General features: G+C 40.6%; 52 protein-coding genes, 1 tRNA gene and 1 pseudogene (1 of these 54 running past the window's edge). 37 read left to right on the top strand and 17 right to left on the bottom strand.

Features of this window, described 5'->3' with window-relative positions; translation table 11 throughout:
- Both G529_RS15555 and G529_RS0106675 read right to left on the bottom strand, forming a co-directional pair.
- A partial coding sequence (locus G529_RS15555; RefSeq protein WP_035695736.1) for a thrombospondin type 3 repeat-containing protein occupies positions 1 to 383 on the bottom strand: 383 nt, incomplete at its 3' end.
- 107 nt (positions 384 to 490) lie between these two features.
- Entirely contained in the window at positions 491 to 1,225 is a 735-nt protein-coding gene (locus G529_RS0106675) for a hypothetical protein (protein WP_026914805.1), read from the bottom strand.
- Between the two features lie 502 nt (positions 1,226 to 1,727).
- Between G529_RS0106675 and G529_RS0106685 the strand changes: the two genes are divergently transcribed.
- Positions 1,728 to 2,828, top strand: coding sequence for a mechanosensitive ion channel family protein (locus G529_RS0106685; protein WP_026914806.1), 1,101 nt, complete (start codon positions 1,728 to 1,730; stop codon positions 2,826 to 2,828).
- Positions 2,829 to 2,853: 25 nt separating this feature from the next.
- Here G529_RS0106685 and G529_RS15560 read toward each other — a convergent pair whose 3' ends face one another.
- The 3 genes from G529_RS15560 to G529_RS0106700 all read right to left on the bottom strand — a co-directional run bounded on the left by G529_RS15560 (position 2,854) and on the right by G529_RS0106700 (position 6,039).
- A complete protein-coding gene (locus tag G529_RS15560) occupies positions 2,854 to 4,866 on the bottom strand; it encodes a PAS domain-containing hybrid sensor histidine kinase/response regulator (RefSeq protein ID WP_051201371.1) in 2,013 nt (670 codons plus the stop codon).
- Entirely contained in the window at positions 4,867 to 5,679 is an 813-nt protein-coding gene (locus G529_RS0106695) for an alpha/beta fold hydrolase (protein WP_157514561.1), read from the bottom strand.
- A gap of 285 nt (positions 5,680 to 5,964) precedes the next feature.
- Positions 5,965 to 6,039, bottom strand: a tRNA-Pro gene (locus G529_RS0106700).
- A 119-nt stretch (positions 6,040 to 6,158) separates the two neighbouring features.
- On the opposite strand from G529_RS0106700, the gene G529_RS0106705 reads away from it, so the two are divergent.
- The 14 genes and pseudogenes from G529_RS0106705 to G529_RS0106770 all read left to right on the top strand — a co-directional run bounded on the left by G529_RS0106705 (position 6,159) and on the right by G529_RS0106770 (position 21,687).
- A complete protein-coding gene (locus tag G529_RS0106705; RefSeq protein WP_026914808.1) occupies positions 6,159 to 7,349 on the top strand; it encodes a PQQ-dependent sugar dehydrogenase in 1,191 nt (396 codons plus the stop codon).
- 4 nt (positions 7,350 to 7,353) lie between these two features.
- The gene (locus tag G529_RS0106710; RefSeq protein WP_026914809.1) at positions 7,354 to 7,821 is read left to right on the top strand and encodes a c-type cytochrome; all 468 of its coding nucleotides are present in this window, start codon (positions 7,354 to 7,356) and stop codon (positions 7,819 to 7,821) included.
- 107 nt (positions 7,822 to 7,928) lie between these two features.
- Positions 7,929 to 8,549 (top strand): annotated as a pseudogene (udk, locus tag G529_RS0106715) (uridine kinase); the annotation flags it as partial.
- Positions 8,550 to 8,568: 19 nt separating this feature from the next.
- Positions 8,569 to 8,883: an FtsB family cell division protein gene (locus G529_RS0106720; RefSeq protein ID WP_026914811.1), complete on the top strand. Its 315-nt coding sequence runs from the start codon at positions 8,569 to 8,571 to the stop codon at positions 8,881 to 8,883.
- A 25-nt stretch (positions 8,884 to 8,908) separates the two neighbouring features.
- Complete coding sequence (locus tag G529_RS0106725; RefSeq protein WP_035695739.1) at positions 8,909 to 10,309, top strand: methylmalonyl-CoA mutase subunit beta; 1,401 nt, start codon at positions 8,909 to 8,911, stop codon at positions 10,307 to 10,309.
- Between the two features lie 5 nt (positions 10,310 to 10,314).
- The gene (gene scpA, locus G529_RS0106730; RefSeq protein WP_026914813.1) at positions 10,315 to 12,444 is read left to right on the top strand and encodes a methylmalonyl-CoA mutase; all 2,130 of its coding nucleotides are present in this window, start codon (positions 10,315 to 10,317) and stop codon (positions 12,442 to 12,444) included.
- A 19-nt stretch (positions 12,445 to 12,463) separates the two neighbouring features.
- Positions 12,464 to 13,345: an SDR family oxidoreductase gene (locus tag G529_RS0106735; RefSeq protein WP_026914814.1), complete on the top strand. Its 882-nt coding sequence runs from the start codon at positions 12,464 to 12,466 to the stop codon at positions 13,343 to 13,345.
- 145 nt (positions 13,346 to 13,490) lie between these two features.
- Positions 13,491 to 16,322 carry a M16 family metallopeptidase gene (locus G529_RS0106740; protein WP_026914815.1) on the top strand — a complete coding sequence of 944 codons (2,832 nt, stop codon included), beginning with the start codon at positions 13,491 to 13,493 and terminating at the stop codon, positions 16,320 to 16,322.
- Between the two features lie 145 nt (positions 16,323 to 16,467).
- Complete coding sequence (locus G529_RS0106745; RefSeq protein WP_026914816.1) at positions 16,468 to 17,232, top strand: ParA family protein; 765 nt, start codon at positions 16,468 to 16,470, stop codon at positions 17,230 to 17,232.
- 2 nt (positions 17,233 to 17,234) lie between these two features.
- A complete protein-coding gene (locus G529_RS0106750; protein WP_026914817.1) occupies positions 17,235 to 18,140 on the top strand; it encodes a ParB/RepB/Spo0J family partition protein in 906 nt (301 codons plus the stop codon).
- On the top strand, positions 18,130 to 18,723 hold the full coding sequence (locus tag G529_RS0106755; protein WP_026914818.1) for a DUF5683 domain-containing protein: 594 nt from the start codon (positions 18,130 to 18,132) through the stop codon (positions 18,721 to 18,723). Before G529_RS0106750 ends, G529_RS0106755 begins: the two co-directional genes overlap by 11 nt.
- Positions 18,724 to 19,437, top strand: a complete 714-nt coding sequence (gene dapB / locus G529_RS0106760) for a 4-hydroxy-tetrahydrodipicolinate reductase (RefSeq protein WP_026914819.1) — start codon at positions 18,724 to 18,726, stop codon at positions 19,435 to 19,437. It abuts the gene before it with no gap.
- A gap of 49 nt (positions 19,438 to 19,486) precedes the next feature.
- Positions 19,487 to 21,049, top strand: a complete 1,563-nt coding sequence (gene lepB / locus G529_RS0106765) for a signal peptidase I (protein WP_026914820.1) — start codon at positions 19,487 to 19,489, stop codon at positions 21,047 to 21,049.
- A gap of 2 nt (positions 21,050 to 21,051) precedes the next feature.
- Positions 21,052 to 21,687: a WbqC family protein gene (locus G529_RS0106770; RefSeq protein ID WP_026914821.1), complete on the top strand. Its 636-nt coding sequence runs from the start codon at positions 21,052 to 21,054 to the stop codon at positions 21,685 to 21,687.
- Here the strand turns inward: G529_RS0106770 and G529_RS0106775 are convergent.
- The 7 genes from G529_RS0106775 to G529_RS0106805 form a co-directional block, all read right to left on the bottom strand.
- Positions 21,682 to 22,710 (bottom strand): endonuclease/exonuclease/phosphatase family protein, encoded by a 1,029-nt coding sequence (locus tag G529_RS0106775; protein WP_026914822.1) that lies wholly within the window; start codon positions 22,708 to 22,710, stop codon positions 21,682 to 21,684. The two genes, G529_RS0106770 and G529_RS0106775, sit on opposite strands and share 6 nt — an antisense overlap.
- Positions 22,711 to 23,619: a rhomboid family intramembrane serine protease gene (locus G529_RS0106780; RefSeq protein ID WP_026914823.1), complete on the bottom strand. Its 909-nt coding sequence runs from the start codon at positions 23,617 to 23,619 to the stop codon at positions 22,711 to 22,713.
- Positions 23,619 to 24,362: a rhomboid family intramembrane serine protease gene (locus G529_RS0106785; RefSeq protein ID WP_026914824.1), complete on the bottom strand. Its 744-nt coding sequence runs from the start codon at positions 24,360 to 24,362 to the stop codon at positions 23,619 to 23,621. Before G529_RS0106785 ends, G529_RS0106780 begins: the two co-directional genes overlap by 1 nt.
- Positions 24,362 to 26,215, bottom strand: a complete 1,854-nt coding sequence (mutL, locus tag G529_RS0106790) for a DNA mismatch repair endonuclease MutL (RefSeq protein WP_026914825.1) — start codon at positions 26,213 to 26,215, stop codon at positions 24,362 to 24,364. Before mutL ends, G529_RS0106785 begins: the two co-directional genes overlap by 1 nt.
- Positions 26,216 to 26,509 (bottom strand): hypothetical protein, encoded by a 294-nt coding sequence (locus tag G529_RS0106795; RefSeq protein WP_026914826.1) that lies wholly within the window; start codon positions 26,507 to 26,509, stop codon positions 26,216 to 26,218.
- Positions 26,510 to 26,616: 107 nt separating this feature from the next.
- Complete coding sequence (gene ribH, locus G529_RS0106800) at positions 26,617 to 27,123, bottom strand: 6,7-dimethyl-8-ribityllumazine synthase (RefSeq protein ID WP_026914827.1); 507 nt, start codon at positions 27,121 to 27,123, stop codon at positions 26,617 to 26,619.
- 3 nt (positions 27,124 to 27,126) lie between these two features.
- Entirely contained in the window at positions 27,127 to 27,900 is a 774-nt protein-coding gene (locus tag G529_RS0106805) for a tetratricopeptide repeat protein (protein WP_026914828.1), read from the bottom strand.
- 147 nt (positions 27,901 to 28,047) lie between these two features.
- Here G529_RS0106805 and recF point away from each other — a divergent pair, with 147 nt between their 5' ends.
- Genes recF through G529_RS0106825 form a run of 4 tightly spaced genes read left to right on the top strand, consistent with a single transcriptional unit; the run spans position 28,048 to position 30,078 of the window.
- Positions 28,048 to 29,127, top strand: a complete 1,080-nt coding sequence (gene recF, locus G529_RS0106810; protein WP_026914829.1) for a DNA replication/repair protein RecF — start codon at positions 28,048 to 28,050, stop codon at positions 29,125 to 29,127.
- Positions 29,124 to 29,564: a lipocalin family protein gene (locus tag G529_RS0106815; protein ID WP_026914830.1), complete on the top strand. Its 441-nt coding sequence runs from the start codon at positions 29,124 to 29,126 to the stop codon at positions 29,562 to 29,564. Before recF ends, G529_RS0106815 begins: the two co-directional genes overlap by 4 nt.
- On the top strand, positions 29,542 to 29,844 hold the full coding sequence (locus G529_RS0106820; protein WP_026914831.1) for a DciA family protein: 303 nt from the start codon (positions 29,542 to 29,544) through the stop codon (positions 29,842 to 29,844). The genes G529_RS0106815 and G529_RS0106820 overlap by 23 nt, the downstream gene beginning before the upstream one ends.
- 9 nt (positions 29,845 to 29,853) lie before the next feature.
- Positions 29,854 to 30,078 carry a hypothetical protein gene (locus tag G529_RS0106825; RefSeq protein ID WP_026914832.1) on the top strand — a complete coding sequence of 75 codons (225 nt, stop codon included), beginning with the start codon at positions 29,854 to 29,856 and terminating at the stop codon, positions 30,076 to 30,078.
- Between the two features lie 66 nt (positions 30,079 to 30,144).
- Here the strand turns inward: G529_RS0106825 and G529_RS0106830 are convergent, their stop codons facing one another.
- Complete coding sequence (locus tag G529_RS0106830; protein WP_026914833.1) at positions 30,145 to 30,564, bottom strand: nucleoside-diphosphate kinase; 420 nt, start codon at positions 30,562 to 30,564, stop codon at positions 30,145 to 30,147.
- Positions 30,565 to 30,639: 75 nt separating this feature from the next.
- Entirely contained in the window at positions 30,640 to 31,656 is a 1,017-nt protein-coding gene (locus G529_RS0106835; RefSeq protein ID WP_026914834.1) for an alkaline phosphatase D family protein, read from the bottom strand.
- Positions 31,657 to 31,733: 77 nt separating this feature from the next.
- On the opposite strand from G529_RS0106835, the gene G529_RS0106840 reads away from it, so the two are divergent.
- From G529_RS0106840 to G529_RS0106850, 3 genes are read left to right on the top strand one after another with little or no spacing between them, the layout of a single operon-like run.
- Positions 31,734 to 32,750: a DHH family phosphoesterase gene (locus tag G529_RS0106840; protein WP_026914835.1), complete on the top strand. Its 1,017-nt coding sequence runs from the start codon at positions 31,734 to 31,736 to the stop codon at positions 32,748 to 32,750.
- The gene (gldI, locus tag G529_RS0106845; RefSeq protein ID WP_026914836.1) at positions 32,747 to 33,319 is read left to right on the top strand and encodes a gliding motility-associated peptidyl-prolyl isomerase GldI; all 573 of its coding nucleotides are present in this window, start codon (positions 32,747 to 32,749) and stop codon (positions 33,317 to 33,319) included. Before G529_RS0106840 ends, gldI begins: the two co-directional genes overlap by 4 nt.
- Positions 33,319 to 34,449, top strand: a complete 1,131-nt coding sequence (locus G529_RS0106850) for a peptidylprolyl isomerase (RefSeq protein WP_026914837.1) — start codon at positions 33,319 to 33,321, stop codon at positions 34,447 to 34,449. The genes gldI and G529_RS0106850 overlap by 1 nt, the downstream gene beginning before the upstream one ends.
- A 70-nt stretch (positions 34,450 to 34,519) precedes the next feature.
- On the opposite strand, the gene G529_RS0106855 is transcribed toward G529_RS0106850, so the two are convergent.
- Complete coding sequence (locus G529_RS0106855; protein WP_026914838.1) at positions 34,520 to 35,980, bottom strand: aminoacyl-histidine dipeptidase; 1,461 nt, start codon at positions 35,978 to 35,980, stop codon at positions 34,520 to 34,522.
- Positions 35,981 to 36,115: 135 nt separating this feature from the next.
- Here G529_RS0106855 and G529_RS0106860 point away from each other — a divergent pair, with 135 nt between their 5' ends.
- The 8 genes from G529_RS0106860 (at position 36,116) to G529_RS0106895 (ending at position 47,762) form a co-directional block, all read left to right on the top strand.
- Complete coding sequence (locus tag G529_RS0106860; protein WP_026914839.1) at positions 36,116 to 37,189, top strand: DUF3810 domain-containing protein; 1,074 nt, start codon at positions 36,116 to 36,118, stop codon at positions 37,187 to 37,189.
- Positions 37,190 to 37,273: 84 nt separating this feature from the next.
- Positions 37,274 to 40,252 carry an amidohydrolase family protein gene (locus tag G529_RS0106865; RefSeq protein WP_026914840.1) on the top strand — a complete coding sequence of 993 codons (2,979 nt, stop codon included), beginning with the start codon at positions 37,274 to 37,276 and terminating at the stop codon, positions 40,250 to 40,252.
- Positions 40,253 to 40,262: 10 nt separating this feature from the next.
- Complete coding sequence (locus G529_RS0106870; protein WP_026914841.1) at positions 40,263 to 41,576, top strand: amidohydrolase family protein; 1,314 nt, start codon at positions 40,263 to 40,265, stop codon at positions 41,574 to 41,576.
- Between the two features lie 111 nt (positions 41,577 to 41,687).
- Complete coding sequence (locus tag G529_RS0106875; RefSeq protein WP_026914842.1) at positions 41,688 to 42,500, top strand: TrmH family RNA methyltransferase; 813 nt, start codon at positions 41,688 to 41,690, stop codon at positions 42,498 to 42,500.
- A gap of 11 nt (positions 42,501 to 42,511) precedes the next feature.
- Positions 42,512 to 43,750 carry a M48 family metallopeptidase gene (locus G529_RS0106880; protein ID WP_026914843.1) on the top strand — a complete coding sequence of 413 codons (1,239 nt, stop codon included), beginning with the start codon at positions 42,512 to 42,514 and terminating at the stop codon, positions 43,748 to 43,750.
- A gap of 35 nt (positions 43,751 to 43,785) precedes the next feature.
- Positions 43,786 to 45,996 carry a RelA/SpoT family protein gene (locus G529_RS0106885; RefSeq protein WP_026914844.1) on the top strand — a complete coding sequence of 737 codons (2,211 nt, stop codon included), beginning with the start codon at positions 43,786 to 43,788 and terminating at the stop codon, positions 45,994 to 45,996.
- 23 nt (positions 45,997 to 46,019) lie between these two features.
- Positions 46,020 to 46,475 (top strand): Fur family transcriptional regulator, encoded by a 456-nt coding sequence (locus tag G529_RS0106890; protein WP_026914845.1) that lies wholly within the window; start codon positions 46,020 to 46,022, stop codon positions 46,473 to 46,475.
- Between the two features lie 12 nt (positions 46,476 to 46,487).
- Positions 46,488 to 47,762 (top strand): adenylosuccinate synthase, encoded by a 1,275-nt coding sequence (locus tag G529_RS0106895; RefSeq protein WP_026914846.1) that lies wholly within the window; start codon positions 46,488 to 46,490, stop codon positions 47,760 to 47,762.
- 293 nt (positions 47,763 to 48,055) lie between these two features.
- On the opposite strand, the gene G529_RS0106900 is transcribed toward G529_RS0106895, so the two are convergent.
- Both G529_RS0106900 and G529_RS0106905 read right to left on the bottom strand, forming a co-directional pair.
- Entirely contained in the window at positions 48,056 to 48,919 is an 864-nt protein-coding gene (locus G529_RS0106900) for a ferritin-like domain-containing protein (RefSeq protein ID WP_026914847.1), read from the bottom strand.
- A gap of 25 nt (positions 48,920 to 48,944) precedes the next feature.
- Complete coding sequence (locus G529_RS0106905) at positions 48,945 to 49,742, bottom strand: ferritin-like domain-containing protein (protein WP_051201373.1); 798 nt, start codon at positions 49,740 to 49,742, stop codon at positions 48,945 to 48,947.
- A 209-nt stretch (positions 49,743 to 49,951) separates the two neighbouring features.
- On the opposite strand from G529_RS0106905, the gene G529_RS15565 reads away from it, so the two are divergent.
- The 7 genes from G529_RS15565 to G529_RS0106940 form a co-directional block, all read left to right on the top strand.
- Positions 49,952 to 51,760 (top strand): OstA-like protein, encoded by a 1,809-nt coding sequence (locus tag G529_RS15565; RefSeq protein ID WP_035695743.1) that lies wholly within the window; start codon positions 49,952 to 49,954, stop codon positions 51,758 to 51,760.
- Complete coding sequence (locus G529_RS0106915) at positions 51,757 to 52,953, top strand: aspartate aminotransferase family protein (protein ID WP_026914849.1); 1,197 nt, start codon at positions 51,757 to 51,759, stop codon at positions 52,951 to 52,953. Before G529_RS15565 ends, G529_RS0106915 begins: the two co-directional genes overlap by 4 nt.
- Before the next feature lie 92 nt (positions 52,954 to 53,045).
- A complete protein-coding gene (locus G529_RS0106920; RefSeq protein WP_026914850.1) occupies positions 53,046 to 54,443 on the top strand; it encodes a tetratricopeptide repeat protein in 1,398 nt (465 codons plus the stop codon).
- Between the two features lie 39 nt (positions 54,444 to 54,482).
- Positions 54,483 to 55,421, top strand: a complete 939-nt coding sequence (locus G529_RS0106925) for a DUF368 domain-containing protein (RefSeq protein ID WP_026914851.1) — start codon at positions 54,483 to 54,485, stop codon at positions 55,419 to 55,421.
- Positions 55,408 to 56,424 (top strand): DUF368 domain-containing protein, encoded by a 1,017-nt coding sequence (locus G529_RS0106930; RefSeq protein WP_026914852.1) that lies wholly within the window; start codon positions 55,408 to 55,410, stop codon positions 56,422 to 56,424. Before G529_RS0106925 ends, G529_RS0106930 begins: the two co-directional genes overlap by 14 nt.
- The gene (locus tag G529_RS0106935; RefSeq protein ID WP_026914853.1) at positions 56,421 to 57,149 is read left to right on the top strand and encodes a shikimate dehydrogenase family protein; all 729 of its coding nucleotides are present in this window, start codon (positions 56,421 to 56,423) and stop codon (positions 57,147 to 57,149) included. Before G529_RS0106930 ends, G529_RS0106935 begins: the two co-directional genes overlap by 4 nt.
- Positions 57,150 to 57,264: 115 nt before the next feature.
- Positions 57,265 to 57,671, top strand: the start of a protein-coding gene (locus G529_RS0106940) for a DUF349 domain-containing protein (protein ID WP_026914854.1). 1,870 nt of this gene lie beyond the right edge of the window; 407 of the gene's 2,277 nt are visible here — the first part of the coding sequence; its start codon is at positions 57,265 to 57,267; the stop codon falls past the right edge of the window.

Genomic DNA, 57,671 nt, shown 5'->3' on the forward strand with positions numbered 1-57,671 from the left:
CTTCCGCCATCGACTTCATCACCATCGTTAATGCCATCATTATCCGTGTCTGGATCGTTTGAATCTGTACCGATCTCAGCTTCTTCTCCATTGGTTAGGCCATCGTTATCATCATCCTGAGCGTCCAGACAAGTCTGGTTGAGTACAGTCACATCGTGTATGTCCAGGGATTGTTCCAACGATACACTAACAAGGGCACTTAACTTAATTTCAATTTGATCAAAGCTTACACCCGGCGCGATCGTAAGATCAACAACTTCATTGTTTCCAAAACTTGTTAATAATTCTACATCCAGCAAAGTTGATGCATTGGTACTAAATACTTCTGTATTCTCGTTGTAGGCAATGATTTCAATATTGCTGGCTATATCAGCCGAAACCAATGCGCCGTCAGTTTTCAGACTTATGGTAAATTGATCTGTAACCTGAGTTGAGCCAGGGAGATAAAAAAGTTGAGAAATGCTGGAAATAACCCCGGCGGTTCCAAGACTTATCTGAGAAAAAGATGCAGGGTCATTGTCAATAGCATTTTCAGCAGACGTAATACCCGCATTCCCAGATCTAAAGCATCAAGGTTCAATCCACCTGCGTCCCCTGCTGTAAACCTAGGTTTATAACAGTCTGTTTCATTCGAAAGTTGTGATAATGAGTAGAAAACATCTGTACTGTTTTCAAAACCCAGTCCAAGTAAGGCGTTCGTATGGTCCTCAATTCTTATTGTATTGAATGGATCTGGAGGCGTAATGGCTGCAAAGAAATCTCCATTACGATCTACAACGATTCTGAAGTCATCGGCTATAGGGAAAGAGTCTGTTCGATATGTACGTACCGAGGAGCCATTATTTTTAAATTCGATGACCAGATAGTGATTACCGAAAACAATGGTTTCAACAATGTCCCCTACAAGTTCTCCCAGGCTACCCTGCAAAAGTGCTTCCAGAAGTGTTGAATCAAAATCCAGTCTCGTAAATGTGGTTTGTCCAGCGCTAAGGGTCGTAGGATACTGCAATTCCAGTATTCCAGTGCTCGCCCCTGCTCCCAGGAACAAACCGGAATCGGAATTGAGTGTGGCAGATAAGTCATTGAACTCAATAGCATTTGTAGCATTATCTACATTATCTTCGAAGATGATACTATTCGCAATTTCCTGAGTAAACAAATTCTGGGTACTTCCAACAGTAATTAGTAGGAAAACCCACAACCTGAATTGTGTAAAAATTTTCATAGGCAGAGATTAAATTAACGATTACTCTCAATCCAGTAGGGTAACTGAGACCTATTAAAAAATAAACAGCACCTTATCGCTACACCAATAAAGTGATTTTCAGAATTGTTTGATAAATTTTTGGTTTACCTAATATATAAATATTTTTTACGTTAAAAAATTACCGTATTGTATCATTTTAACAAATAAATTTGAATATAGTGCCACGACTGGCTTCCGATGAAATGTTAAAGTTTTAGATGAATAACATCTCTTACATTATTCGCAAACATTTTGTAAGAAAATTAAACATCAGATTAAATACTTCTTACCATCATTTTCCTGAGCGAGAAGCTGATGATATTACTGAGAATATGAAGATTTGATTGAAATCTCAATAGATACTAAAACTTTAAATACCGATGTATTATACTATGATTTCTTGTACGCATGATAAACACATACTTATTACCGTACAGTTTATTAAATTGCAGCAGACTTCTATTTCTTATTATTCCTTTCTATGATCAATTTCTGGAACACTTATCGCGAGTCTGTCATCTATGCGCTGGTTGTAGTTGGCTCTGTCCTGCTTCTTCTTGCTGCAACGAAGTATCTCATGCGTTGGCTATTAAAAAAAGCTACTGAAAAGTTTCCCAATGAAGAGCATACCCGACTCAGATTGATAAAACGTATTCTTAATACGCTATGGGTCGTCCTGGGTTTGATCGCCCTGAGTTTTGTTTTTATTTCAGAAGATAAATATGGTATTGCCACTAGAAATTTCGAGCTGATCCTTTACGTTGGTATTGTGCTAATTCTCACAATCATTGCAGCCAGCACAGTGGAAGCATTGTTTGCCAGAACCATAAAAAAGACTACTGCCTCAGGTGGCGATCCAACCAGTTATAAGTTCCTACGCTACCTGAGCGTTTTTGGAGTTTACTTTCTTGGAGCGATCGTGGCTACCCTGGCATTTCCAGCATTAAAAGGCATTGCGCAAACAGCCCTTGGCGGTGCAGGTATTCTGGCCCTGGTGATAGGTGTGGCCTCCCAGGAAGCACTGGCGAATCTCATTGGAGGTATCTTTATCATCGCATTTAAACCTTTTAGAGTTGGTGACGTAATTAAGATTACAGATGATCTGGTGGGAACTGTTATAGATATCACTCTTAGGCATACTGTAATTAGAAATTACCAGAACAAGATGATCGTAATTCCAAACGCCATTATCAATAAAGAAAAGGTGACCAATTATGACCTGGATGAAAAAAAGATCTGCCAGTGGATAGAAATTGGCATCTCCTATGATAGTGATATCGATCTGGCGAAAAAGATCATGAAAGAAGAATGCGAGGCCCATCCAAATCTATTCGATAACAGGTCCAACCAGGATCTTCGCAATGGCGTTCCCCTCGTCATCGTGCGAGTCACGAATCTGGGAGACTCATCGATCACCATAAGAGCCTGGGCGTGGGCATGGGATTACGCTTCAGCCTTTGTTATGAAATGTGAACTTTATGAGAGTATCAAAAAAAGGTTTGATGCGGAAGGAGTGGAAATACCCTTTCCGCACAGAACTCTGGTATTTAAAAAGGATAAGAATGAATTAAAGGTTGATTAGCTTTGATACGATAATGTAGGAAATATCACTTAACCTCAGTCTGCCATTCGAGCATTAAAGTGTCTACATCTGTATCCTTTAAAGAGATTATTACCTGGTGAAATTCTGCCATGGCTCGCTTAATGACAGATTCTATTTTATCAGGATTTGCATTCTTATCTTCAAAACATATCTGGCAGTCTCTTAGTGATTCTACCAGTTTATCAGACTGAATATAGTATACAGACATGGTACTTTTGTGAATAAGCTCGGAGATATGATTGGCATCCCGTAGATCTACAGCTTTCTTAAAATCTTCTAAATAGTCTTGAAAAGCGGTCAGCGTGTTGACTATAAACTTCTGTAGAAATTCCGGTTTATTATTAGCCATTTTTACAAATCGGCTTAGGTCTATAGATTTCTTAGAGGCTTCTTTATTTTCTTCCGAAGAGATAATTCCCATCTCATCCTCTACGGGATCGCTGATTTTTTCCATTTCTGAAGAGGTAACTATATAATTTGCGATAAGCTTATGCAGATCCTCCGGACCGAATGGTTTGGAAATAAAATCATCTATTCCTGCACGATCGAGCTCAGATTCTATAGCCTCCCTGCTCGTAGCCGATAATGCCAGGATTACAGGTTGTTTTTCAAGATTAAGGTTTCTAATGGTAGAGGATGCTTCAAAACCGTTAATAACAGGCATATGAAGGTCCATAAGAATAACATCGTAATGCTTTTTCTTCGCAGCTTCGATGGCTTTTTTACCATTTTTAGCGGTATCGAAATTGATTTTCCATTCCTTAAGATACTCAGAAATAACAAAAATATTGACAGGATTATCTTCAACGATCAGTAATTTAGCTAAATCCAATTTTTTTCTTTGAATGCTGTCATCAGCATCCAATTCATTTAATGAATTGCTGTACTTATCATAAGTGATATCAAAGCTAAATTCAGAGCCTTCTCCTAATACGCTTTTTACCTTAATCTGGCTGCCATGAAGCTTTAAAATTTGCTGCGAAATGCTGAGACCAAGACCTGTACCACCATATTCTAGATTTACTTCATAACTTGCCTGTGAGAATTCATCAAAAATGCTTTGCAGCTTATCCTCTGGAATCCCAGTACCCGTATCAACTACTTTAAAGTTAAGAGCAGATTTTTCTGAAGATGATGGGTTAAGTTTCACCATTAACTTCACATGACCTTCACAGGTAAATTTAATCGCATTACCTAAAAGATTTGTAAGTATCTGGCTAAGCTTAATTGGATCACCAATGATATAATTTGGGATCTCATCATCTATTTCAGAAATTAGTTCGACACCTTTCTCATCGCATTTCAGCTTAAAGGTATGGATCAAACTATTAATGAGAGTGCGAATGGCAAATGCCTTCTTTTCTAATCGTACTGCCTTGGCTTCCAGTTTACTCAGGTCCAGAATATTGTTTACCAAACCCAGGAGATTCCCAGAAGATAACCTGAGTATATCAGCGTACTCTTTCTGTTTAGGGTCTAAAGATGTTTTAGATAGAAGGTCACCTATTCCAACAATAGCGTTCAAGGGTGTTCTTATCTCATGACTAATGGTAGCAAGAAACTCTGCTTTTACCTGGGCCAGTTTTTCAGCCTTCAGCTTAGCATTCATTAGTTCCTGTTCGTACTTTTTTCTATCGGAAATATCAAAAACTGAAGCTCTGTAGCGATTTTCACGAACTGTAGGACCTTTTAACTCCTTGACATTCATCAATGCTGGAAAGGTAGATCCGTCATTTTTTCGAATTTCAAAATTGATCTCATTTGCAAAACCCTGAATCCTTATTAAGGGAAAAAAATGAGTTTCGAAATACATTCTTCCACCCATTTTAAAAAGCTCATAAATCTTCTTCTTTCCCAGAATTTCATTTCTGTCGAATCCAAGCCATCCCAGTAGCGTCTTATTTATATTGTATATCGTACCATCATTTCTAAAAGAAACATAGCCGCAAGGTGCATCATGGTACAAATCTTCAGCAGATTCAAATATTTCAGGTTTATTTTCACTGCCCTCTTCCATCTAGTCCTTTTTTTCCAGGTAATTCTTTATAGCACTGATCGTTTCTTCCGGAGCACTTAAGTTTGGACAGTGCCCGGTTGCATCGATCAATTCTAAGGTACTACTCGTAATGTTGTGGTTTACATATTCCGCAACCGTGAGCGGCGCAATAGCATCCTCTGCACACTGAATTATTAAAGTCGGAATTTTAAGTTTATTGAGATCCTGGCGATTGTCTGAAAGAAAAGTGACTTTCGCAAAGTGTTTTGCTATTTCCGGATTTGTTCTACAGAAACTATTGGTTAATTCTTCACCTAACTCAGGTTTCTCTGGAGTCCCCATAATAACCGGCGCCATTGTAGATGCCCAGCCCAGATAATTGCTTTCCAAAGTTTCTAATAATTCATCGATATCCTGCTGACTAAATCCTCCCTTATATTCATCTTTATTGATATAGCAAGGAGATGGGCCAATCATAACGAGATGCGAAAACAAAGAAGGTTTCTTATTAGCTGCCAGCAGAGCGATCATGGAACTTACTGAGTGCCCAACCAGGATAACGTTTTCCAGTTCCAATGCATGGCAAATTTCCAGGATATCTTCTGCATAACCTTGCAGGCTATTATATTTCTGTATATCATAATAAGATTCATCAGAATTTCCGGAACCTACATGATCAAATAGAATGACTTTATAATCATCAAGAAATGCTGGATAAACGAATCTCCACATGAGTTGATCACAACCATATCCATGTGCAAAGACAATCGGCTGACTACCATTTCCTTTTACAGTAACATTATTACGTTTTAATACGTCACTTTGATCGATCATAGCCATAGAAATTAGCTTGCTAAAATATGATATAATTTTTTAAGAATTGTGGAATTAGATCTGACTTTCGAAACTTAAAATGATAAGATTATTTTAAGTTCATAAATCGTGATCAATAGCTGGAACCTACCCTAATTTTAAGTGCTGCCCTATAGCAGTAATAGATATACTTTCGTTCAACAACAGGAAGGCAATCCAGAAGGACGATTAAATGAAAACATATTGGACATAAAAAAGGTAATTACATGATCTTCATGAAATTACCTTTTAAGTCTTCTTAGTAAGTCGGGGTGGCAGGATTCGAACCTGCGGCCTCCTGCTCCCAAAGCAGGCGCGATAACCGGGCTACGCTACACCCCGAAAAATGCTTTGTTTAGCATTAATTGGGCGGCAAATATAAGAATAAATCATATCCTACCATGGAAAGTTTCATTTTTTTATATCTTAGTTCAAACATTGCTTTAAAAAAGAGAAGAAATATGAAAAAGTATATTGCATCCATTGGTATTTTACTTTCAGTTTATGCCTGTGGTGATTCGAATTCTGGGAATGACTTATCAGAAAATACTGAAGATCCTGTTGCGGTACCCGGAGATACTTCCGAAGAAAATCAACGGGTTCCAGATCCTATTGAAGCCGGAGTTTCAACTGCGTATGGATTTGAAATGGTAGTAGACGGTCTGGACATTCCATGGGGTTTTACTTTTCTGCCAGACAGCAGCATGCTTATTACCGAAAAGAACGGTGATATCATCCATTTTAAAAATGGTGAAAAGATCAAGGTTTCCGGTGGTCCTGAAGTGTATGATCGCGGTCAGGGAGGTTTGCTGGACGTGGTGCTTCACCCAGAATATGAATCCAATGGCTGGATCTATTTCTCCTACGCTTCCCCGGAAGGAACTGGAGAAGGTGGAAATACTGCCATTATGCGTGCTAAACTTGAAGGAAACAAACTAACATCTAAAGAGGTGCTTTACAAAGCTTCTCCAAATACTACTAAAGGACAGCATTTTGGCTCCAGGATAGCCTTTGATAAGAACGGTTATTTATTCTTTAGTGCAGGTGAAAGAGGTGAACGCGATGTTAATCCTCAGGATATTTCTCGTGACAACGGCAAGGTTTACAGGTTAAACGATGATGGATCAATTCCATCAGACAATCCTTTTGTAGGGGAAGAGAATGCTGTTGAAGCTATTTATTCATACGGACATAGAAATCCACAGGGAATGATCCTTAATCCTGAAACCGGAGAGATCTGGGTACATGAGCATGGTCCTAAAGGTGGAGATGAGATAAATATTGTAAAGAAAGGTGCTAATTACGGATGGCCGGTTGTAACTTATGGTGAGAATTACAGCGGGACGCCTATTACGGATGAGCGCAGCAAACCTGGAATGGAAGATCCTATTTTCTACTGGCTGCCATCCATTGCACCAAGCGGCTTTGCCTATGTTACTTCTGAAAAATTTCCAGAATTGAAAGGCAAGCTATTGGTGGGATCTCTAAAATTTCAATATCTTGAACTGCTGGACCTGGATGGCAAAAAGATCACCAAAAGAACCAAACTTATTGAAGATGCAGGTCGTATGCGCGACGTGAGACAGGGACCAGACGGAGATATTTACGTAGCTATTGAAGGCAAAGGAATCGCAAAATTAACCAACAAATAACCACATGAAGAAACTACTTTTTGTATTTGGACTGGCCGCAATGGTGGCTTGCAAATCTGAAAAAAAAGAACAAGAGACCGAGGATGAATCTTACGTGATTCCTTCTTCTGAAAAATCAAGCGAGCAAACTCCTCTAACGGCAAGTATCAAGAGAGGAAAAGGTATCTATTCAGATCTTTGTGTGACCTGTCATTTGCCTAATGGAAAAGGAATCGCTGGTACCTATCCTCCACTCGATGGCTCAAACTGGCTTACAGAAAAACGTGAGGAAAGTATTCGCGGAGTAAAATATGGAATGAAAGGTCCTATTGAAGTGAATGGCGAGAAATATAATAACGTTATGACTCCAATGGGCTTAAGTGACCAGGAGGTTGCAGATGCCATGAATTATGTAATGAATTCCTGGAGCAATAATATCGATGATATGGTGACTGTTGAAGAAGTCGCTGCTGTCAAGGAAAGCGCTGAATAGCATACCATCAACAATTTCAAAACCGACTTATACGAGTCGGTTTTTTTATTTCAAAAGCCAGGCAGTACTTTCCAAAGATTTTTAAAAAGTAATATTACCTTTGCAAAAATTCTAGAAACATGCTAATTATTGGGATTGCCGGTGGTACCGGGAGTGGAAAGACTACGGTTGTAAACCAAATCATCGACGAATTAAAACATGAAGAGGTAGATGTGATCTCCCAGGATTCTTACTACCAGGATACCTCTCATCTTACTTTTGAGGAGCGTAAAAAAATTAATTTTGACCATCCCAAATCCATAGATTTCGATCTTCTGGCAGAACATTTAAGACAGTTGCGCGCCGGTCACAATATCCAGCAACCAGTTTACTCTTTTAAAGAACATAACAGAACCGGGGAATTCGTAGAGATACACCCTCGTAAAGTTGTAATTGTTGAAGGAATTCTAATTCTTACACATCCTGAGATTCGCGATCTTTTTGATATAAAAATCTATGTGCATGCCGATAGTGATGAGCGATTGATTCGCCGATTAAAACGTGACATAGCAGATCGTGGGCGGGACCTTGAAGAAGTACTTTGGAGATACCAGACGACCCTCAAGCCTATGCACCAGCAGTTTATAGAACCTACCAAAGAATTTGCCGATATCATCATTCCAACAAACCGTTACAATACGGTGGCTGTGGATATCGTTCAGACTATTATCAAAGATCGCTTAAGCTAATTTTGTATCTTTAAAATCTATGAAATTAAAAGACCTGCGTAAAAAACGATGGTTCCGGTTTATCAGTAACAAATATGTACTGATAAGCATCATTTTCATAGGCTGGATGTTCTTTCTGGATACCAATTCCTGGTTTATACACCACGAACTGGATGTGGAAATAGAAGAACTCCAGCGCAATAAAAGCTATTATCAGGAAGAGATCGCAAAAGACAAGGCTATCATTGAGGATCTTCAGGATTCGGTACAACTCGAACGTTTTGCCCGCCAGAAGTACTACATGAAAAGGCCTAATGAAGATATTTATATTATCGAATACGATACCATAGATTGATCTCTCCCTTCAAAAATTAAAACTCATGAAGCAATTGTTATTTCAGGAATTTGAAAATGTTTCTGCAAAGCAATGGAAGCAAAAGATCCAGGCAGATCTTAAAGGTGCCGATTACAACGAGAAACTGGTTACCAAAACTCTCCACGGCATCGATATAAAACCCTTTTATTCTTCGGAAGATATTTCAGAAAGTCTTTCGATCCCCAACCCGGCTCACTGGAATATCTGTGAAAAAATCTTTATCACTTCTGAAGCTTCCACAGTGAACAAAGCACAGGAAAAACTACAGAAGGGAACAGAATCCTTATGGTTCATTTTAGCTTCTGAAGAAATCGATTTCGTAGAAATTCTTAAATCCTTACCAGAAGATGTTCCGGTTTACCTGCAATGTGAGTTCCTTAATTCAGAATTTATACTGAAGCTGGATAACGCAATTGGTAATACGAAGAGAAAGGTTTACTTACGAAATGACATCATAGGCAATCTTGCCCGATCTGGAAACTGGTTTGATAACCTCAAGTCTGATCATTCAGAACTTGAAAAAATTGTACATCAAAGTTCAGGTTTTGCTTCAGTATTAAGCATAGACCTGGGGTTATATCAAAATGCCGGGGCAAATATCCCCCAGCAACTGGCATACGCTTTGGCCCAGGTTTCAGAATATTTCCATCACTTTGAAGGACTGGATTCAGAAAAAAAGGCAATTTTGAAAATACAGTTCTACGTCTCAGTAGGTTCAGATTATTTCTTTGAAATTTCAAAAATTAGAGCTTTACGCTGGTTATTTGCCACCATTGCACCAGAATTTGGTTTCCAGAAAGATTGTCACATCGTTGCACAACCAACCAAGCGGAACAAAACTTTGTATGATTATAATGTAAACCTGCTTCGAACCACTACAGAATGTATGAGCGCGATCCTGGGTGGTACAGATAGTATTTGCAACATGCCATACGATGCGATCTACCATAAGAATAACGAGTTTGGTGATCGCATTGCCCGTAATCAGTTACTGGTGATGAGACATGAAAGCTATTTTGGGAAAGTGGGAAATGTCGCTGCTGGTACTTATTACATCGAAACAATTACCAGGCAGATCGCTGAAAAAGCATTGCAGATATTCAAGGATATCGAAAAAGGGGGAGGATTTTTAAAGGAGTTGAAAGAAGGTATTATCCAGAGAAAGATCAGGGAAAGTGCTCAGGAAGAACAACGCAAGTTTGATTCGGGAGAAATGGTCCTTATTGGAACCAACAAATTCGAAAACCCGGATGACAGAATGAAAGACGATCTTGAATTGTTCCCTTTTTTAAGGCAGAATCCAAGAAAAACGCTTTTGAAGCCAATTCTGGAAAGAAGATTAAGTGAAACGATAGAGCAGAAACGTCTGGAAAAAGAAAGCTCTGTAGAAACCACCCAAAATTAATAGCGATGTCACGTAAAGACCTTCAACATATAAGTCTTAATGAAAAAGAACTGTTTCCAGCCAATGAGGCTAAAACAGAGACTTTTGAGACCCCAGAAGAAATAGAGATCAAAACCTCTTACTCCAAAGAAGACCTTTCAGAAGCAGAGCATCTCGAATTTGCTGCCGGAATTCCACCATATCTTCGCGGCCCCTACAGTACCATGTATGTTAGCCGGCCCTGGACAATTAGACAATACGCAGGTTTTTCCACTGCTGAAGAGAGCAATGCCTTTTACAGAAGAAATCTGGCTGCAGGACAAAAAGGACTATCGGTAGCATTTGATCTGCCCACGCATCGTGGTTATGATAGTGATCATGAACGTGTGGTCGGAGATGTGGGTAAAGCCGGGGTTGCTATAGATTCGGTCGAAGACATGAAGATCCTTTTTGATCAGATACCGCTGGATAAAATGTCGGTTTCCATGACCATGAACGGTGCCGTGTTGCCAATTATGGCTTTTTATATAGTCGCTGCAGAAGAACAGGGCGTAAAACCAGCATTACTATCTGGTACGATCCAGAATGATATTTTAAAGGAGTTTATGGTTAGGAATACCTATATCTATCCTCCTACTCCATCGATGAAGATCATTTCAGACATTTTTGAGTATACTTCTCAAAACATGCCTAAGTTTAACAGCATTAGTATTTCTGGTTATCATATGCAGGAAGCCGGTGCAACCTGCGATATCGAACTCGCCTATACACTGGCCGATGGACTGGAATATATTCGTAAAGGTCTTGATGCAGGAATGAAAATTGACAGTTTTGCACCGAGACTTTCATTTTTCTGGGCCATTGGGATGAATCACTTTATGGAGATCGCCAAAATGCGCGCAGGAAGAATGTTATGGGCAAAGCTGGTTAAGCAATTTAATCCTACGAATCCTAAATCCCTCAGTCTTAGAACACACTCACAAACCAGTGGCTGGAGTTTGACCGAGCAGGATCCATTCAATAATGTTGCTCGAACCTGTATCGAAGCAGCGGCAGCAGCATTTGGTGGAACCCAGAGTTTACACACCAATGCTCTCGATGAAGCGATCGCACTGCCTACCGACTTTTCCGCAAGAATAGCGCGAAATACACAGCTTTACCTTCAGCAGGAAACGAACATTACCAAAACTGTAGATCCATGGGCCGGAAGTTTTTATGTGGAAAAACTTACCGAAGAGATCGCTGCCAAGGCCTGGAAACTTATTGAAGAAGTTGAGGAGCTTGGTGGTATGACGAAGGCTATTGAGGCTGGCATCCCTAAAATGAGAATTGAGGAAGCTGCTGCCAGGAAGCAGGCGAGGATAGATAGCGAGACCGATCTCATCATTGGCGTAAACAAATATCGCCTGGATAAGGAAGATGAGATGGTCACTCTGGAAGTAGACAATCAAACCGTTCGAAAGCAGCAGGTAGACAGACTTCAGAAAATAAGAGCAGAGAGAGATGCAGGTAAAGTAAACCAAAGCCTTGAAAAATTGACCAGGGCTGCTAAAGAAGAAAATGCTAACTTACTGGAACTTGCAGTGGAAGCTGCCCGTAATCGGGCTACCTTAGGTGAAATTAGCGATGCCCTAGAAAGCGTTTATGGCCGATATAAAGCTAAAATACAGTCATTCAGCGGAGTATATTCAAAAGAAATGAAAGACAACAGCTCATTTAAGAACGCTCGTGAAATGGCCGATAAGTTTGCTGAACTTGACGGGCGAAGACCCCGTATCATGGTAGCCAAAATGGGTCAGGACGGTCACGACCGTGGAGCCAAGGTAGTTGCTACAGGTTACGCCGATCTTGGTTTTGATGTGGATATTGGACCTTTGTTCCAGACTCCTGCCGAAGCAGCACAACAGGCCGTGGAAAATGACGTTCATATTCTTGGGGTATCGTCACTGGCCGCCGGACATAAAACCCTTGTTCCACAGGTGATAGAAGAACTGGAGAAATTAGGACGTGATGATATCATGGTCATCGTGGGAGGTGTGATCCCTTCACAGGATTACCAGTTCCTGTTCGATGCCGGGGCAGTGGCGGTTTTTGGCCCGGGAACCAAGATCAGCGATGCCGCGATACAATTACTTGAAATATTAATCGACGAATAATCATATAACCAACCAGAATATGGATTTAAAGAAAAAAATGCTTCGTGATGATGCGTTAGCCGGAAAAACAATCGTAGTAACCGGTGGTGGTAGCGGACTAGGAAAATCAATGACTACTTATTTCCTGGAACTCGGAGCAAACGTGGCGATCACTTCCAGAAATATGGAAAAGCTGGAAAAGGTAGCAAAAGAACTGGAAGAACAAACCGGCGGAAGATGTCTTCCATTACAATGTGATGTAAGACACTACGATCAGGTAGAAGCCATGAGAGATCAGGCGATAGCCGAATTTGGATCTGTAGATATCCTCCTGAACAATGCCGCAGGAAATTTTATATCCCCAACAGAACGTTTAAGTGCTAATGCATTTGATACTATTATCGATATTGTACTAAAAGGTAGTAAAAACTGCACGCTTGCTTTCGGGAAACACTGGATCGACGAGAAGCAGGAGAACAAGAATATTCTGAATATCGTGACAACCTATGCCTGGACTGGGTCTGCTTACGTGGTTCCAAGTGCTACCGCAAAAGCCGGAGTGCTTGCCATGACCAGGTCACTAGCCGTTGAGTGGGCGAAATATGGTATTAGATCCAACGCTATTGCACCAGGACCTTTTCCTACCAAAGGCGCGTGGGATAGATTGCTTCCAGGAGATTTGAAGGAAAAATTCGATCTGGCTAAAAAAGTACCCCTTAAGAGGGTTGGTGATCACCAGGAACTTGCAAATCTGGCTGCTTACCTGGTATCAGATTTCTCGGCCTACGTGAATGGAGAAGTGATCACGATAGATGGTGGTGAATGGTTAAAAGGAGCCGGACAGTTTAACTTACTGGAAGATGTTCCTGAAGAAATGTGGGACATGCTGGAACAAATGATCAAATCTAAAAAAGCCAAGTAAAATAATTGAGAAGATAAAACCGGGCTATAACAGTCCGGTTTTTTTATACCTGAGATATTTTAGACAAAACCGTATCAATCCTCTTCGATTATTCATTGGAAATAGTATCTTGTAAGCGATTAATTAACACCTATTTAAATTTATTATGAAAAAAAACCTAACAGGCAACCTCTGGCTGCTGTTTCTGGTATTTACTGGAATTGGAATCGCCCAAACAAGCGATACCGATGAGATCCCGATGGATCCAGACGTGAAAATCGGGAAACTGGACAATGGCCTCACCTATTACATTCGCAACAATGGGAAGCCAGAAGACAAATTGGAGTTACGCCTTGCGCTCAAAGCAGGTTCTATTCTGGAAAACGATGATCAGCAAGGGCTTGCTCATTTTATCGAACACATGAACTTTAACGGGACCAAGAATTTTGAAAAAAATGAACTGGTGGATTACCTGCAAAGTATTGGAGTAAAATTTGGAGCAGATCTTAATGCTTACACCAGCTTTGATGAAACCGTATACATCCTGCCAATCCCTAGTGATGATCCTGAAAAACTTGAAAAAGGATTCACCATTCTTGAAGACTGGGCGCATAATGCTCTTCTTACTGAAGAAGCTATCGATGGCGAACGCGGAGTAGTCCTGGAAGAATACAGACTTGGACTTGGGCCAGACAAGAGAATGATGCAGGAATACCTTCCGAAGGTGATGTACAATTCGAGATATGCTGAAAGACTCCCAATTGGTAAGAAAGATGTCATCGAAAATGCAGATTACGAAACTATTCGAAACTACTATAATGACTGGTATCGCCCTGGGCTTATGGCTGTGATTGCGGTTGGGGATCTTGATGTAGAGACTATAGAACAAAAGATCAAATCTCATTTCTCAAATCTTGAGGCCAGAGAAAACCCGGTAGAACGAAAAGAATATGGTGTACCCAACCATGATTCAACTTTTGTAGCGATTGCATCAGACCCTGAAGCTAACTTCAGCCAGATTCGTATCTATTATAAGGATATGGATGAAGCAGAAAATGTAGTAACTATAGCAGATTATAAGAAACAATTGGAGAAAAACATGTTTTCCTCCATGATCAATAACAGGCTTCAGGAACTTGCCAACTCCTCTACTCCTCCGTTTACTTATGGTTTCTCTTATTACGGCGGAACTTATTCTCCAAAGAAAAACGCTTACCAGTCTTTCGCAATGGCTGGGGAAAATTCACAAATGGATGCTCTAAAAGCGCTGGTTACAGAAAATGAGCGAGTTAAAAGATATGGATTTAGTGAAGCTGAATTTGAAAGAGCCAAGAAAGAATACCTGGCCAGACTCGAAAAATCTTATAAGGACAGAGACAAGCAGGAAAGCAATAGAATCATTGGACAGTATGTAAGTCACTTCCTGGAAGATTCACCAATTCCTGGAACAGAATGGACCTACGAATTTGCCAAGAACAACCTTGATGATATCAAACTGGAAAATATTAATGGATTGATCAACAACTTCCTGCATGATGAGAACAGAGTGATCGTTTTTACAGGACCAGAAAAAGAATCAATCAAAAAGATATCTGAAGACCAGGTGCTTGCTGTACTTGATGAAGTTAAGAACTCAGAGATCGAAGAATATGCAGATGAAGAGGTTCGTGAAAATCTAATTACTGAAATGCCCACAAAAGGTTCTATAAAAGAATCCAGCGTAAATAAAGAACTGGGAATTACCACCATGATCCTTTCCAACGGAGCCAAAGTGATGTTGAAGAAGACAGATTTTAAAAATGATGAAATCCTGTTTTCTGCATATAGCAAAGGAGGAAGCTCATTATATTCAGATGATGAATTTATGTCTACAGTTTATGCCAATGCCGGGCTTAACGAAGCAGGTGTGGGAGGTTTGAACAAGAATGACATGAATAAATTGATGAGCGGTAAGATCGTGAATGTAAATCCGCAGATATCAACTTATTCTGAAGGATTGAATGGTTCTTCCACTCCAAAGGATTTCGAGACTCTCATGCAGATGATCCATTTGTATTTTACAGATCTTAATAAAGATGAAGAGGCGTACCAGTCTTTCGTGACCAAGCAAAAGAATTTTCTTGGTAACCTGATGTCCAATCCTAATTTCTATTTTCAGAATGAGTTGGGAAAATTCAGAAATGAAGGAAACCCAAGGTATGTAGGTTTCCCTACTCCAGAAAAGTTTGACGAGATGGATTACGATCTTGCTTACCAGAAATACCAGGAACGTTTTGCTGATGCTTCAGATTTTACATTTTTCTTTGTTGGAAATGTAGATGAAGCTCAATTGAAGGAATATGCCAGCACGTATATCGCAAGTCTGCCCGCTTCTAATTCAGAAGAAGAGTATAAAGCCCCGGTATTTAGAGAAAATACAGATGAGCAGCGTACCAAAACCGTATACAAAGGCTCCGATCCTAAAAGCCAGGTGAGTATTATCTGGAATGGTGAAACTGAATATGATAAAGAAGCAGATCTTGCATTTTCAGCACTTGGAGAAGTTCTTACCATTAAATTGGTAGAACAACTGCGTGAGGAAGAAGGTGGTGTTTACGGAGTTGGAGCTCGTGGAAACATGTCTCAAATTCCTTATGACAGCTACAATTTCTCGATCTCCTTCCCATGTGGACCTGAGAATGTAGACAAGCTTACGAAGGCTGCGCTTGCTGAAGTTGAAAAGCTTAGAACAGATGGTCCTACGGAAGAAGATCTTGCGAAAGTGAAAGAAACCTTTAAGGTACAGCGCAAGGAGCAACTGCAGGAAAACCGGTTCTGGATGCAGCAGCTTAGAAAAGCTGAAGAAGAAGGTTTTAAACTAAGTGAGATTGGTGAATTTAACGAAATGGTTGATGATCTTGAAGCCGAAGAGCTTCAGGAATTAGCCGAAGAATTCCTGGGCTCTAACTACCTCTTAGGTATATTAATGCCAGAAACTGAAGAAACTTCAGCGGAATAAACATTTTTGTTACTGAAAGAACCGCCGCTGGAATCAATCTGGCGGCGGTTTTTTATTTTAAGCAATCTTCAGAAGCTGTTAACAAATACATTTTCTAAACCTATAATAAATTGTATTTTTACCTCTCAAAAATCATACTGAATTAATGGGTAAAATCATTGCTATTGCCAACCAAAAGGGAGGAGTGGGTAAAACCACAACATCTGTAAACCTTGCAGCTTCACTTGGGGTTTTAGAGAAAAAGATCTTATTGATTGATGCCGATCCACAGGCCAATGCCACTTCGGGATTGGGGATAGATGTTGAAGAAGTGGAAAACGGAACTTATCAACTATTGGAGCACTCGGTAAAAGCAGAAGATGCCATTCAAAAAACCAATTCTCCAAATCTGGATATTATTCCTGCTCATATAGATCTAGTAGCTATAGAAATAGAACTGGTAGACCAGGAGAACAGGGAAAGCATGTTAAAACGTGCCATTACTCCTTTGAAGGAATTGTATGATTATATCCTCATTGATTGTGCTCCTTCCCTGGGATTGCTTACTTTAAACGCGCTCACTGCTTCAGATTCTGTGATCATTCCTATTCAATGTGAATATTTTGCGCTGGAAGGTCTTGGTAAACTATTAAATACCATCAAAAGCGTTCAGAAATTACATAATAACAAGCTCGATATTGAAGGTTTGCTATTAACCATGTATGATTCAAGATTGCGTTTATCCAACCAGGTGGTAGATGAGGTTAAAAAACATTTTGATGAGATGGTATTTGAAACAATCATTCAACGAAATGTTCGTTTAAGTGAAGCACCCAGTTATGGAGAAAGTATCATTAATTATGATGCTTCCAGTAAAGGAGCCAGCAACTACCTAAGCCTGGCCCACGAAATAATTAAGAAAAACGACTAAGAATGGCTAAGGCTACCAGAAAACAGGCATTGGGAAGAGGACTTTCAGCCTTGCTCAAGGATCCTGATAACGATATAAAATCTGCTGAAGATAAAAATGCCGATAAACTTGTTGGGCATATTGTTGAACTGGAACTTTCTTCTATTGAAGTAAACCCATTTCAGCCAAGAACCAGCTTTAATGAAGAATCACTTAAGGAACTTGCCACGTCCATACGGGAACTTGGAGTCATCCAGCCTATTACCGTGAGAAAACTGGAGTTTGACAAGTACCAGCTGGTTTCTGGAGAGAGAAGATTCAGAGCTTCAAAACTGGTAGGCCTTCAAACCATTCCTTCCTATATTCGAATCGCAAACGACCAGGAATCCCTGGAAATGGCGCTGGTAGAGAACATCCAGAGACAGGATCTTGATCCTATCGAAATCGCCATTTCTTACCAGAGATTGATCGATGAGATTCAGTTAACCCAGGAACAACTGAGTGACCGAATTGGAAAAAACAGGTCTACGGTTGCCAATTATCTCAGGCTATTAAAACTGGACCCTATCATCCAGACCGGGATGAGAGATGGTTTTCTTAGTATGGGCCATGGCCGTGCGCTTATCAATATAGATGACACCCAGCAACAGCTTGACATCTATGAGAAGATCCTTCAAAAATCATTATCGGTTCGGGAAACCGAGCAATTGGTTCGTGAGCTTAACGGCAAGGGCAAGACTTCAGGAAATGCAACTGCAAAGACCAGCGTTCCAAAAACCTATAAAAAAGGGATTAAGGAATTTTCAGAATACCTGGGAACCAAGGTGGATGTGAAAGTGACCAAAAAAGGAAGTGGAAAACTTACCATTCCGTTCTCTTCGGAAGAAGATTTTGAGCGTATCAAAAACCTTATTAAAAGTGAAGAATAGATCACTACTTAGTTTATTTCTGGTACTGTTCTTTTTTTCAGGAGTGCAGGCGCAAACCGACTCCCTAAGCATCCAGGCGAAGAAAGGTGTTCAAACCGAAGTTGTAGAGAAGGACTACGAACCATACAACGCGCTTGCCCCGGCAAAAGCTGCATTCTACTCGGCTATACTTCCCGGGTTAGGACAGGCATATAACGGGAGCTACTGGAAAATTCCTATTGCTTACGGAGGTCTGGCTACAGGAATTTACTTCTACCTGGATAACGATAAAGAATACAATAGATTTCGTGATGCCTATAAGAACCGCATCGCAGGCAGGGAAGATGAGTTCAACGGCAAAGGTGACCGGGTTCTTGTGAGTACAGAAAGACTTATTAGCGCACAGGAATTCTATCAGAAAAACAAGGAGATCTCATTACTGGTGACGGTAGGTGTTTATATTCTAAACATTATCGATGCCAATGTCGAGGCTCATTTACGGCAGTTCAACGTGGATGAAGACCTGACCTTGCAACCAAATCTCGATTTCAATTCACTTACCGGAAAAACAAATTACGGACTTACTCTAAACTTTAATTTTTAAATGAAAATCGCTCTTTTAGGCTACGGAAGAATGGGTAAGACCATTGAAGAAATCGCACAAAACAGAGGTCACGAGATCGTACTGAAGGTAAGCGATGACATTGAAAATCATGATCTTAAAAAGGCTGATGTCGCCATAGATTTCAGCATACCCGATGCAGCATTTCAGAATATTACGACTTGTTTTAGAGCGGGTGTTCCTGTGGTAAGCGGTACTACCGGCTGGCTTGAGGATTATAAAAAAGCCACTAAAATCTGTTCCGAAGAAAATTCAGCATTTATATATGCTTCCAATTTTAGTCTCGGAGTGAACGTGTTTTTCGAGTTGAACCGAAAATTAGCCGGCATGATGCAGGGACTGCAAGATTATTCTGTAGAGATCGAAGAAATTCATCATACCAAAAAACTGGACGCTCCCAGCGGTACGGCCATTAGTCTTGCTGAACAGATTCTTCATGAAAATAGGGAATTGAAAGGCTGGCAACTGGACTCGGCAAATAAATATAAGATCCCGATCCATGCTAAACGAATTGAAGATGTTCCAGGAACACACGTGGTAAGCTACGATTCTGAGATCGATACCATTGAGATCAAACATACCGCTAAAAGCAGGCAGGGGTTTGCCCTTGGAGCCGTGGTCGCTGCAGAATATCTTCAGAATAAAACAGGTATTTATAGCATGAAAGATGTGCTTGCAGATCTTTTTAAGAACTAATTTGTAACAATTGCGGGCGTTTTCAGCCTAACCAGTAAAAGAATTCAATATGACATTTACCGAATGGTTCATTTTTTTCCTGATCATACAGGTGGTTCATTTTTTAGGAACCTGGAAACTATATCAGCGAGCAGGTAGAAAAGCCTGGGAAGCTGCGATTCCGGTCTATAATGCGATCGTTCTAATGCAGATCATCAACCGGCCAAAATGGTGGGTGATTCTTTTCTTTATTCCCATCGTAAACCTGATCATCATCCCGGTGACCTGGGTAGAAACCATTCGAAGCTTTGGCAGAAATTCTACAACCGAAACCTTTGCGGTCATTCTAACTTTAGGTTTCTACATCTATTACATAAATTACGCTACCAATGATCCTTATATCGTTGATAGAGACCTGAAACCACGAACCGAAGTTGGTGAATGGATAAGTTCCATTCTTTTTGCTGTTATCGCTGCGACGATCGTGCACACGTACTTCATGCAGCCATTCACCATTCCTACCTCTTCCCTGGAAAAGACCCTGCTCGTAGGCGATTTTCTACTGGTAAGCAAATTTCATTATGGTGCAAGAATTCCTAAAACCGCCGTGGCATTTCCAATGGTGCACGATACCATCCCGGTTGTAAACAAAAAGTCATACTTAAACGATCCTCAGATCCCATATCTTAGGTTTCCCGGTTTTGAAGATATTGAACGTAATGATATTGTTGTATTTAACTGGCCCGTAGATACCGTAAATGCTTTTCAGCAATATGGAGATGGAAAGTATTACGAAAAACCTATCGATAAAAAATCTAATTATGTAAAACGTGCGGTGGGAGTTCCCGGAGATTCGCTTTCGGTACAGAATGGATTGGTTTATATCAACGGTGAAAGACTACAACTCCCTGATAGAGCAAAGCCGCAATTTACTTATACGGGTGTGACCAAAGGCCAGCCATTCAATCCTCAAACCCTGTACAAAGTTTATGACATTACAGATGGTTTTGGATATAATCCGGCGACAAATGAATTTACTTTTGTGGCTATTACTGAAGAGACTTTTGAAAGACTGAAGAATCATCCCAATGTGGCCAGCATCCAGAGAGCAGCAGATACGCTGTCTAAAAGCAGCAGGCTCTTCCCTAGTGACCGCGCACGCTGGAACAACGATAATTTTGGACCCATTTATATTCCGAAGAAAGGTGTGACTGTAGACATCACTCCTGAAAGTATGCCATTTTACAGGGAGATCATCGAAACTTATGAAGGTTCTGAATATGGCTTGAATAATAAACTGAGTCTTAATGGGACTGAAGTATTGTTAAATGGAAACCCGATCTCTGAATATACTTTTCACCAGAATTATTACTGGATGATGGGTGATAACAGAAATAATTCTGAAGATAGCAGAACCTGGGGTTACGTCCCAGAAAATCATGTGGTAGGAAAGCCTGTTTTTATCTGGTTAAGTTGGGATTCCAATGCCAGCGGCTTTGATAAAATACGCTGGGAACGTGTTTTTACAACAGTAAAAGGCGATGGAGACCCAACTTCATTTTTACCATATTTCCTGATCGCACTGGTTGTTTTCTTTGGTTGGAAATTTTTTAAACAACGTAGAGAAGCATAGCCATGGATCCGGTTTTATTACATCCTTCTTATTTTGGACCTGTAAGCCAGTGGGTTGCATTTACCAAAGCCGAAGCAGTCGTATTTGAATCTGAAGACAATTACCAAAAACAAACCTATCGCAATCGTATGTATATCTATGATGCGAATGGAAAACTTACGCTGAATATTCCAATTAAGCATAGCGCTGCTCTGGGTCTTCCTAAAAGCACCAGGCAAAAATACCGGGACATACAGATAGAAAACGCATTTCCCTGGCAGTTACAGCATTGGCGTGCGTTCAAAGCTTCATACCAGACCTCTCCTTTCTTCGAATTTTATGAAGATGAGTTGCAGCCGCTTTACGACAATACCTTCAAATACCTGCTTGATTTTAATTATCGATGTATGGAATTTGTTGCCGATGCTCTACAGGTGGAGTGGTCGTTCGATCAAACTGCTGATTATGTACTGCATCCTGAAGGGATGAGAGATCACAGAGCGCTCGTTAATGCAAAGTCTGATGCCGGATTCATGAGTCATCGTTACCCACAGGTTTTTGAAGACAAGAAGGGTTTTATCAATAATCTTTGTGTTCTCGATCTTATCTTTAATGAAGGACCAGCTTCATTAGCTTACCTGCAGGAACAAAACTTATAATTTGATTGACGTGGAGATCGGGAAATGATCTGAGAAATCAACTTCAAATCTTTCAAATTGAAGTATTTCCATTTGCTTTTCAATCATCAGAAAATCGATACGAAGGGGAAAATAATTAAGTTTAAAACTTTTGCCAAAGCCTGTTCCGGCAGCTAGAAAAGCATCTTTAAAGCGACCGTCCTGACCCACCAGTTCATAGATATACGAGAAGCTGGTGTTATTAAAGTCGCCCATAATCACGGTTTTGTGCGGAGATTTGTCTACTTCTCTCATCATCATTTCTGCCTGTTCCTGTTGCAGAGAGAAACCGTAGCCAATTCTCCCGAGTAGTTTTTTAGAATCTTCGTTCTTCAGGTCATTGATACCCGGCTTGATATTCAGAGACTGAAAATGCACGTTAAATACGCGTAGGGTATCTCCATTCACAAGCACATCTGCATAAATAGCATTGTTGTTCCCATCATGAGGGAAGTCGACAGAATGTTCTTTGACAATGGGAAACCGGGAAAAAATTGCCGATCCAAATTCTGAATTCTTACCCTTCAGTTTTACAAACTTATAAGGATAGAGTTTGGATAATTCAGCAGCTCCCACATAATGCTCCTGTATACTAAGGATGTCAGGTTTCTTTTCCTTTACGAAAGCGGTGATCTTTTCAGGAATATCGGTTCTGTTAGTCCATTTATAAGCATTGAACATGCGAACGTTGTAACTCATCAAACTGAGATCTGCTTCCAGTTCTTCTTCATGCTCATTTCCGAAGTTTACAAAAACAGCGATATAGTTATAACCCAGCAAAAGTACGATTAGAGGAAGCAGTAGCTGTTTTTTAAGCCGGAATAACCAGTATACAAGAAAAAGCGCGTTAAGAATAATTAGTACAGGAACTCCAAGACTAAGCACCGAAAGTAGTGGAAAAGTTTTTGGAGGAACATGTGGCAGCAGATAGGAGAATAATAAGGCTGTGGCGGCAAGCGAATTAAGTACAAAGACCAGCTTGTCAAATAGATTCAGGTGCTTCATCTAGTCTTCTTTACCAGCCTGAAATAAATAATCCTTCTCTGCTTTTGATAAACTTTCGTATCCGCTTTTACTTATTTTATCCAGGATCGCATCAACTTTCTGTTGCTTCTCGTTTTTGGAATTGGAAGCAGACCTTGGTTTTGTTTGCTTTTTCTTTGTGGTTTGGGTCTTATTGCGGTGAACTGTTTTCATCTTAGGCTTGCGTTCGCCTGGCTTAAAAAGCGCTACAAGGCTATCCATCATATCCTCGAACCATTTTCCAATATCGTTTCCCTTTTGCAGTTGTTTCGTATAAATATACCCCAATGCTGCGCCTCCAAGATGTGCAAAATGCCCGCCTGCGTTCCCCATTGGAATCTGAATTACATCTAATGCAACTAAAAAAGCAGCGATATACCAGAATTTCACACTTCCAATCAGCATCAATCTTACCCTCATATTCGGGACATGTGTAGCTATTCCTACGAGTACCGCCATTACCCCTGCAGAAGCTCCTATCAAATATGAGTTGCCGGTCCCCTGAAAAGCCGGGAACAGGTTATAGCTGAGCATATACACCAGAGCACCTATGATGATACCAAGGAAATAATAATTCAGTAATCTTTTAGCTGAAAAATAATTCAGAAAATACATTCCGGAGAAATACAGGATAAGCATATTGGACGCGATATGCCAGATGCCACTGTGCAAAAAACCGTAGGTGATGATAGACCATGGTTTCATTATATATTCCAGCGGTTCCTTCGGAAATACCAACCATTCGAGTAGAAAATCTGAAGGAATATTAAATAAATAGGCTATGGTTCTAAATAGATAGAAAACAAGGAAAGCCAGTACATTTACTGCAATGAGTTTCTCCACCACCGTAGCGGTTTGCATCTTAAACCTTATTTTATCTGCTGCACTCATTAATACCAGCGATTGTCGTTAAACTGATTCTTTTTCCAGTAATACATCATCAGGAAGCCAAATAGTGCTCCACCCACATGAGCAAAATGTGCGATCGAACCACCAAATAACGAGTAGCCAGTCACTCCCGAGAACAGGTCCAGTAAGATGATAGCAGGTATAAAATATTTCGCTTTGATGGGTACAGGCACGAATAACAGGAATAATTCCACATTAGGAAACATCATTCCAAACGCTACAAGAATACCATATATTGCACCAGAAGCTCCTACAGCAGGTGTTGTAAAGGCTTCATAAGCACTCTGCAAGGTATCCATGGGTACCGTTTCCAGAATTGCCTTTGGATACTCACCGGTAAGGAAGAAGTTGTCCACCTGGGTCATGTTCATCCCGGCATCCAGCAAATCCTGAACTCCAGACTGGTAGCCGTAAAAATTTACCAGAGTATGCAGCAGGGCTGCTCCTATCCCTGCCGTGAAGTAAAAGAATAAAAATCGTTTCTGCCCCAGCATTTGTTCAATGGGACCACCAAAAGCCCACAATGCGTACATATTAAAAAGAATATGGGTAAAGCCACCATGCATGAACATATGCGTGATCACCTGCCAAACCTGGAAGTTCGGGTTCTTGACGAACCAAAGTGCGAAATAATCGTAGGCTACGTCACCTAATAATTGGCTCCCAATGAAAAATATGACGTTGATGATCAATAAAACCTTTACCGTTTCTGTAATTCTTCCCATCAGGCAAATTTTTTGTCCAGTTCCTCTATAGACAATGTAGTGAAAATGGTTCTGTTTGAAGGACTTAGTGCCGGTTCCTTACAGGCAAAAAGTCGGTTGACTATATGTTGTTGCTCCGCTGTATTCAGCATGGTTCCAGATCTAACCGCCATGGAATTCGCCAGAGATTTGGATAAAAGATCTGTTTGAGAAAATCCATTATCGGGGACATCTTTTTCAAAATCGGCAATTAGCTGTTCCAGTAAAATCTCTACCTCACTTTCAGATATCATGGTTGGAATACCAGAAATCTCTACTTCATCTTTGCTGAAGGAAGAAAAAATAAACCCTGTCTGTTCCAAAGATTCCCTGATCTCCTGAAGCATTTCCATTTCATGGTGATTGAACTGAAGTTTCAAAGGAAATAATAATTGCTGACTAACAGCTGCAGAAACGGTAATATTCTTTAGTAATTCCTCGTAAAGGATGCGAGTATGCGCACGATGCTGATCGATTACCAGAATACCGCTTTTTAGCGTGGAAATAATATATTTTTTATGCAGCTGAAAAGTAGATTTTTCTATTTCATCTTCTTTCCCGGCAAAAAGGTTGCCCGTTACTTCCTCACTCTCAAATTCTATTTGACGAACATCTACTTCCGTAGAAGGTTCAGCATCCAGTCCGGTATAAAGACTATCCCATTCTGCAGGTTTTTCTTTTCTATACCCAGTATTTTGTGGATTATAAGACCTGGCAGCGTTTTCAGACTGAAACGGGTTAAAATTTCTATCTACTTCAATTTGAGGCGCACTAGCCTGTTTGGACTGGTAATTATAAGGCGTATCCAATTCGGCATCCCGGTCAAAGTCTAAAATAGGCGCTACATTGAACTGTCCCAGTGCATGTTTGATCGCACTTTTCAGAATAGCATATAAAGCATGTTCATCATCAAACTTTATCTCTGTTTTAGTAGGATGAATGTTAATATCAATAGTTTTAGGATCAACATCGAGGTAAAGGAAATAGCTGGGATAGCTTTTCTCTTTCAAAAGCCCTTCAAAAGAGGCAACCACCGCGTGGTTTAGATAGGGACTCTTTATAAAACGATTGTTTACAAAGAAGAACTGTTCTCCCCTGCTTTTCTTGGCAAATTCCGGCTTTCCTACAAATCCCGAAATCCTGACGATTCCCGTATCTTCTTCAACAGGAACTAATTTCTCATTAGTTTTCCCTCCTAGAATATTCGTAATTCGCTGGCGGTAATTTGCGGCAGGTAATTGAAAGAGTTCATTCCCGTTATGCATAAGCGAAAAACCTATATCCGGGTGAGCCAGGGCCACACGTTGAAATTCGTCAATGATATGCCGGGTTTCGACATTATCAGACTTTAGAAAGTTTCTTCTAGCAGGAATGTTATAGAAAAGATTTTTAACGCTTATACAGGTTCCTTTGGGAGTCACACAAGCTTCCTGAGAGGAAATCTTACTTCCTTCTATCTTGATACAGGTGCCAATCTCTTCGTTTTCTGTCCTGGTTTTTAATTCTACATGCGCGATTGCAGCAATGGACGCAAGAGCTTCACCGCGAAAACCTTTGGTTCTCAAGGCAAAAAGATCATCGGCAATTTTAATTTTGGAGGTTGCATGACGTTCAAAACTCATACGTGCATCGGTAATACTCATTCCCGCACCGTCATCAATGACCTGGATCAAAGTTTTACCAGCATCTTTGATGACCACCTGGATTCGAGCTGCATAAGCATCTATACTGTTTTCGAGAAGTTCCTTGATTACTGAAGCCGGTCGTTGAACCACCTCACCTGCAGCGATCTGGTTTGCGACATGATCGGGCAAGAGTTGAATAATATTATTCATTTATCGTGGATTCGAGAAAATGGACAAATCAAAATCTAAAATCCACAGACAGATAAAGACCAGTATAAGAATAATATAGACCACACGACGATTAATACTCCTGTTGCCTCGCGTACGACTTGCCTGACGAGCCTCAGCCCAGTGTGAGCCAAAATCTATCGCATTGGTAGCCTCCCTGTATTTATTGAATTTGGAGTCAAAATCATAAATGTTACCGGTATCCTTCCCCTTATAGTAACGCGGGGTGTAGTTATACCTCGTATTTTTCCTGATCTTGCCTAAATTGATTTTCAAAACTGTAGATTGTTTGCTGTTCCAAATTTACTCAAAATGCTTCAGAATTCCGAAGCCTTCATCTATTAATAAGAATACAAAGACAATGCCGTTTTAAAAATCCCTGCTTATCCCTTATAGAATTTAGCATCCTTTCTAAGCTGAGCCATCTTTATAGCAGCAATGGCGGCTTCTGTTCCTTTGTTCCCATGTTCCCCACCACTTCTGGCGCGGGACTGCTCAATATTATTATCGGTAAGAACACAGAATATAACCGGAATATCGGTCTGTACATTCAGATCCTTGATGCCCTGGGTTACTCCTTCGCAGACAAAGTCAAAGTGCTTGGTTTCTCCCTGGATCACATTTCCAACGGCGACGATCGCGTCCAGCATTTCGAAACTTTCCTGCATCTTTTTGCAGCCGTAAATAAGTTCAAAGCTTCCTGGAACATTCCACCTAACGATATTCTCCTTCTGCACCCCATTCTCTATCCATGCGTCAAACGCACCCTGAAACAGGCCTTCTGTTATCTCCTCATTCCATTCAGAAACAACGATCCCAAACCGAAAGTCTTTCGCGTTTGGGATCGTATCTTTATCGTACTCTGAAAGGTTATTACCTTTTGTAGCCATATATTATTTTTTCATAGCGCGGGCCTGCCCAAGATAGACGGCCACTTTATCTGCTTCAGGAGAATCTGCATATTCCTCCTCGATCTTCATTAAATGTTCTTCCGCAGCATCTGCATCTCCGGTATTGATTGCTGTGATCGCAGCTTTCAAAAGAAATCTAGGGGTTGTAAATGAATTAGTACGCATTTCCGCAGCTTTTTCATAATAACCCAATGCTTCTTCCGGTTGATCAAGCTGAAGAAAAGCATCACCGATCCCGCCAGTTGCAAGTGCAGAGAAAATCTCATCATCACTGCTAAAACCTTCCAGCTGCTCGATCGCTTCCTGGTACTTTCCAATTCTTAAGTATGCAAAACCGGCATTATACTGCGCAAGGTTGGCAGCATCTGTACCTCCGTAATTTTCTATAATATCAAGAAATCCATATTTCCCTTCACCACCATTAAGTGCCAGATTATAAAGCGAATCGCTTTGAGCTCCATTCGCTCTTAGTGCGGAAGCCATATAATTTTGTGCCATTGCCATCTCATTGGCTGCCTCGTTTTGTTTTGGTTCATGGATAAAACGGTTATAACCAAGGTATCCCAGTACCGCAACGATAGCAACTCCTACTATAATGTAGATATACTTTTGATTATCGGCGACCCAGGTTTCGGTTCTACTTGCCCCTTCATCCAAACTGTTAAAAACTTCAGCAGTTGTAGATTCCTGTTCTTCGATTTGTTCCTTCTCAGTTTTCCCGGAAGGCTTGTATCCTCTTTTCTTATAAGATGCCATAAAAAATTTTTAATGCGTGGCAAAAATATAATATTTTGTGAAAATTAAAAGAGAAAATATTTGTATTTTTTCCATAATTTGAAGTCCTTTTGCAGCCTTAAAAACACCTCTTCATTTATCATATTTCTTGCTGAAAAACAGCCTTTTATGCACCTAAAAAATCTTAGCCTTCTCAATTATAAGAATCTTAAGACGGCTGAATTTGCTTTTGATCAGAAAATCAATTGCCTGGTTGGCAATAATGGCGTTGGAAAAACTAACGTTCTGGATAGTATTTACCATCTCTCCTTCGGAAAGAGCTACTTTAACCCTATCACTTCTCAAAATATCAATCATGAAGCTGAATTCTTTGTAGTGGATGGGGAATTCGAGAAGAACGAGAAAATTGAAAAGATCCTGGTAAGTGCAAAAAAGGGGCAGAAAAAGGTGATTAAACGCAATAACAAGACCTATGATAAAGTGAGCGATCATATTGGTTTTATTCCTACCGTGATCATATCTCCTGCAGACAGGGATCTTATTATTGAAGGTTCAGAAACAAGAAGAAAATTCATGGATGGAGTCATATCACAAAGTGATCAATCCTACCTTCAATCGTTACTGAATTATACCAAGCAGATCTCCCAGCGAAATTCCCTTTTGAAGTATTTTGCTGCCAATTCAACCTTTGATCGCGATACACTCGAGGTATACAATGCACAAATTAGCCATCTGGGACAGGAGTTGTTTGAAAAGCGAAAAAGCTTTTTAAAAGAATTCATTCCCATTTTCAATAAACGCTACGCCGATATCACGAATAATAAGGAGATGGTTGATATTAATTATAAGAGTCGGCTTTCTGAAAAATCACTATCAAGCCTGCTCGAAGAAAACCTGCAGAAGGATATGGCTTTGCAGTACACTTCAGTAGGAACCCATAAAGACGATCTAAGTTTCGAGATCGAGGGACATCCTATTAAAAAGTTTGGCTCCCAGGGACAGCAAAAAAGCTTTCTGATTGCTCTAAAGCTGGCGCAATTCGATTTTATAAAAAAAATTAGCCAGGTGAACCCAATTCTCCTGCTGGACGATATCTTTGACAAACTTGATGAGAACAGGGTTGCTCATATTGTAGCATTAGTGGCCACGAATGAACTGGGACAGATCTTTCTTAGTGACACGCATGCAGACAGAACCGAGAAAGTGGTAAAAGGCAGTAATCAATCCTATAAAATTTTTAAACTTTGAAAAAAGCATTATACTTAGTCATAGCGATCATGCTATTTTCCTGCTCGAAGAATGACCCCAATGAGCAATTAAAGAACCTCAACGGGTACTGGACGATCGAGAAAGTAGAAGTTGAAAATGATTCGGTCATAGAATATAGTTTGAGTCAGTACATTGATTATATTGAGATTGGGGATAGCGTAGGTTTTCGAAAGAAACTTCAGCCTAAGATCGATGGTGGTTATATAGAAGCTTCTAATGATTCAGAAAAAATTATGGCGAAGATCGAAGATGAAATTTTGACCCTTCATTATAAGACAGCCTTCGATGAATGGAAGGAGACAGTTCTGAAAGCCACGAAAGACGAACTGGTGATCGAAAACAGCGACGACAAAAAATATTATTATAAACGATATGAACCTTTAATGAGCACTAATGAAGAAGCGACGAAAGAATGAGGAAATGGTCCTTGGTGATCTGCTCAAGAGTTTTGTGGACGAGAACAAACTTGACACCAAAGGTCTCAACCAGGTACAGATAAGGGAAGTCTGGAACAACCAGATGGGACCGGCCATTGCTAAATACACGACCGGCCTTAAACTAAAGCATGACACACTGTTTGTGCAATTGAGTTCTTCGGTTCTTAGAGAGGAGTTGAGTTACGGAAAAGAAAAGATCATTCGAAACCTCAATGAGGAAATGAACCAGGACCTGGTGAAAAAACTGGTATTACGTTAATATGAAATTATGAACAAAAGACTGAAGTATTTTATGGCCTTTTTACTGGTTTTTACCGGGCTTATGTTCGTCTTCAATGAAATTCTGAGGTATTTCTTTCATCTGGATGGGCTGCCGAACACTCTAATTACAGTGCTACTTACCATTAGTATTTCTCCACGGCTGCACCCCGCCAAGGAAGGTGATGGCTATATTTTTAAATGGTCATGGTTTACAAAACCAATTGAGATTTAGCAACTTGATAAAATAAAAAACCCGGAACTTACATTCCGGGTTTTTTTATGTTTTGAGCAGTTCGTCTTAGAACATCTCTCTACCTGCGAAATGAAAAGCACCTTCAATTTGTGCATTCTCGTCGCTATCACTTCCGTGTACAGCGTTCTCACCAATACTGGTAGCATATTTTTTTCTAATAGTTCCTTCAGCAGCATCTTCTGGATTCGTAGCACCAATCAATGTTCTGAAATCTTCCACAGCATTGTCTTTCTCAAGGATCGCAGCAACAATAGGTCCGCGAGTCATGAATTCAACCAATTCGCCAAAGAACGGACGCTCATTATGCACAGCATAAAAAGTTTCAGCATCTCTTTTGGTCATTTGAGTAAGTTTCATCGCTACGATTCTGAATCCTGAAGCGGTGATTTGATCTAATATTCCACCAATATGCCCGTTTTCAACTGCATCTGGCTTAATCATGGTGAATGTTCTATTATCTGCCATTATCTGGTTTTTAAATTTGGTGCAAAAATAAATTATTTATGTGCATAAACAAGTGCTTTCTTATAATATGTTGACTTACTGGAATTCAACCACATAATCCTGCTGTTTACGGTTATTGAGTCCGCGCATTTCCATGCTTACCTTTCCTGTTTCAAAATCAAATTTCAGCAAGCCAAAGCTTTTTTTGGACACTACCTCTCCCACCCTGTGCACGTTCGGCTCACCGTCAAAAGCTTCGTAAGTATGGGTGAGTCCGCTACTGGTGAAGTCAACCAAAGGATAGCTAAGCCCGTTAATTCTTTCTTCGGAAAATTCAGAAATATGACGGTCTCCGCTTAACAGGATAACATTTTTTGCTTCCGAAGTGACAATTAGATCTTTTAATTTTTGCGCTTCCGAAGGAAAATTTCCCCAGGTTTCAAATCCATGCTCATCTGAAAGTATCTGGATACTGGAAAGAATGATATTGAAGTTTGCGCTACTGCTTTCAAGTTCCTTCTGAAGCCATTTCCATTGCTGTTCGCCCAGAATGGTACCGCTGGAAGGTTCATAACGCCGTCCAGGCTCGCTGGTCCTGAGCAGATCATCTCTAAAATAACGGGTATCCAGCATGATTACCTTAATAGAACCTTTGGGAGTCTGTAAAACTTCAGAATGATAGATCCCTTTGCGGTCCCGCCTTGGATCATCTTGGGCAACCCCCATAAAATCAAGAAATTGCTGCTGACTCTCCTCTTTGATCAAGTAGTCCTTCCCTCCATCATTTTGTCCATAATCATGATCATCCCAAACTCCATAAACTGGTACGCTGTTGACTAATTTTTGATAACCTTCATTACTTTTCTGGACGGCATAAGCCTCTTCTAAAACTTCAGGAACATCTGTATCTGCATACACATTATCGCCTCCCCACAGGAAAACATCAGGCTTATTTTTAAGAATTTCATCCCATAATGGCTGGGGTGCGTCTTCTCGGTTACAGCTTCCAAAAGCAATGACATAATCTGCCTTTTTTTCTGTTGCGATCTCTTCGAAAGACCCGCAGGACAAAAGGCTGCAAATGAACAGAAGGATCAAAATTCTATATTTCATCTCGTTAATTTTCGAACCCAAATTTAAGGCTTCCTCTATTTCTATAGTGTTATTATATTGTATATTTAACCTCGATTATGATAGACACAAGAATACTTGAGATCACGGCAGAGCTGGCAAAAGCAGAGAATATCGTGATCGTTCCACACAAAGGACCCGATGGTGATGCGATAGGCTCTACGCTTGGGTTAATGCATTTTTTGAGAGACAAGGGCCATACGGCCAATGTCATTGCTCCAAACGATTATCCACATTTTTTAAAGTGGCTTCCAGGTAGTGATGAAGTTTATATTTATGAGCAACAGAAAGAAGTTGCAGATCAATTGATTGCTGAAGCGCAGATCGTCTTTACCCTGGACTTCAATGATCTCTCCAGATGTGGAGACATGGAAGAATCGCTTCGAGCTTCTGATGCTGTTTTTGTCATGATAGACCATCACCAGGAACCTTCAGATTATGCTCATTACACCTACAGTGATTCCACGATGAGCTCTACCTGTGAAATGGTACACAAATTCATAGAAAAATTGCGTGCCGGCAAGAACATCACTCCAGAAATCGCCACCTGTTTATATACCGGGATCATGACAGATACCGGAAGTTTTAGATTTAGCTCTACTTCCAGCGATACGCATCGTGTGATAGCCGACCTAATGGACAAGGGAGCTAAAAATTCACAGATCCATAATAACATCTACGATACTAATTCTGGCAACAAACTACAATTGCTTGGTACCGCACTACAGAATTTGAAAGTACTGACTGAATTTAATACCGCCTATATAAGCCTGACCCAGGAAGAACTTGACCGTCACAATTTTAAGAAAGGTGATACTGAAGGTTTTGTAAATTATGGTTTAAGCCTGGATGGAATAAGATTTGCAGTCATTTTTATTGAAAATGAAAGTGAAAAAATTATCAAGATAAGTTTCAGGTCCAAAGGTATTTTCGACGTAAATAAGTTTGCCCGCAAACATTTTGAAGGTGGAGGACATATTAATGCGGCGGGAGGAAAAAGCGATCTTTCCATGAACGATACCATCGTAAAATTCAATAAGATCCTGCCTGAATATGAGCAAGAATTAACACAATGAGAAAGTTTTTATTCCTAATAACCATGGCGATCGCCATAGTTTCCTGTAAATCTCCTGAAGCTCGCTATCCCGTTTCCCAGAACAGTGGTTCGTATATCGATCAATCTGTTGAAAAGAACCGGGAAATGATCGCCCAGGAAGAGGATTATATCAAGCAGGTAATGGGCGAAAATACCAGTACAGAATATCTGACATCTGCAGATGGTTTCTGGTACTACTATAATAACCGTTCCATGGATAGTCTTAATACAGAGACTCCTGAATTTGGAGATATTGTAACATTCGATTACAGCATCTCTACCATTGAAGGGGACGCTATTTACGCTGAAGGTGACAAACCTACCCGTGAATATGCCATAGACAGAGAAAAACTATTTACCGGTCTTCGCCAGGGTCTTAAATTGATGAAAGAAGGTGAAACTGTGACGTTCCTATTCCCTTCGCACAAAGCATTTGGATATTACGGAGATCAGGAACGTATTGGCAGCAACAAACCCATTAGCGCAAAAGTGACCTTACACTCTATTAAGGAAGAAGAACTATCAAACACAGAAACCAAAGAACAATAATGAGGACAAAAAGTTTATTTGTGCTTTTCGCAGTGGCGATTAGCTTATTTTCATGTAAAGAAGAATACCCTGAACTTGAAGACGGGATGTATGTTGAGTTCAATACCTCCATGGGACCCATCATTGCAGAATTATATCACGAAGAGACTCCAATGACCGTTGCTAATTTCGTATCGCTTTCTGAAGGAAGCAGCACAATGGTAGACAGCACCTTTAAAGGCAAAAAATATTATGACGGGATCGTATTTCACCGTGTGATCGATGGATTCATGATCCAGGGTGGTGATCCAATGGGAACCGGAAGTGGTGGTCCAGGTTACAAATTCCCAGATGAATTTAAAGATTCATTAAGTCATGATCAAAAAGGAATTTTGTCTATGGCCAATGCTGGTCCAGGAACCAATGGGAGTCAGTTTTTTATCACGCTGGAACCAGTAATGCAGCTTGATGGCAGGCATACGGTCTTCGGAAAAGTGGTAAAGGGTATGGATGTCGTGGAAGCGATCGGAAAGACTGAAACCGGTCCTCGAGACCGTCCTGTAAAGGATGTGGTTATGAATGAAGTAAATATCATTCGAAAAGGAAAAGCTGCCAAGAATTTTGAAGCTCCGAAAGTTTTTGAACAGGAACTGGCAGATCTTGAAGCTGAAAATGAAGCTAAAGAAAAAGAGTTACAGGAAGTAAGGGCAAAAAGAGTTGAAGAATTCGCAGCTTTGGAATCAAAAGCCGATTCCCTGGAAAGCGGACTCAAATTACATTTTGTTACCGAAGGAGATGGAACTCAGCCTAAACAGGGACAAACGGTAAAAGTAAATTATGAAGGTTACTTCGCAGATGGAAAGATCTTTGACACTAATAAAAAAGAGCTTGCCGAGGAATTTGGTATCTACGATCATCGAAGAGACCAGGCTATGGGTTACCAGCCAATGAACGTTGTATACGGTCCTGATGCGCCAATGATCCCAGGTTTCAAGGAAGCGATCCAGCAGATGCAGGTAGGTGATGAAGTAGTTGCGTTTATTCCCAGCCACTTAGGCTACGGGGAAAGAGGCTATGGAAGAGCGATCCCACCAAACTCAGATCTTGTATTTAAGATTTCTGTAGTTGGAATTGCCGGAGAAGAGCAGTAATAAAATAGATATATCCAAGTAAAAAAAGCCCCGTGCATCTGCATGGGGCTTTTAAATTCAGGATATAGGTTTATTTCTTAGGAATGTTCTGTAAAACCTCTAATAAAAATTTCCAGTATTTCTGAGCTGAGCTAATGCTCGCACGCTCATCTGGCGAGTGCGCTCCGCGAATGGTAGGCCCAAAAGAGATCATATCCATTTGAGGATAATGGCTTCCAATGATTCCACATTCCAGACCGGCATGACAGGCCGCAATATTGGCCCTTTCGCCGTTCATTCTTTCATAGATATTATCCAGTACTTTCAGGATTTTTGAATCGCTGTTTGGTGCCCATCCAGGATATTCCCCAGATAATTTCACCTCAAAACCTGCAAGTTTGAAAACAGATTTCAGTGAATCTGCCAGGTCATCACGACTGGACTCAACAGAGCTTCTAGTTAAGCACTTGATCTCAATATTTCCATTTTCAACGCTAACTTTCGCGACGTTATTGGATGCTTCCACCAAATCTTCAATCTCGGGACTCATTCTGTAAACTCCATTATGCGCCGCGGCAAGAGCCAGCAACAGCTGTTTCTGAGATTGCATGTCCATCACTTCTACTTCAGAAGCAACTTTCTGAATTTCGATCTGCATATTTGGTTCGAGCGAAGCGAATTCTGCTTTGATAAGATCGATCCTTTTGTTCAGCTCTTTTTTGAATTTTTCTTCTTCAGTTTCAGGCAAGGCAATGATCGCTTCACTTTCTCTTGGAATCGCATTTCTCAATCCACCGCCATTAATCGATGAAAGCCTGAGATTATATTCTTCCGAAGTATTCAGCAACAGTCGATTCATTAATTTATTGGCGTTCGCCAGGCCTTTAACGATATCCATCCCGGAATGTCCACCCATAAGTCCTTTTACTTTGATCGCAAAAACGCGATAACTGTCGGGAGTGCTTTCCACATCATAAGCTCTGCTTGCAGTGATATCCACACCACCGGCACAACCAATACCAATTTCGTCATCCTCTTCTGTATCAAGGTTCAGTAGAATTTCGCCTTCCAGAAGATCAGGGCTTAGACCTTTCGCTCCGGTCATTCCGGTTTCTTCATCTATCGTGAATAAAGCTTCGATCGCGGGATGCTCGATGGAATCGCTTTCCAGTATCGCCATCATCGTGGCTACACCCAAACCATTATCAGCTCCCAGCGTGGTCCCTTTCGCCTTCACCCAGTCACCGTCCACGTACATCTCGATTCCCTGTGTGTCAAAATCGAAGTTGGTATCGTTGTTCTTTTGATGTACCATATCCAGGTGCGCCTGCAGAACGATCTTTTTCCTGTCCTCCAGTCCTGTTGTCGCAGGTTTATAGATCACAACATTTCCTACGGAATCCACTTCGGTCCTTAGATCAAGGTCGTTTCCAAATTTCCTGATGAATTCAATAACCCTTTCCTCTTTTTTGGAAGGTCTTGGCACCGCATTGAGGTCGGCAAACTTATTCCATAAAATCCTGGGCTCTAATGCTCTTATTTCTTCGTTCATATCTGTAATTCTTCAATTGTTTTCAAAGATACCTTTTAAGCTGCTGAAACAAAAATTGAGATTTCTTCAGAATAATTTAACGGGTTTCTCCAAGGTAAAATTAGGCCAGATATGAATTATTAGTACTTTTAAAAAGTGAACAAGAAAACGACCCTGATCCTTGCGATCCTGTTACCAGTCCAGATCATTCTGTTGAGCATGATCGAAAAAGGATCGCTCTTCATCGAAACTTACTATTCCAACGGGCTATACCCGGTAATCTCCAGTATTCTAAGATACAGCATAGGGCTTTTACCATTTTCGCTGGGGGATCTCCTGTACGCTTTACTGGTTATCTTATTACTGAAATGGATTTGGAGAAGATTTCGCCTTAAATTTAAAAATCCGAAGCTATGGATTCCCGATGCTCTGGCGGCTTTGTCTATCATCTACTTTTGCTTTCATCTTTTCTGGGGTTTTAATTATTACCGGCAGCCACTTCACAAAACCCTTGAAATCGATAATGAGTATACCACTGAAGAGTTGGTAAGACTTTCAGAAATTCTGATAAGCAGGTCCAATGAGCTGCATGCAGATTTAGCTGAAAATGATTCCGCTTCCGTCAAGTTTGAAATTTCAAAGAATGAGCTCTTCCGAAGAACCATAGAAGGTTATGATCATCTTGCTCTGAATTATCCGGAATTAAGCTACAAAGGCAATTCTCTGAAGCGATCGATCTATAGTATTCCTTTAAGCTATATGGGTTTTAACGGTTATCTGAATCCATTAACCAATGAAGCCCAGGTGAACAGCATTATAGTTCCATATAAAATACCCACAACCGCCAGTCATGAGATTGGACATCAGCTGGGATTTGCCAAGGAAAATGAAGCGAATTTTATCGCCTGCCTGGTTACCATGAACCATCCAGATCCTTATTTTCGATATTCCGGTTACACTTTCGCGCTAAGTTACTGCCTGAGTGAGATCTTCCGCAGAGATAAAGAGGAAGCAGATCGCCTGTTGGAAAGCATGAACCCGGGAATTGTGGAAAATTACCGGGAGGTCCAGCGGTTCTGGCTGGAACATGAAAATCCCCTGGAACCCCTGTTTGCGGCCACATACAATCGCTACCTAATCGCCAATAACCAGGCTGGAGGTATGAAAAGTTATAGCTATGTAGTCGCATTGCTGGTTAATTACTACAAAGATTCGAGAAACGACTTATAAGAAGATTAACAGTTCTGCTATTTTTAGTACTTTAAGGCTCTTAAAATTTTAATGAATCTATATTTCCAAAAACTACCTAATTTTATGAAGTTAAAATTTCTGCTTTTGGGAATAGTCCTTAGTGTGAGCTCAGCTTATGCACAGGATTATTTCCCGAAAAACGATGGTGTTAAAACCGAAAACACCAATTACACCGTCTTTAAAAACGCTAGGATCCACGTGGATCCAAAGACGATCATTGAAAATGGAATGTTCGCCATTCAAAATGGGAAGATCACCGCTGTTGGAAAGAAAGTCTCCATTCCGGAAAACAGTATTGTGGTCGATCTTGCCGGAAAAGAAGTTTATCCTTCTTTTATAGACCTGTATTCCAGTTTTGGAATAGGAAAACCAAAACGTGTGGAGGGCGGTAATGGACCGCAGTATGATGCTAATCGCGAAGGATTTTACTGGAACGATCATATTCGTCCAGAAACCAATGCTGTGGCACATTTTAAATATGACGCCGGCGATGCCAGTAAATTGCTGGAAGCTGGTTTTGGTGCCGTAAATACTCATGTCCCAGATGGAATCGTACGTGGTTCTGGTATGCTGGTGGCACTTACACCTAATGTGAGCGAGGGCGACCGAATCCTGAACGACAGATCTGCTCAATACCTTTCTTTTGATAAAAGTGTACTATCCAGACAGTCCTACCCTACCTCACTAATGGGTGCTACTGCCCTGCTTAGACAAACCTATATCGATGCCAGCTGGTATGAGAAAGGAAATGCCAAGAATAAAGATCTTGCGTTAGAAGCCCTGAATAAAAATAAAAACCTTGTACAGATCTTCGCTACAGACAATCTGCTGAACGAATTTAGAGCAGATAAAGTAGGTGATGAATTTGGTATTCAATATGTACTCTTAGGAAGTGGGAAAGAATATCAGCGACTGGACAAAGTGAAAAGTTCCAACGCTACGTATATCGTTCCGTTAAAATTCCCGGCAGCTTTCGATGTGGAAGACCCATATCTCACCAAGCATCTGGGGCTTGAAGAAATGAGAGAATGGAATCAGGCACCTGCGAATTTGGCCATGTTGGAAAAGCAGGAAATTGCTTTTACGATCACCACACATGACATCGATCCAGCGAAAGATTTCAAATCCAATTTGGTGAAAGCAATGGAATTTGGATTGACCAAAGAGGCAGCTCTGGCCGCTCTTACCACTATTCCTGCCAGAACACTGGGACAGGAAGGAAAGATTGGTACTATTAAGGAAGGTGCCTGGGCGAATTTCCTGATTACTTCCGGAGACTTTTTTGACAAAGAGACCACGTTATTCGAGAACTGGGTTCAGGGTGAAAAAAAGGTATTAAACAGCATGAATGTAACCGACATAACCGGGAAATATGACCTGGAACTGGATGGGAATACGTACCTGCTGGCTATTACTGGAGAACCTACGAAGCCAAATGCGGAAGTTACCTTGGATGATACTAAAATAGGATCAAAACTGAGTGTGTCTGAAAACTGGATGAATCTTTTGATCTCTTCTCCAGATACTACCAAAACTGAGTACATCAGGCTGGTAGCGAAGGTTCCTGCAAATTCTAAGAACATTTCAGGAAAAGCGATTCTGCCAAATGGAAAAGAAACCCGTTTTCAGGCTAATATGAAAGATTCTGAAAAAGCGGAAGAAAATGAAGACAGTAAAACGAAAAGTGACAGTGCACCTCGTGAACTGATCGCGGTTACCTATCCAAATGTTGCCTATGGTTTTAAGGAAAGACCAAAGCAGCAGGATGTTCTATTTAAGAATGCAACTGTATGGACCAGCGAAGATGAAGGAGTTCTGGAAAATACAGATGTATTGGTAAAAGACGGTAAGATCGTAAAGATTGGTACAGATCTTAGTGCCGGCAGGGCTCAGGTGATTGATGCTACCGGGAAACATTTAACTGCCGGAATCATTGATGAACATTCCCATATCGCCGCATCAGATATTAATGAAGCAGGTCACAACTCTTCTGCTGAAGTGACCATGGAAGATGTCGTGGATCCAACAGATATCAACATCTATCGTAATCTCGCTGGTGGTGTTACCACAATTCAGCTACTGCATGGTTCTGCCAATCCAATTGGTGGTAGATCTGCAATTCTGAAATTAAAATGGGGAGCTCCGGCAGATGAATTGATCTTCGAACAGGCACCACCTTTCATCAAATTTGCGCTTGGTGAAAACGTAAAACAATCCAACTGGAGCGGAAATCGTTTCCCACAAACCAGAATGGGTGTAGAACAGGTTTTTATAGATTACTTCAGCCGGGCAAAGGCCTATGAAAAGGAAAAGCAGGCTGCTGGCGAGAATTTCAGAAAAGACCTGGAAATGGAAACCCTGGTAGAGATCCTGAACGGAGAGCGCTTTATCTCTTCTCACTCTTATATTCAGAGCGAGATCAATATGTTGATGAATGTTGCTGAAATGTTCGATTTCAATATCAATACTTTTACCCATATTCTTGAAGGCTACAAAGTAGCAGATAAGATGAAAGAGCATGGTGTTGGAGCTTCTACCTTTTCAGACTGGTGGGCTTACAAATATGAAGTGAACGATGCGATCCCTTATAATGCGGCCATCATGAACGAAGTTGGTCTCACGGTAGCCATTAACAGTGATGATGCTGAAATGAGCAGACGCCTGAACCAGGAAGCTGCCAAAAGTGTGAAGTATGGCGGAATGAGTGAAGAGGACGCCTGGAAAATGGTAACGATCAATCCTGCAAAATTACTTCACGTAGATAACCTGGTTGGAAGCATCAAGACAGGCAAACAGGCAGATCTTGTTCTATGGAACGAACATCCGCTGTCGATCTACTCGATTCCTGAGAAAACGATGATCGAGGGAGTTGTTTACTTCGATAAGGACAGAGACCTGGAACTTCGGAAAGAGATTCAGAAAGAAAGAAGCAGTCTTGTAAGCCAGATGCTTAAGGAAAAGAACAGTGGCGTTAAAACACAACCAGTGAAAAAGAAAGAAAAGCAGCATGTACACTGTGATCTTTTGGAAGCTGTAAAATAATATACTGAAGATGAAAAAATTAAATTTATATATAGGATTGCTGAGTTTACTTTTCTGCGGAAACAGTTTTGCTCAACAAACCCCGGCACCAGAGCAGGCTGAAGCGATCAGTATTGTAGGTGCTACCGCTCATATTGGAAATGGAGAAGTGATCGAGAATAGCCTGATCATACTGGAAGACGGTAAGATCACTGAGATCATAGCTGCAGATCTCACAAAAAGACAATATCCTGGAAAACAGATCGATGCTACAGGAAAACATGTATATCCAGGGATTATCGCTCCAAATACCACACTGGGGTTGGTAGAGATCGCTTCTGTAAAGGCCACGGAAGACCAGGATGAGATGGGTGACATGTTACCTAATGTAAGAAGTCTTATCGCCTACAATACAGAAAGTAAGATCGTAGAGTCCATGCGACCCAACGGAGTGCTACTCGGCCAGGTGGTTCCTCGAGGCGGATTGATTTCCGGGACCTCCTCCATCGTTCAATTTGACGCGTGGAATTGGGAGGATGCTACTGTAAAGGCTGATGATGGATTGCATATCAACTGGCCAGATTCGTTTAGACGTGGTCGCTGGTGGAGAGGTGAAGATCCTGGCCTTAAACCTAATAAAGAGTACACCGAGGAAATTCAGAAATTGTCTGATTTCTTTGCTTCTTCCAAAGCTTATTTGAATGGAAACAGAAATGATCAGAACCTGCCGTTTCTAGCCATGGAAAAAGTTTTCAGCGGAGATAAAAAGGTTTTTGTCCATGCAAATGGGGAGAAGGAAATTCTTGATATCATTCAGTTTAAAAAAGACAACGAGCTATCTTCAGTAGTGATCGTTGGAGGATACGATGCGTTAGCGATCGCTTCAGAATTGAAAGATGCAGAGATCCCGGTTCTGGTAAATCGCCCTCACAGCACGCCCAACAATGCTTACGAAGATTATGACCAGCCTTATAAACTGGCGAAGTTACTGCATGATGCAGGAGTGATGGTTGGGCTGGAAAGCAGCGGACAAATGGAGCGTATGAATACCAGAAATCTCCCTTTTTATGCTGGAACGGTGGCTGCCTTCGGGATGGATAAAGAAGACGCTTTAAGTCTTATCACCTCCAATAATGCCAGGATCCTTGGAATCGATAGCGATTACGGAACTCTTGAAAAAGGTAAATCTGCAACTCTTTTTATTTCTGAAGGTGATGCCCTGGACATGCGTAGCAATATCCTATCACATGCTTTTATCGACGGAAGGGAAATTAGCCTGGAAACTCATCAAACAGAACTGTGGAAACGCTATTCAAAAAAATATAGCGAGCAGGAATCTGAATAATTGAACAATTGTACAAGGTTGCCCGAAGGACCGGAATGGAATGCTGCAGAGCGTCTACCCGAGCCTTCGGGCAACTTTTTTTATGCTTAATATCTGCTTACTTTTGTGATTATGTTGAAAAAGATCACCAGCCTGCAAAACCGGGAAATAAAATGGTTGCTGCAATTACAGGAAAAGTCAAGAAGTAGAAAAAAGGAAAAAGCATTCCTTGTTGAAGGCCTCAGAGAAATAGAACTGGCCGTAAACCATCATTTCGAACTGCTCCATATTTATTATGTACCTGAAAAAATCGATTTTCAGGAGGTTCTTGAGCTCGCTAAAAAAGGCGATCAACATACAGAACAGATGACCGAACTTTCCCAGGAAGTATATGAGAAAGTCGCTTATCGCGGTAGTACTGAAGGTGTTATTGCCGTTTTTCGTACCCGTGAAAACGAACTGGAAGATTTAAACTTTAACTCAGCTTCTCCTTTGATCCTGATCGCTGAAGCACCCGAAAAGCCAGGAAATATTGGAGCGATCCTACGAACTGCAGATGCTGCAGGAGTAGATGCGGTCATTATCGCCAATCCCAAAACAGATCTATATAATCCTAACATTATTAGAAGTAGTGTTGGCTGTGTTTTCACCAACAATATAGCCACCGGGGAAACTTCAGAGATCATCGAATTTCTTCGGAATAAGAACATTCATATTTATGCAGCCATTTTACAGGAAGCCAAAGCATATCATGAAGTGAACTTTAAAGGACCTGCTGCGATCGTTGTTGGAACTGAAGCCACCGGACTTAGCGAATCTTGGCGGGAAAATTCTCTCCAGAATATTATCATTCCCATGCAGGGAGCCATCGATAGTATGAATGTTTCTGTTGCTGCCGGAATCCTTATTTTTGAAGCACGAAGACAACGTGGTTTTAACCAATAAAAGCATAGATTTTGCAAGCCGAAACCCTGTATTATATCATTCTTGGAGTTGTGATCGCCGATTTTCTTATCGACACGCTGCTGGATACCCTGAACGCAAGACACTTTAATGACCCAATTCCTGAGGAACTGGCAGATGTGTACGACGACAGCAAATATGAAACGTCACAACGCTATAAAAAAGAGCGTTATCGGTTCGGGTTGCTTTCTTCCGTCTTTACGGTGATGCTAACGGTACTTTTTTTGGTTTTTGAAGGCTTTGCTACGGTAGATGAGATGGCACGTTCTCTAGCTGATCATCCCATCACGATTGGTCTCATTTTCTTCGGGACTATTGTGATAGGCAGCGACCTCTTAACTACACCTTTTTCTTGGTACAGCACTTTTGTAATTGAAGAAAAGTATGGTTTTAATAAGACCAGTAGAAAAACCTTTTTGATGGATAAAGTAAAAGGTCTGCTAATGACCATGATTGTGGGAGGCGGGATTCTGGCTTTGATCATCTGGTTTTATATGATAGCGGGAGATGACTTCTGGTGGTATGCCTGGATTCTCGTATCGGTCTTCGTGATTTTAATGAACATGTTTTATGCAAAATTGATAGTCCCACTTTTCAATAAACAAACCGCCCTTGAATCTGGTAGCCTAAGAACCAAAATTGAAACCTATGCGGCGAAAGTAGGCTTTCAACTGGACAATATTTTTGTGATCGATGGCTCCAGAAGATCGACGAAAGCCAACGCGTATTTTTCCGGGTTCGGTTCTGAAAAAAGAGTCACTCTCTATGATACCCTTATCAATGACCTGGAAGAAGAAGAGATTGTTGCCGTTCTGGCACATGAGGTTGGTCATTACAAAAAAAAACATATTATCTATAATTTGATCGCTTCCATAGCGACAACTGGGTTTACTCTGTGGCTGCTATCCTTATTCGTTGGCAATCCGTTATTATCTTCAGCATTGAGCGTAAGCGAACCCAGTTTTCATATTGGTCTTATAGGCTTCGGAATTTTATATAGTCCTATTTCAGAAGTGACAGGACTTCTAATGAATTACATCTCCAGAAAGTTTGAGTACCAGGCAGATGATTATGCCAGCGCCACCTACGATGCCAAATACCTCATTAGCAGTCTAAAAAAATTATCGGGAAATACATTGAGCAACCTAACTCCGCATAAAACCTATATTTTCGTACATTACTCCCATCCAAGTTTACTGCAAAGATTTCAGAATTTGAAGGCAGCTATTTAGTTGTTTACTTTTTATCTTAATTGTACTTTTAACTTATGACCGAAGCTGCGATAGAAAAGGAGAACAAGCAAATCGCCAGGCAATACAAAGAATTGCTGCGTATAAGCTACCAGACACTTTCCGAAGATGATAAGAAACTCATTCGTAAAGCGTTTGACACTGCCGTGGATGCACATAAAGATCAGCGTCGAAAATCTGGTGAAGCTTATATTTTTCATCCTATTGCAGTAGCCAAGATAGTAGCTTCAGAAATTGGTCTGGATGCCACGTCCATCGCCGCAGCCCTGTTGCATGATGTGGTGGAAGATACCGAATATACTCTCGCGAACATTGAAAAGATGTTTGGAGAGACCGTGGCTAAGATCGTTGATGGCCTTACCAAAATTTCCAGTCTTAAAAAAGACAAGGATGTTTCGCTACAGGCCGAGAACTTCCGGAAAATGCTCCTTACCCTGAATGATGATGTTCGTGTGATCATCATTAAAATCGCAGACCGCTTGCATAACATGCAAACCATGGATGCCATGCGTGCCGATAAGCAAATCAAGATAGCTTCGGAAACCTTGTACATTTACGCACCACTGGCGCACAGGATTGGTCTCTACAATATTAAAACCGAACTGGAAGATCTTGGATTAAAGTATACAGACCCTGAAGTTTACCAGGACATCCTTACTAAGATCAAGGAAAGTAAAGAACAACAGGACATTTACATCAAGGAATTTAGTCGTGTGATCGAAGATTCGCTGGACAAGGAGTCTTTAGATTACAGCATTAAAGGAAGACCTAAATCCATTTATAGCATCAACCGGAAGATCCAGACACAGAACATTAGTTTTGACGAGATCTACGATAAGTTTGCGATCAGGATCATTTATAAAAGTGAACCATCTCAGGAGAAGTTCCTGGCATGGAAGATCTACTCCATAGTTACCGATCATTTTCGTCCGAATCCCACAAGGCTGAGAGACTGGATCTCTTCTCCCAAATCTACAGGATACGAGGCTCTGCATATAACGGTAATGGGGCCAAAAGGCAGATGGGTGGAAGTCCAGATTCGTAGTGAGCGAATGAATGAAATTGCAGAAAAAGGCTATGCCGCTCACTATAAGTATAAGCAGGGTAATAACAATAATGAAGAGCGAGGTTTTGAGGAATGGGTCACCAGGCTTCAGGAAGCACTGGAAAACCCGGAGGTGAATGCTGTCGACTTTGTAGAACAATTCAAATTAAATCTTTATTCAAAAGAGATATTTGTTTTTACTCCTCAGGGTGATTTAAAATCTCTTCCGAAGGGATCCACACCACTGGACTTCGCTTTCAGCATTCATACAGAAATTGGTTTGCGTACGCGCGGTGCCCGAGTGAACAGCAAACTGGTTCCTTTAAGTCATGAATTACGAAGTGGAGATCAGGTGGAGATCATAACTTCAGACAATGCCAAGCCGAATGTAAACTGGTTAGACTACGCGACTACTGCCAGAGCCCGGGCGAAGATCAAATCTTCATTAAAGGATGAAAAGAAAGAGATTGCAGAAGAAGGCAAGGCTGTACTGGCTAGAAAACTGAAAGCACAAAAAATTCAGTTTAACGAGAAGTCGATCAACGAACTCGTGGTTTTCTTTAATCTGAAAACCAGTCTCGATCTTTTCTATCGTGTGGGTATTGGAAAAATAGACAACCAGGCGCTAAAAGATTTCGCTAACTCCCGCAGTAATTCACTGGTTAGTTATTTCAAAAGCAAGATCAAAAAACCACAGGTCGCTGCAGACATTCATAAGGATGAGATTACTGCCAAGTATGACCAGCTGGTATTTGGAAAGGAAGAAGAGAGGCTGGATTATAAACTAGCGAACTGTTGTAATCCTATTCCGGGAGATAATGTTTTCGGCTTTATTTCCGTGAATGATGGTATTAAGGTACACAAAAAAGACTGTCCAAATTCTTTGCAATTGCAGTCCAATTATGCCTATCGCATCATACAGGCAAAATGGATAGACAGTTCACAGCAGGATTTCCAGTCTGTCATCAAACTCCAGGGCATCGATAATCTTGGCCTGGTAAGTGAAATTACCAAGGAGATCTCAAGGAACCTTGGCGTTAACATGAAAAACCTGAATTTTGACAGTTCTGATGGTATTTTCAACGGAAGAATAACGCTGGTTGTGAAGAACAACAATAACCTGAATACGATCATCCAGAGACTGAAAAAAATTAACGGCATAGACAAGGTAAGCCGTGAATAAACTTTTACCTTTGCAGGGCAATTATGAGCAAAAAAATCGTAAATAAAAACGATCAGGCGGTCGTAAAAAACGTTTTCACGAAGTATCTTGAAGAAAAGGGACATCGTAAGACACCCGAACGTTTCGCCATTCTTCAGGAAATCTACAATTCTGAAGATCATTTCGATATTGAGTCTTTGTATATAATGATGAAGAACAAAAAATATCGAGTGAGCCGGGCAACCTTATACAACACGATCGAACTCCTATTGGAGTGCGGACTGGTTAGAAAACACCAGTTTGGGCAGAACCAGTCACAATACGAGAAATCCTATTTTGACCGGCAGCACGATCATATCATACTTACAGATACAGGCGAGGTGATTGAATTCTGCGATCCAAGGATCCAGAGTATCAAACAAACGATCGAAGAGGTCTTTGACATCGAGATCAATAAACATTCCCTGTATTTCTACGGAAACAAAAAATCAACCAACTAAGTTTAAGAATTCATGGCTGTAGATTTACTACTAGGTCTTCAATGGGGTGACGAAGGAAAAGGCAAAATTGTCGACGTTCTTACCTCCAAATACGATATTATTGCCAGATTTCAGGGTGGTCCAAACGCGGGTCATACTTTGGAATTTGATGGGCAAAAACATGTTTTACATACCATACCCTCGGGTATATTTCATGATGACAGCATTAACCTGGTTGGAAATGGTGTTGTTATTGATCCAGTGATCTTTAAAAAAGAACTGGATAATCTGGCTAAGCATGGAATAGATTACAAGTCTAAACTACTAATTTCCAGAAAAGCGCATTTAATCCTTCCTACCCATAGATTGCTGGACGCTGCTTCTGAAGCTTCAAAAGGCAAAGCTAAAATTGGTTCTACTTTAAAAGGAATTGGTCCAACGTATATGGATAAAACAGGTAGAAATGGGTTACGTGTAGGAGATCTGGAAATGGCAGACTGGCAGGATCGTTATCGAGCACTTGCAGATAAGCATGAGAAGATGATCGCATTTTACGATGTGGATGTGCAGTATGATCTTAAGGAACTTGAAAAAGAATTCCGCACAGCAGTTGAGACGCTGAAAGAACTTACCTTCATAGATAGTGAGGATTACCTTCACAAATCCATGAAAAATAGAAAGTCCATCCTTGCAGAAGGTGCACAGGGATCACTACTTGACATTGATTTTGGAACATATCCATTCGTAACCTCTTCGAATACTACTGCGGCTGGTGCATGTACCGGGCTTGGAGTAGCTCCACGTGAGATTGGGGAAGCATTTGGAATTTTTAAGGCCTACACCACAAGAGTTGGTAGTGGCCCATTCCCTACCGAGCTTTTTGATGAAACCGGAGAAAAAATGGGACGTATAGGTAATGAATTTGGAGCCACTACAGGACGTAAAAGAAGATGTGGCTGGTTAGATCTGGTTGCATTGAAATATGCGGTGCAGGTAAATGGGATCACTCAATTGATCATGATGAAGGGAGATGTACTTAGCGGTTTTGAAACCTTAAAAGTATGTACTGCTTATAAATATAAAGGTGAAACCATAGATCATCTTCCATTCAACATTGAGCCTGAAAATCTGGAACCGGTTTATACTGAAATGAAAGGCTGGAAAGAAGATCTTACCAAAATGACCAGTGCAAGTACGCTTCCAAAGGAGTTCAACGAATACGTTGAATATCTGGAACGTGAACTGGAAACACCAATAACAATCGTTTCTGTAGGACCAGATAGAAGCCAGACAATTGAAAGAAGCTAATAATTTGCTAAGTAAGATATATAAAAGAGCCCCGAACAGGGGCTTTTTTTTTTACTGAAACTCAAAAGGAAGCATGCTTATTACGCCGAATTTTAATGAATCATATAGGTAATACATTTACTATAACTGGCTCAGAATTTAATTCTTTTCACGGAGCATGATGGTACAGAACATCTATTCCGAGAAAATTATATTAGACACTTAATTTTCAATGGTAAGTAATCTTAATTCCAATGCTTAAATAAAAAAAGCCCCAAAATTGAGGCTTTAATATACTATGTTGTTGAGTTAGCTTAGCTATCAGAGTCGGAATCTGAATCATCAGATACGATAAATAAACTAGCAATAGCAGTTGCAGTTTCTGCGGTGATAGGCTCATCAAAAGCCTGGGTAACCGCTTCAGTAACATCTCCTACAATAGGATTTGCAAAATCAAGTGTAGTAACATCTACTCCACCCTGCATTACATTTTCTTCACCATCATAAACTGGCTGAGTAGCTTCTGGCATTCCATCACCTCTCATACTTCCAGTAATCCAACCTTCAAGACCTCGAATTCTTCTAATTTCAGAAGCATGACGAGCCTCTACAGAGTGAATTTGTAGCGCAGGCTCCAGGAATGCGGTTCCCATAAGGTTGCCAGCCTGTCCTTTGTAAGCTCTTACCCCAGTATCCTCGAAAGCCTGGGCCAAAGCTAATAATTGTGCGTAAGCAGTATCCTGACCAATCCCGTTATCATTGAATGGATCAAAAGCGCCACCGGCTGTAAAGTCAAAATTTGGCATAGATACCGGAGTTGCTCCCGCACCTTCTAATCCAGCTTTCAAGAACTCTACGTGTGCATCCTCATGCTTATAAATCTGCATGTATACGGTTTCTGGTCTTCCAGATGGAAGAACTCCAGAATCAAGTGCTAATCTGTAAAATTCAGCTTCTAAATATTCTAAAGTTAAAGCAAGTTGCAGAGCATCTACAGCAGCATTCCCGCTGTCCTGAAACATCGCGTTTGCTTTAGTGCTTGCTAATCCAAAAGGTACTGCAGCCATAGCGGCTTTTTTTCCAAATGAACCAAGAGTAGAGAACATTTCGCGCCTCGAACTCGATTTGGTAGTCAATTTTTCAGATGAAAATTCATCTAATAATTTTATAATACTCATAATTTTTCTTTTTAGATGTTAGTGTTTAGGATCCTGTATTTGGCTCTGGAAGGTTATCTGCTGTAAAGTCTGTTACAATAAATCCTCCAGCGATTTCAAATACTTCAGATGGATCGTACGCTAGATCTAATCCATTCTCATCAATAATATCATCTCCGGCAAAATCTGCAGAATCTGGGTTCAATAGGGATCTAATCGCCGAAGCGTGACGTGCTTCAACAGAAACGATTTTACCTGCTAATGTTAGGTAAGTTGCATCTGCAATTCTATCTCCTGCTCCGTTATATGCTCCAACACCTGTGTCCTCAAGAGCCATTGCTGTTTGAAGAACAGAGTCTCTACTACTAAAGTCAATAGAAGAAACATCGAATTCAAGATCTGGTAGTGTATTCTCTTCTCCAGCCGCTGCTGTAATCGCTGCTTTAAAGAAGTCACGGTGGATTACCTCATGATTATAAAGATCATCCATTATATTTTTTTCTTCATCACTAGCACCAGCATAGTAATCACCTTCTCTTACTGCTGCATAGAATGCTGCTTCAAGTTGTTCAAGTGCATAAGCGTAGTTCAATATTCCCACATCTCCACTTCCAAGGTCAAATACTGCATCAACTGGTGGATCTACTGGGTCTGGATCTACTGGATCTGGTCCACCTACATCCCCACCAGGGTTAAATAAATCGTCGTCGCTACATCCGTACAATAAAAAGCTGGAACCGGCTATACCAAGACCACCTAATTTAATGAACTTCCTTCGCGAATTTTTGTTCGAATTTTTAGGTGATGCATCTAGTACATCAACCTTCACTAAGGGTTTTTTCATGATTAAAATTTTAGTTTCTATGGAAACTTACGAATGGAAAGGCAATTCAGTTTTAATTGAATCGTTAAGGTTGTCTTAAAACCCGGTAATTTTAGATTACTTTAAGGTTTCAGCCCTTATTCAGTCTTTATTTTAATTATTTATTGGCATATCGAAAATGATATCTCGCGTTCATATCCATCAAACAGGCATTCAAAAATTGAGTACTTTTGAAAAAAATTATTGCATTGCGAAACATCTTTAGCGTACTTCTTTGCGTGATCTTCTTTCAACCAGGAAAGGCGCAAAATAGTCAGGAAATCAACTACGAATCTGACAGAACTTTAAAAAATGAAGCCAGGTATCCCGGTGCTTTGATTTTAAGCAAAATCGATAATCAGGTTTACTTTGATCATGATGGTATAGAAGTTTGGTGTGATAACGCCGTATTTTACAAAGAAGCTAATTTCTTTAAAGCTTATGGTAATATAAGAATGCAGCAGGGTGACAGTGTAAGCATGACCAGTAACTATGCTGAATATAATGGTGATACTGAATTTGCTTTCGCCAGCGGGAAGGTCCTTATGAAAAGACCTCAAACCACTTTAGAAACCGACAGTTTGTTTTTCGACAGATTAAAGCAGGAAGCATATTACAGAAGTGGTGGTAAGGTTCGGGATACTGCGAGTGTCCTTACCAGTAGAATTGGCCGCTATTATATGGAACAAAACAAGTACAGCTTTGTGGATCAAGTCGTGGTAACAAATCCTGAATACACCATAAATTCTGAACAGCTCGATTTCTATTCTGAAACCGGTTACGCGTACTTATATGGTCCTTCCACGATCAAAAGCGAAACCAGCACCGTTTACTGCGAACGTGGGTTTTATGACACCAGGGCAGATAATGGCTATTTTGTAAAGAATTCCAGGATAGATTATGAGAATCGTATTTTAAAAGGAGACAGTCTTTACTTTGATCGTAAAACCAGTTTTGCTTCAGCAACCAACAACATTCAGGTTATAGATACCATCAACTCCAGCAAGGTAACCGGTCATTATGCTGAAGTTTATAGAGATAAAGATTCTGTTTTTATTACTAAAAGAGCCCTGGCGGCAAGTTTACAGGAAAGGGACACTTTATTTATTCATAGTGATACTATAATGATCACTGGAAAACCCGATCACAGAATCGTACGTGGTTTTTACGATGTTCGAATGTTCAAGGAAGATCAAACCGGTGAGAACCCTATGAGTGGCCGGAGTGATTCCATCTTTTCAGATCAGCAAAGCGGACTCTCGAAACTTATCAATTTGAAACGTTTTGGTGATAAGAAGCCGATCCTATGGTCTGGCCTAAATCAAATGACCGGGGATAGTATTCATCTTCAGTCAAATCCTAAAACTGAACAGCTGGATAGCTTACTCGTATTTGATAATGCTTTTTTAATTCAGAAAGACACCATAGAAGGATATAATCAACTAAAGGGTAAAATCCTTACCGGGTATTTTGAAGAAAACCAGTTACGCGAAGTTATAATAGACAAAAATACAGAGACGCTGAATTATTTGAGAAATGATGAAGGCGCCCTGATCTCCATCAACAAAACACTGGCCAGCTACATACGAATCCTTTTTCAGGATCAACAGATCGAATTCATAGATTATTTAAATGCCGTGCAGGGCAAAATGCCTCCGGAAGATGAAGTTCCTCAAAACCAAAGGACACTTGCGGGCTTTAACTGGCGAGGTGATGAAAAAATTACTTCCAGGGAAGATTTATTCGCAGGAAAGCCTTTACCCGAACTTACTAAAATTAAAGGTATCGAAATGCCTGAAGCTCCCGAGGACTTTTTTGATGAACGAGAAGAAGACGATCTTCTGCTCAACCAGAATTCCAGGCTTAAACCTGATATTTTGCAAAACAGGGCACAGGATTCATTAAAATACAAAAATGAGAAGATTCAGGATTCAGTCAAAAATCTGATAGAACAAGCAGAAAAACCAGTTAAGGATACACTGACAGAGAAACAGGAATGAAAGATGATTTTTTAAAATTTCAAGCGCAAACTACTCCTCACCCATTGGCACTGGAGGTAGAAAGTGCCGAAGGATGTTATATTAAAACCAGTGATAACAAGGATTATCTTGATTTTGTTGCGGGAGTTTCAGCCTGTACTCTTGGTCATTCTCATCCTGCCGTGATCAAAGCCATTAAGAATCAGGCAGAGAAATACCTGCATGTCATGGTTTATGGCGAATACGCTCAGGCTCCTGCAGTAGAACTCAGTAAACTGCTAGCTGAGAATCTCCCAGGTTCTCTTTCCAAGACCTATCTGGTTAACAGCGGGACAGAAGCGATAGAAGGAGCTTTAAAACTAGCCAGGAGAGCTACGGGTAAAACTGGAATCATCGCAGCAAAAAGCGCCTACCATGGAAATACCATGGGCTCTCTGAGCCTGATGGATTTTGAAGAACGTGTACAGGTTTTTAAACCCTTGATTGGTGATGTATCTTTTATTGAATTTAATTCTACTGATGACCTTTTAAACATTAACGAGGGAACTGCCTGTGTTATTCTGGAAACCATACAGGGTGGAGCCGGATTTATCGAGCCTGACAAGGATTATCTTCGGAAAGTGAAAAGACGATGTGAAGAAACCGGTGCTTTGTTGATACTGGATGAAATTCAGCCTGGCTTTGGCAGGACCGGAAAATTATTCGGGTTTCAGAATTATGACATCGTTCCCGACATCGTCGTGATGGGGAAAGGTATGGGTGGCGGATTGCCAATTGGTGCCTTTACAGCTTCAGAAGAGGTTATGGACCTATTGATGGATAACCCAAAAATGGGACATATCACTACTTTTGGAGGCAATCCATTAATTGCTTCCGCGGCACTGGCTACTCTCAAGGAGCTTTTGAGCACTAGTCTTATTGCTGAAACCATAGAGAAAGAACAGCTCTTCAGAAAACATTTACAACACCCGCTCATTGAAGAAGTTAGAGGTAAAGGTTTGATGCTGGCGATCATCATGAAGTCTGCCGAAATTGCAGACCAGCTGGTGCTGAGAGCAAAGGACCGACAGTTAATTCTATTCTGGTTATTGTTCGAAAAACGAGCTGTGAGGATTACTCCGCCGCTAACAATATCTTCTGAAGAAATTGTGAAAGGATGTGGCATTATTGTTGACATACTGGAAGAGTTGAAAAGTCATATGGGAGGCTGTTAATTAATTTGTTAACAACAATGCAGCCTCGCGCAGGTATTGCTCTTATTCCTTTTTAACTTTAATAACAGTAGAAATCCCATAATCACTCCCTTATGCAGTTGAGCCATAACGAAGAAGATAATTTCTCTCTCGATCGCTTCGAATCCATGTTAAAGACAAATGACGTGCTTTTCTTTGATTCGAATGAATTTGAGAATATCATCAACCATTACATGGAGAATGGTAAGATCGCTCTTGCTAAAAAGGCGGTGAAAATGGGTCTTGCCCAACATCCAACTTCAGTAAACCTTCGATTATACAAAGTTGAGATCCTGGTTTTTGAAGACAAGCTGGATCTTGCAGACAGTATTCTTAATGAACTTAAGAATCTTGAAGCTTCCAATGAGGAGATCTATATTCAAAAGGCTCAGATCTATTCCAAACGAGATATGCATGCTGAAGCCATCACCATGCTGGAAGCAGCCCTGGAAATCACTCTGGAAGATGCTGAAATTTTTTCTCTTATTGGAATGGAGTATCTGTTTCTGGAAGATTTCGAGAACGCAAAATATAGTTTCATGAAATGCCTTGAGGCAGATGATGAAGATTACTCCGCACTTTACAATATCATGTACTGCTTTGATTTTCTTGAACAAAAAGAGGAGGCGATCGAGTATCTGAATCTTTACCTGAACAAGCATCCTTATTGCGAAGTAGCCTGGCACCAGGTGGGTAAACAGTATTTTGACCTGAAGAACTACACCAAAGCTTTGGCAGCATTCGATTTTGCCATCATTAGCGATGACAGGTTTGTGGGAGCTTACCTGGAGAAAGGAAAAGTTCTTGAGAAATTGAAGCGTTATAATGAAGCTATTGAGAATTACAATATCACCCTGGAACTGGATGATCCTACATCATTTGCCTATTTTAGAATTGGGAAATGCTTTGAGAAACTTGGTTGTGATGACTTCGCGATCAAAAATTATGAGCAAACTGTTCACGAAGATCCATTGCTTGATAAAGGCTGGATTGCGATTACCGACTTTTATATCAAAAAACGGAACTATCCAAAAGCGCTATATTATATCAACAAGGCGATCAATATCGATGAGGAAAATGTGCTGTACTGGAAACGATATGCAAAGATCAACAGTAGACTGAATTTCCCTGAAGAAGCTGAACAAGGCTATAAGAAAAGTCTGGAGTTGGGAAATTATGAGCTGGAAACCTGGATTAGAAGATGTGATATTTTAATAGGGCTGGGAGAATATGAAACTGCGATCACGAGCATGACACAGGCTCTGGAATTTTACCCGGGAACTGCGGAAGTGGAATATCGTCTTGCCGGTTTATATTTTAACACAAATAATGGTGACAAAGGCTATTTTCACCTGAACAATGCGCTTAAGACCGATTCAGAATACTACATTATCATCGAAGAACTTTTTCCAAATATTTTCGAGCGAAAAAGCATTAAGCAAATTATAAATTCGTTCGTGAAGCTCTCTTAGTAATTTTGCTAACTTTGGGCAAAATCATAAAATTCTAAGATGCAGCGCAGTTTAGTGGACTATCTAAAGATTAGCCTCAAAGGTATGGCTATGGGAGCCGCAGATGTTGTTCCCGGTGTCTCCGGAGGAACTATCGCTTTTATATCAGGTATTTATGAAGAATTGATCACCACTATTAGCGGTGTGAATCTCGGGCTACTGTCAACCTGGAAGTCTGATGGTTTTAAAGCCATGTGGAAAGAACTCAATGGTAATTTTATTTTGGCTCTTTTCGCAGGTATCCTGGTAAGCGTTTTTAGTGTGATGCGTCTGGCGAATTACCTGCTCGAAAACCACCCGGTTCTCATCTGGTCCTTTTTCTTCGGATTGGTGATAGCGAGCATCTGGTTTGTAGGAAAACAAATTCCCAGGTGGAACTGGAAAATTTTTGCCGCGCTTCTAGCCGGTGCTGCTGTTGCCTTTTATATCGTTAGCCTTCCTCCCCTGTCAGCCAGCAATTCCTATTTGTTTTTATTTTTTGCTGGAGCAGTTGCTGTTTGTGCGATGATCCTTCCCGGAATTTCAGGAGCGTTTATTCTGGTTTTGCTGGGTGCGTATAAATCCATTACCGAAGCGGCTCACGACTTTGACCTTAAGACCATAGGGATTGTAGGTGTTGGAGCTGTATTTGGCCTGCTTACATTTTCCAAGATCTTGAAATGGCTGTTTGTGCATTACAGCAGTATCACTCTTGCAGTTTTAACCGGATTTATTGCTGGTTCACTGAATAAGATCTGGCCCTGGAAAGAAACATTGGAAACGGCGATGTATGGAGATAAAGAGGTCGTTCTGAAGGAAGCTTCAGTCCTGCCCTGGAATTTTGACGGTGATCCACAAACAGTATGGTCGGTAGTATTGATGCTGGCCGGATTCTTCCTTATACTAGGTTTGGAAATACTGGCAGGCAACAAACCCGAAAATGCCAATGCAGCAGACTAGGACCTTCACAGATAAGTTCCTGCTGGTCATGAAAGGCCTGGCTATGGGCGCTGCGAACAAGGTTCCAGGCGTATCTGGTGGAGTTGTTGCTTTTGTCGCTGGCTTCTATGAAGAGTTCATTTATTCCTTACAAAAAGTCAATCTGAAAGCCTTTAAACTACTTATTTCGGGTAGATTCAGAAGTTTATATCACTACGTTAACGGCAAGTTCCTGTTCCTTTTAATCCTCGGAATGCTGGTGAGCTATTTTAGTGTTTCCAAGATCCTGGATTATTTGATCATACATTACGAATTGTATGTCTGGTCTGCTTTCTTCGGAATGATCATTGGCTCCATCTATTACATTAGCAAAGATTTTGAAGACTGGGACCGCAATTCCATCGTTTTTGCGGTGCTGGGGATTATCGCGGGAATAGCCATTAGTTTCCTGGAGCCTGCCAGAGAAAATGACAATCTCTGGTTCGTTTTTATCTGCGGAATGATTAGTGTGTCTGGAATGACCCTTCCCGGCCTCTCAGGCAGCTTTATTTTAATTCTGGTAGGTAATTATGTTTTGCTACTCGTAGACTCCGTCAATGCGCTTTACGATACCATGGCTGATGTTCTCACGCTGGACTTCTCCTGGACTGCAGATGCTGAAAGAATTCATATGCTAAAGGTTTTGGCGGTATTCGCAATTGGTTCCCTGGCTGGACTGGTTTCCCTATCACATCTATTAGGCTATGTTCTCAAAAAAAGGAAAAAAGAAACCTTTGCGGTGATTATTGGATTTATTACAGGCTCCCTTGGAGTAGTTTGGCCCTGGAAAGAAAAGGTCTATAAAATTGGCGCACAGGGAAAGATTTTAATCGACAGGAATGGGAACAAGGTAATCGATAATTACGATCGATACTGGCCACATTTTGATCAACTGGAAACTTTCGCGGCAATTTTCTTCATAGGAATAGGCATTAGTATTGTGCTTGGACTCGCCTGGTATGAAAAAATCACTTCAGAAAAATGAGAACTTTTGGACTTGTTGGTAAAGACATCGACTATTCTTTTTCCAGGAACTACTTCAGCAGGAAATTCAGCAATGAAAATATAAATGCCAGGTATATCAATTTCGATCTTGAAAATATAAATCAATTCCCTGAAATTTTTAAAACCACAGAGGTTTCAGGAATGAATGTGACGATCCCATATAAGGAAAAAGTGATTCCATTTCTGGATCAACTCGACCCGGAAGCTGAAAAGATTGGAGCTGTAAATACCATCAAAATTTCTGAACAAGGTGAACTCACCGGGTATAATACAGATCACTTTGGCTTTCAAAAATCACTCGAAAAACACTTGGAAAGTTTCCATACCTCTGCTTTAATTCTTGGTACCGGAGGAGCGTCAAAAGCCGTTGCATATGCTCTTGACAAACTGTCAGTTCCCTTCACTTTTATCTCCAGAATTGCTTCGGAAAATAGTCTATCTTATGATGAACTGAATGTTGAATTGATTAATAGTAACAAACTGGTTATCAATACAACTCCTTTAGGCACTTTTCCAGATACAGATCGTTATCCTCCAATCCCATTGGAAGGTATTTCCAGCCAGCATCTTATCTTTGATCTTATCTATAATCCAGAGGAAACCATGCTGATGCAGCTGGCTTCTCAACGTGGTGCTAAGACTATCAATGGTTACCAGATGCTAGAACTGCAGGCTGAGAAAAGCTGGTCAATCTGGAATACCTGAATTCAATTTCATAGCTATATATGATTTATAAATAGAATCATTCCCTTGTCCAATTTTGGTGGAGTTGTTATCTTTCAGAATAATTCGATTTTGAAGAACCTTAACATTGGAAGATATGTCCACTACAGAAAATGAGAACAAGAAAAATGAAATGTCTGAGAACCACGAAATGGACTCCATGCAGCCCTCCCGTTCTACAGATCATTCTTTGAATGAACCGCAGGAAAACTCTGAAAATCTTCAGAAGCAATCTGAACAAAAAGGTGATACTGGCACAGACCATGAAGATGCTATCGTGAATGAATCTGCTTCTGGAAAGGCAACTTCAGATCAGAAAAAACTTGAACAAATAGATCCCGATAAAGATCCATATACAGCCATGGAAGGTGATGGAGATACCTATCCTGTTAAGAAAAGCTCAGAATCGGCAGAACCTGAAAACAAAACTGTACGAAAAGTTTCAAATTCGACAGATCATGAGGACGCTATGATCTCGGAATCGGAAACCAGAAGGCCAGAGGC

The sequence above is a fragment of the Christiangramia portivictoriae DSM 23547 genome (genome assembly GCF_000423045.1).
GTDB lineage: Bacteria > Bacteroidota > Bacteroidia > Flavobacteriales > Flavobacteriaceae > Christiangramia > Christiangramia portivictoriae.

Coding starts and splice junctions, on each gene's coding strand:
- G529_RS0106875 (WP_026914842.1), top strand. CDS start 41,688: ATGTTGAAAAAGATCACCAGCCTGCAAAACCGGGAAATAAAATGGTTG.
- G529_RS0106835 (WP_026914834.1), bottom strand. CDS start 31,656: ATGAAATATAGAATTTTGATCCTTCTGTTCATTTGCAGCCTTTTGTCC.
- scpA (WP_026914813.1), top strand. CDS start 10,315: ATGTCACGTAAAGACCTTCAACATATAAGTCTTAATGAAAAAGAACTG.
- ribH (WP_026914827.1), bottom strand. CDS start 27,123: ATGGCTACAAAAGGTAATAACCTTTCAGAGTACGATAAAGATACGATC.
- G529_RS0106870 (WP_026914841.1), top strand. CDS start 40,263: ATGAAAAAATTAAATTTATATATAGGATTGCTGAGTTTACTTTTCTGC.
- G529_RS0106915 (WP_026914849.1), top strand. CDS start 51,757: ATGAAAGATGATTTTTTAAAATTTCAAGCGCAAACTACTCCTCACCCA.
- recF (WP_026914829.1), top strand. CDS start 28,048: ATGCACCTAAAAAATCTTAGCCTTCTCAATTATAAGAATCTTAAGACG.
- G529_RS0106850 (WP_026914837.1), top strand. CDS start 33,319: ATGAGGACAAAAAGTTTATTTGTGCTTTTCGCAGTGGCGATTAGCTTA.
- G529_RS0106830 (WP_026914833.1), bottom strand. CDS start 30,564: ATGGCAGATAATAGAACATTCACCATGATTAAGCCAGATGCAGTTGAA.
- mutL (WP_026914825.1), bottom strand. CDS start 26,215: ATGAATAATATTATTCAACTCTTGCCCGATCATGTCGCAAACCAGATC.
- G529_RS0106740 (WP_026914815.1), top strand. CDS start 13,491: ATGAAAAAAAACCTAACAGGCAACCTCTGGCTGCTGTTTCTGGTATTT.
- G529_RS0106695 (WP_157514561.1), bottom strand. CDS start 5,679: ATGATCGATCAAAGTGACGTATTAAAACGTAATAATGTTACTGTAAAA.
- G529_RS0106685 (WP_026914806.1), top strand. CDS start 1,728: ATGATCAATTTCTGGAACACTTATCGCGAGTCTGTCATCTATGCGCTG.
- G529_RS0106705 (WP_026914808.1), top strand. CDS start 6,159: ATGAAAAAGTATATTGCATCCATTGGTATTTTACTTTCAGTTTATGCC.
- G529_RS0106890 (WP_026914845.1), top strand. CDS start 46,020: ATGAGCAAAAAAATCGTAAATAAAAACGATCAGGCGGTCGTAAAAAAC.
- G529_RS0106785 (WP_026914824.1), bottom strand. CDS start 24,362: ATGGGAAGAATTACAGAAACGGTAAAGGTTTTATTGATCATCAACGTC.
- G529_RS0106925 (WP_026914851.1), top strand. CDS start 54,483: ATGCAGCGCAGTTTAGTGGACTATCTAAAGATTAGCCTCAAAGGTATG.
- G529_RS0106725 (WP_035695739.1), top strand. CDS start 8,909: ATGAAGCAATTGTTATTTCAGGAATTTGAAAATGTTTCTGCAAAGCAA.
- G529_RS0106840 (WP_026914835.1), top strand. CDS start 31,734: ATGATAGACACAAGAATACTTGAGATCACGGCAGAGCTGGCAAAAGCA.
- G529_RS0106710 (WP_026914809.1), top strand. CDS start 7,354: ATGAAGAAACTACTTTTTGTATTTGGACTGGCCGCAATGGTGGCTTGC.
- dapB (WP_026914819.1), top strand. CDS start 18,724: ATGAAAATCGCTCTTTTAGGCTACGGAAGAATGGGTAAGACCATTGAA.
- G529_RS0106780 (WP_026914823.1), bottom strand. CDS start 23,619: ATGAGTGCAGCAGATAAAATAAGGTTTAAGATGCAAACCGCTACGGTG.
- G529_RS0106885 (WP_026914844.1), top strand. CDS start 43,786: ATGACCGAAGCTGCGATAGAAAAGGAGAACAAGCAAATCGCCAGGCAA.
- G529_RS0106805 (WP_026914828.1), bottom strand. CDS start 27,900: ATGGCATCTTATAAGAAAAGAGGATACAAGCCTTCCGGGAAAACTGAG.
- G529_RS0106855 (WP_026914838.1), bottom strand. CDS start 35,980: ATGAACGAAGAAATAAGAGCATTAGAGCCCAGGATTTTATGGAATAAG.
- G529_RS0106935 (WP_026914853.1), top strand. CDS start 56,421: ATGAGAACTTTTGGACTTGTTGGTAAAGACATCGACTATTCTTTTTCC.
- gldI (WP_026914836.1), top strand. CDS start 32,747: ATGAGAAAGTTTTTATTCCTAATAACCATGGCGATCGCCATAGTTTCC.
- G529_RS0106720 (WP_026914811.1), top strand. CDS start 8,569: ATGAAATTAAAAGACCTGCGTAAAAAACGATGGTTCCGGTTTATCAGT.
- G529_RS0106745 (WP_026914816.1), top strand. CDS start 16,468: ATGGGTAAAATCATTGCTATTGCCAACCAAAAGGGAGGAGTGGGTAAA.
- G529_RS0106920 (WP_026914850.1), top strand. CDS start 53,046: ATGCAGTTGAGCCATAACGAAGAAGATAATTTCTCTCTCGATCGCTTC.
- G529_RS0106770 (WP_026914821.1), top strand. CDS start 21,052: ATGGATCCGGTTTTATTACATCCTTCTTATTTTGGACCTGTAAGCCAG.
- G529_RS0106675 (WP_026914805.1), bottom strand. CDS start 1,225: ATGAAAATTTTTACACAATTCAGGTTGTGGGTTTTCCTACTAATTACT.
- G529_RS0106825 (WP_026914832.1), top strand. CDS start 29,854: ATGAACAAAAGACTGAAGTATTTTATGGCCTTTTTACTGGTTTTTACC.
- G529_RS0106750 (WP_026914817.1), top strand. CDS start 17,235: ATGGCTAAGGCTACCAGAAAACAGGCATTGGGAAGAGGACTTTCAGCC.
- G529_RS0106895 (WP_026914846.1), top strand. CDS start 46,488: ATGGCTGTAGATTTACTACTAGGTCTTCAATGGGGTGACGAAGGAAAA.
- G529_RS0106905 (WP_051201373.1), bottom strand. CDS start 49,742: ATGAAAAAACCCTTAGTGAAGGTTGATGTACTAGATGCATCACCTAAA.
- G529_RS0106900 (WP_026914847.1), bottom strand. CDS start 48,919: ATGAGTATTATAAAATTATTAGATGAATTTTCATCTGAAAAATTGACT.
- G529_RS0106865 (WP_026914840.1), top strand. CDS start 37,274: ATGAAGTTAAAATTTCTGCTTTTGGGAATAGTCCTTAGTGTGAGCTCA.
- G529_RS0106775 (WP_026914822.1), bottom strand. CDS start 22,710: ATGAAGCACCTGAATCTATTTGACAAGCTGGTCTTTGTACTTAATTCG.
- G529_RS0106735 (WP_026914814.1), top strand. CDS start 12,464: ATGGATTTAAAGAAAAAAATGCTTCGTGATGATGCGTTAGCCGGAAAA.
- lepB (WP_026914820.1), top strand. CDS start 19,487: ATGACATTTACCGAATGGTTCATTTTTTTCCTGATCATACAGGTGGTT.
- G529_RS15560 (WP_051201371.1), bottom strand. CDS start 4,866: ATGGAAGAGGGCAGTGAAAATAAACCTGAAATATTTGAATCTGCTGAA.
- G529_RS0106820 (WP_026914831.1), top strand. CDS start 29,542: ATGAAGAAGCGACGAAAGAATGAGGAAATGGTCCTTGGTGATCTGCTC.
- G529_RS0106930 (WP_026914852.1), top strand. CDS start 55,408: ATGCAGCAGACTAGGACCTTCACAGATAAGTTCCTGCTGGTCATGAAA.